At 37.6% G+C, this 57,671-nt stretch carries 59 protein-coding genes (2 of these 59 only partly in view); 57 read left to right on the forward strand and 2 right to left on the reverse strand.

The window, feature by feature from the left end; genetic code table 11:
* From MKY30_RS18120 to MKY30_RS18310, 39 genes are all read left to right on the forward strand, one after another.
* Positions 1 to 456 carry the 3' portion of an ECF transporter S component gene (locus MKY30_RS18120; RefSeq protein ID WP_156985368.1) on the forward strand. It extends 54 nt beyond the left edge of the window, so 456 of the gene's 510 nt are visible here — the last part of the coding sequence; its start codon lies off the left edge, out of view; it ends in the stop codon at positions 454 to 456.
* 219 nt (positions 457 to 675) lie between these two features.
* On the forward strand, positions 676 to 1,410 hold the full coding sequence (locus MKY30_RS18125; RefSeq protein ID WP_147207813.1) for a YkgJ family cysteine cluster protein: 735 nt from the start codon (positions 676 to 678) through the stop codon (positions 1,408 to 1,410).
* A 27-nt stretch (positions 1,411 to 1,437) separates the two neighbouring features.
* Complete coding sequence (locus tag MKY30_RS18130) at positions 1,438 to 2,493, forward strand: helix-turn-helix domain-containing protein (protein ID WP_339286192.1); 1,056 nt, start codon at positions 1,438 to 1,440, stop codon at positions 2,491 to 2,493.
* 3 nt (positions 2,494 to 2,496) lie between these two features.
* Positions 2,497 to 4,035, forward strand: a complete 1,539-nt coding sequence (locus MKY30_RS18135) for a RecQ family ATP-dependent DNA helicase (protein ID WP_341085001.1) — start codon at positions 2,497 to 2,499, stop codon at positions 4,033 to 4,035.
* 1 nt (position 4,036) lies between these two features.
* A complete protein-coding gene (locus MKY30_RS18140) occupies positions 4,037 to 4,603 on the forward strand; it encodes a CPBP family intramembrane glutamic endopeptidase (RefSeq protein ID WP_339286195.1) in 567 nt (188 codons plus the stop codon).
* 10 nt (positions 4,604 to 4,613) lie between these two features.
* The gene (locus tag MKY30_RS18145) at positions 4,614 to 4,889 is read left to right on the forward strand and encodes a hypothetical protein (RefSeq protein WP_156985362.1); all 276 of its coding nucleotides are present in this window, start codon (positions 4,614 to 4,616) and stop codon (positions 4,887 to 4,889) included.
* 279 nt (positions 4,890 to 5,168) lie between these two features.
* Positions 5,169 to 5,756 (forward strand): genetic competence negative regulator, encoded by a 588-nt coding sequence (locus MKY30_RS18150; RefSeq protein ID WP_147207808.1) that lies wholly within the window; start codon positions 5,169 to 5,171, stop codon positions 5,754 to 5,756.
* Between the two features lie 285 nt (positions 5,757 to 6,041).
* On the forward strand, positions 6,042 to 7,322 hold the full coding sequence (locus tag MKY30_RS18155) for a Glu/Leu/Phe/Val family dehydrogenase (RefSeq protein ID WP_147207807.1): 1,281 nt from the start codon (positions 6,042 to 6,044) through the stop codon (positions 7,320 to 7,322).
* A gap of 262 nt (positions 7,323 to 7,584) precedes the next feature.
* On the forward strand, positions 7,585 to 8,559 hold the full coding sequence (locus MKY30_RS18160; protein WP_156985361.1) for a YpdA family putative bacillithiol disulfide reductase: 975 nt from the start codon (positions 7,585 to 7,587) through the stop codon (positions 8,557 to 8,559).
* Positions 8,560 to 9,062: 503 nt separating this feature from the next.
* Positions 9,063 to 10,028 (forward strand): asparaginase, encoded by a 966-nt coding sequence (locus MKY30_RS18165; protein ID WP_341085005.1) that lies wholly within the window; start codon positions 9,063 to 9,065, stop codon positions 10,026 to 10,028.
* A 34-nt stretch (positions 10,029 to 10,062) separates the two neighbouring features.
* A complete protein-coding gene (prsW, locus tag MKY30_RS18170) occupies positions 10,063 to 10,731 on the forward strand; it encodes a glutamic-type intramembrane protease PrsW (protein ID WP_147207804.1) in 669 nt (222 codons plus the stop codon).
* A 525-nt stretch (positions 10,732 to 11,256) separates the two neighbouring features.
* Positions 11,257 to 12,015 (forward strand): spore cortex-lytic enzyme, encoded by a 759-nt coding sequence (gene sleB / locus MKY30_RS18175; protein WP_371863277.1) that lies wholly within the window; start codon positions 11,257 to 11,259, stop codon positions 12,013 to 12,015.
* Between the two features lie 16 nt (positions 12,016 to 12,031).
* The gene (ypeB, locus tag MKY30_RS18180) at positions 12,032 to 13,375 is read left to right on the forward strand and encodes a germination protein YpeB (protein ID WP_147207802.1); all 1,344 of its coding nucleotides are present in this window, start codon (positions 12,032 to 12,034) and stop codon (positions 13,373 to 13,375) included.
* Between the two features lie 190 nt (positions 13,376 to 13,565).
* Complete coding sequence (gene cmk, locus MKY30_RS18185) at positions 13,566 to 14,252, forward strand: (d)CMP kinase (protein ID WP_371863273.1); 687 nt, start codon at positions 13,566 to 13,568, stop codon at positions 14,250 to 14,252.
* Between the two features lie 99 nt (positions 14,253 to 14,351).
* Positions 14,352 to 14,933 carry a lysophospholipid acyltransferase family protein gene (locus MKY30_RS18190; RefSeq protein ID WP_147207801.1) on the forward strand — a complete coding sequence of 194 codons (582 nt, stop codon included), beginning with the start codon at positions 14,352 to 14,354 and terminating at the stop codon, positions 14,931 to 14,933.
* A 115-nt stretch (positions 14,934 to 15,048) separates the two neighbouring features.
* Positions 15,049 to 16,182, forward strand: coding sequence for a 30S ribosomal protein S1 (gene rpsA, locus MKY30_RS18195; RefSeq protein ID WP_147207800.1), 1,134 nt, complete (start codon positions 15,049 to 15,051; stop codon positions 16,180 to 16,182).
* A gap of 110 nt (positions 16,183 to 16,292) precedes the next feature.
* Positions 16,293 to 17,189: a YIEGIA family protein gene (locus MKY30_RS18200; RefSeq protein WP_147207799.1), complete on the forward strand. Its 897-nt coding sequence runs from the start codon at positions 16,293 to 16,295 to the stop codon at positions 17,187 to 17,189.
* Positions 17,190 to 17,375 carry a capping complex subunit for YIEGIA gene (locus MKY30_RS18205; protein ID WP_147207798.1) on the forward strand — a complete coding sequence of 62 codons (186 nt, stop codon included), beginning with the start codon at positions 17,190 to 17,192 and terminating at the stop codon, positions 17,373 to 17,375. It abuts the gene before it with no gap.
* A gap of 648 nt (positions 17,376 to 18,023) precedes the next feature.
* Positions 18,024 to 19,334, forward strand: a complete 1,311-nt coding sequence (gene der / locus MKY30_RS18210; protein WP_341085010.1) for a ribosome biogenesis GTPase Der — start codon at positions 18,024 to 18,026, stop codon at positions 19,332 to 19,334.
* Between the two features lie 14 nt (positions 19,335 to 19,348).
* Positions 19,349 to 20,389, forward strand: a complete 1,041-nt coding sequence (locus MKY30_RS18215; protein ID WP_341085011.1) for an NAD(P)H-dependent glycerol-3-phosphate dehydrogenase — start codon at positions 19,349 to 19,351, stop codon at positions 20,387 to 20,389.
* 57 nt (positions 20,390 to 20,446) lie between these two features.
* Complete coding sequence (locus MKY30_RS18220) at positions 20,447 to 20,707, forward strand: stage VI sporulation protein F (RefSeq protein WP_147207795.1); 261 nt, start codon at positions 20,447 to 20,449, stop codon at positions 20,705 to 20,707.
* Positions 20,708 to 20,996: 289 nt separating this feature from the next.
* Positions 20,997 to 21,203: a DUF2768 domain-containing protein gene (locus MKY30_RS18225; RefSeq protein ID WP_379545319.1), complete on the forward strand. Its 207-nt coding sequence runs from the start codon at positions 20,997 to 20,999 to the stop codon at positions 21,201 to 21,203.
* 16 nt (positions 21,204 to 21,219) lie between these two features.
* Positions 21,220 to 21,939: a hypothetical protein gene (locus MKY30_RS18230; protein ID WP_339286202.1), complete on the forward strand. Its 720-nt coding sequence runs from the start codon at positions 21,220 to 21,222 to the stop codon at positions 21,937 to 21,939.
* A 465-nt stretch (positions 21,940 to 22,404) separates the two neighbouring features.
* Positions 22,405 to 23,883, forward strand: a complete 1,479-nt coding sequence (gene spoIVA / locus MKY30_RS18235; protein ID WP_147207792.1) for a stage IV sporulation protein A — start codon at positions 22,405 to 22,407, stop codon at positions 23,881 to 23,883.
* 624 nt (positions 23,884 to 24,507) lie between these two features.
* Positions 24,508 to 24,780, forward strand: coding sequence for an HU family DNA-binding protein (locus tag MKY30_RS18240; protein ID WP_147207791.1), 273 nt, complete (start codon positions 24,508 to 24,510; stop codon positions 24,778 to 24,780).
* Positions 24,781 to 24,909: 129 nt separating this feature from the next.
* Complete coding sequence (mtrB, locus tag MKY30_RS18245; RefSeq protein ID WP_147207790.1) at positions 24,910 to 25,131, forward strand: trp RNA-binding attenuation protein MtrB; 222 nt, start codon at positions 24,910 to 24,912, stop codon at positions 25,129 to 25,131.
* Between the two features lie 601 nt (positions 25,132 to 25,732).
* A complete protein-coding gene (locus MKY30_RS18250) occupies positions 25,733 to 26,503 on the forward strand; it encodes a heptaprenyl diphosphate synthase component 1 (protein WP_339286206.1) in 771 nt (256 codons plus the stop codon).
* A gap of 18 nt (positions 26,504 to 26,521) precedes the next feature.
* Positions 26,522 to 27,229, forward strand: coding sequence for a demethylmenaquinone methyltransferase (menG, locus tag MKY30_RS18255; protein WP_147207788.1), 708 nt, complete (start codon positions 26,522 to 26,524; stop codon positions 27,227 to 27,229).
* Between the two features lie 39 nt (positions 27,230 to 27,268).
* A complete protein-coding gene (hepT, locus tag MKY30_RS18260) occupies positions 27,269 to 28,240 on the forward strand; it encodes a heptaprenyl diphosphate synthase component II (protein WP_147207787.1) in 972 nt (323 codons plus the stop codon).
* A gap of 95 nt (positions 28,241 to 28,335) precedes the next feature.
* The gene (ndk, locus tag MKY30_RS18265) at positions 28,336 to 28,782 is read left to right on the forward strand and encodes a nucleoside-diphosphate kinase (RefSeq protein ID WP_147207786.1); all 447 of its coding nucleotides are present in this window, start codon (positions 28,336 to 28,338) and stop codon (positions 28,780 to 28,782) included.
* Positions 28,783 to 28,852: 70 nt separating this feature from the next.
* Positions 28,853 to 29,626 carry a CheR family methyltransferase gene (locus tag MKY30_RS18270; RefSeq protein ID WP_281289804.1) on the forward strand — a complete coding sequence of 258 codons (774 nt, stop codon included), beginning with the start codon at positions 28,853 to 28,855 and terminating at the stop codon, positions 29,624 to 29,626.
* A gap of 188 nt (positions 29,627 to 29,814) precedes the next feature.
* The gene (gene aroC / locus MKY30_RS18275; protein WP_147207785.1) at positions 29,815 to 30,984 is read left to right on the forward strand and encodes a chorismate synthase; all 1,170 of its coding nucleotides are present in this window, start codon (positions 29,815 to 29,817) and stop codon (positions 30,982 to 30,984) included.
* Positions 30,985 to 32,061, forward strand: coding sequence for a 3-dehydroquinate synthase (aroB, locus tag MKY30_RS18280; RefSeq protein ID WP_147207784.1), 1,077 nt, complete (start codon positions 30,985 to 30,987; stop codon positions 32,059 to 32,061). It begins immediately after the preceding gene.
* Positions 32,058 to 32,444 (forward strand): chorismate mutase, encoded by a 387-nt coding sequence (gene aroH, locus MKY30_RS18285; RefSeq protein WP_147207783.1) that lies wholly within the window; start codon positions 32,058 to 32,060, stop codon positions 32,442 to 32,444. The genes aroB and aroH overlap by 4 nt, the downstream gene beginning before the upstream one ends.
* A 173-nt stretch (positions 32,445 to 32,617) precedes the next feature.
* Positions 32,618 to 33,712, forward strand: coding sequence for a histidinol-phosphate transaminase (gene hisC, locus MKY30_RS18290; protein ID WP_156985355.1), 1,095 nt, complete (start codon positions 32,618 to 32,620; stop codon positions 33,710 to 33,712).
* Positions 33,713 to 33,725: 13 nt separating this feature from the next.
* A complete protein-coding gene (locus tag MKY30_RS18295; protein ID WP_147207781.1) occupies positions 33,726 to 34,829 on the forward strand; it encodes a prephenate dehydrogenase in 1,104 nt (367 codons plus the stop codon).
* A 19-nt stretch (positions 34,830 to 34,848) separates the two neighbouring features.
* On the forward strand, positions 34,849 to 36,138 hold the full coding sequence (gene aroA, locus MKY30_RS18300; RefSeq protein WP_156985353.1) for a 3-phosphoshikimate 1-carboxyvinyltransferase: 1,290 nt from the start codon (positions 34,849 to 34,851) through the stop codon (positions 36,136 to 36,138).
* A 161-nt stretch (positions 36,139 to 36,299) separates the two neighbouring features.
* Positions 36,300 to 37,559, forward strand: coding sequence for a tetratricopeptide repeat protein (locus MKY30_RS18305; RefSeq protein WP_156985351.1), 1,260 nt, complete (start codon positions 36,300 to 36,302; stop codon positions 37,557 to 37,559).
* A gap of 33 nt (positions 37,560 to 37,592) precedes the next feature.
* A complete protein-coding gene (locus MKY30_RS18310) occupies positions 37,593 to 38,141 on the forward strand; it encodes a ReoY family proteolytic degradation factor (protein WP_147207778.1) in 549 nt (182 codons plus the stop codon).
* Between the two features lie 403 nt (positions 38,142 to 38,544).
* Here MKY30_RS18310 and MKY30_RS18315 read toward each other — a convergent pair whose 3' ends face one another.
* On the reverse strand, positions 38,545 to 39,579 hold the full coding sequence (locus MKY30_RS18315) for a hypothetical protein (RefSeq protein ID WP_147207777.1): 1,035 nt from the start codon (positions 39,577 to 39,579) through the stop codon (positions 38,545 to 38,547).
* Between the two features lie 394 nt (positions 39,580 to 39,973).
* Between MKY30_RS18315 and MKY30_RS18320 the strand changes: the two genes are divergently transcribed.
* The 8 genes from MKY30_RS18320 to MKY30_RS18355 all read left to right on the forward strand — a co-directional run bounded on the left by MKY30_RS18320 (position 39,974) and on the right by MKY30_RS18355 (position 45,617).
* The gene (locus MKY30_RS18320; RefSeq protein ID WP_147207776.1) at positions 39,974 to 40,432 is read left to right on the forward strand and encodes a DUF2487 family protein; all 459 of its coding nucleotides are present in this window, start codon (positions 39,974 to 39,976) and stop codon (positions 40,430 to 40,432) included.
* A 160-nt stretch (positions 40,433 to 40,592) separates the two neighbouring features.
* The gene (locus tag MKY30_RS18325; protein WP_147207775.1) at positions 40,593 to 41,105 is read left to right on the forward strand and encodes a QcrA and Rieske domain-containing protein; all 513 of its coding nucleotides are present in this window, start codon (positions 40,593 to 40,595) and stop codon (positions 41,103 to 41,105) included.
* Between the two features lie 5 nt (positions 41,106 to 41,110).
* Entirely contained in the window at positions 41,111 to 41,785 is a 675-nt protein-coding gene (gene qcrB, locus MKY30_RS18330; protein ID WP_147207774.1) for a menaquinol-cytochrome c reductase cytochrome b subunit, read from the forward strand.
* Positions 41,786 to 41,800: 15 nt separating this feature from the next.
* Positions 41,801 to 42,577, forward strand: a complete 777-nt coding sequence (locus tag MKY30_RS18335; protein WP_147207773.1) for a menaquinol-cytochrome c reductase cytochrome b/c subunit — start codon at positions 41,801 to 41,803, stop codon at positions 42,575 to 42,577.
* A gap of 91 nt (positions 42,578 to 42,668) precedes the next feature.
* A complete protein-coding gene (locus tag MKY30_RS18340; protein WP_147207772.1) occupies positions 42,669 to 43,256 on the forward strand; it encodes a DUF1405 domain-containing protein in 588 nt (195 codons plus the stop codon).
* 287 nt (positions 43,257 to 43,543) lie between these two features.
* Complete coding sequence (locus MKY30_RS18345) at positions 43,544 to 43,798, forward strand: sporulation protein YpjB (protein ID WP_147207771.1); 255 nt, start codon at positions 43,544 to 43,546, stop codon at positions 43,796 to 43,798.
* Between the two features lie 55 nt (positions 43,799 to 43,853).
* The gene (locus MKY30_RS18350; RefSeq protein ID WP_147207770.1) at positions 43,854 to 44,528 is read left to right on the forward strand and encodes a zinc metallopeptidase; all 675 of its coding nucleotides are present in this window, start codon (positions 43,854 to 43,856) and stop codon (positions 44,526 to 44,528) included.
* Positions 44,529 to 44,603: 75 nt separating this feature from the next.
* Positions 44,604 to 45,617, forward strand: a complete 1,014-nt coding sequence (locus tag MKY30_RS18355) for a phosphotransferase family protein (RefSeq protein WP_147207769.1) — start codon at positions 44,604 to 44,606, stop codon at positions 45,615 to 45,617.
* A 14-nt stretch (positions 45,618 to 45,631) separates the two neighbouring features.
* Here MKY30_RS18355 and MKY30_RS18360 read toward each other — a convergent pair whose 3' ends face one another.
* Complete coding sequence (locus tag MKY30_RS18360) at positions 45,632 to 46,498, reverse strand: YitT family protein (protein WP_341085019.1); 867 nt, start codon at positions 46,496 to 46,498, stop codon at positions 45,632 to 45,634.
* 230 nt (positions 46,499 to 46,728) lie between these two features.
* On the opposite strand from MKY30_RS18360, the gene MKY30_RS18365 reads away from it, so the two are divergent.
* The 10 genes from MKY30_RS18365 to MKY30_RS18410 all read left to right on the forward strand — a co-directional run.
* Positions 46,729 to 47,082: a nucleotide pyrophosphohydrolase gene (locus tag MKY30_RS18365; RefSeq protein ID WP_147207767.1), complete on the forward strand. Its 354-nt coding sequence runs from the start codon at positions 46,729 to 46,731 to the stop codon at positions 47,080 to 47,082.
* Positions 47,072 to 47,869, forward strand: a complete 798-nt coding sequence (gene dapB / locus MKY30_RS18370) for a 4-hydroxy-tetrahydrodipicolinate reductase (RefSeq protein ID WP_147207766.1) — start codon at positions 47,072 to 47,074, stop codon at positions 47,867 to 47,869. The genes MKY30_RS18365 and dapB overlap by 11 nt, the downstream gene beginning before the upstream one ends.
* A 28-nt stretch (positions 47,870 to 47,897) precedes the next feature.
* Positions 47,898 to 48,308 carry a methylglyoxal synthase gene (gene mgsA / locus MKY30_RS18375; protein ID WP_147207765.1) on the forward strand — a complete coding sequence of 137 codons (411 nt, stop codon included), beginning with the start codon at positions 47,898 to 47,900 and terminating at the stop codon, positions 48,306 to 48,308.
* Entirely contained in the window at positions 48,305 to 49,441 is a 1,137-nt protein-coding gene (gene bshA, locus MKY30_RS18380; protein ID WP_341085022.1) for an N-acetyl-alpha-D-glucosaminyl L-malate synthase BshA, read from the forward strand. Before mgsA ends, bshA begins: the two co-directional genes overlap by 4 nt.
* Positions 49,442 to 49,446: 5 nt before the next feature.
* Positions 49,447 to 50,634 carry a CCA tRNA nucleotidyltransferase gene (locus MKY30_RS18385; RefSeq protein ID WP_341085024.1) on the forward strand — a complete coding sequence of 396 codons (1,188 nt, stop codon included), beginning with the start codon at positions 49,447 to 49,449 and terminating at the stop codon, positions 50,632 to 50,634.
* Positions 50,610 to 51,590, forward strand: a complete 981-nt coding sequence (locus tag MKY30_RS18390; protein WP_147207762.1) for a biotin--[acetyl-CoA-carboxylase] ligase — start codon at positions 50,610 to 50,612, stop codon at positions 51,588 to 51,590. Before MKY30_RS18385 ends, MKY30_RS18390 begins: the two co-directional genes overlap by 25 nt.
* On the forward strand, positions 51,580 to 54,429 hold the full coding sequence (dinG, locus tag MKY30_RS18395; RefSeq protein ID WP_341085025.1) for an ATP-dependent DNA helicase DinG: 2,850 nt from the start codon (positions 51,580 to 51,582) through the stop codon (positions 54,427 to 54,429). The genes MKY30_RS18390 and dinG overlap by 11 nt, the downstream gene beginning before the upstream one ends.
* Before the next feature lie 946 nt (positions 54,430 to 55,375).
* Positions 55,376 to 55,891, forward strand: a complete 516-nt coding sequence (locus tag MKY30_RS18400) for a hypothetical protein (RefSeq protein ID WP_147207760.1) — start codon at positions 55,376 to 55,378, stop codon at positions 55,889 to 55,891.
* Between the two features lie 143 nt (positions 55,892 to 56,034).
* The gene (gene asnS, locus MKY30_RS18405) at positions 56,035 to 57,327 is read left to right on the forward strand and encodes an asparagine--tRNA ligase (RefSeq protein ID WP_147207759.1); all 1,293 of its coding nucleotides are present in this window, start codon (positions 56,035 to 56,037) and stop codon (positions 57,325 to 57,327) included.
* Positions 57,328 to 57,533: 206 nt separating this feature from the next.
* Positions 57,534 to 57,671 carry the 5' end (the start) of a DnaD domain-containing protein gene (locus MKY30_RS18410; RefSeq protein WP_147207758.1) on the forward strand. 549 nt of this gene lie beyond the right edge of the window, so 138 of the gene's 687 nt are visible here — the first part of the coding sequence; it begins with the start codon at positions 57,534 to 57,536; the stop codon falls past the right edge of the window.

Genomic DNA, 57,671 nt, shown 5'->3' on the forward strand with positions numbered 1-57,671 from the left:
GGCAGATATGCATTTCATTTTCTTCCTAATGTACAGCCTATTACAGCAATTATTATTTTAACAGGAATTTTCCTCGGTCCAGTATCATCTGTTATTTTAAGTGTATTAGTGGTATTTCTCTCGAACATGCTGCTTGGCATGGGAATTTGGACTGTTTGGCAAATTATCTCATGGTGTTTAATTGGTTTAACCGCAGGAATTATAGGCATTATTTGGAAAAAGGTTCCCTTACTTTTTATTATCCTTTTTTCGATGTTCAGCGGTTATTTTTATGGTTTTATTATTTCTTTAACGACGTTTCAGGTTACGGGACATTTCTGGCCATATTATTTAGCCGGGCTTCCTTTTGATACAGCACATGCTATTGGTAATGGTGTGTTTATCCTTTTATTATATCCATTGCTTCATGGTTTGTTTAAAAGATATTCGAAAAATAGATTTCGAATCAAATATTAGCTACTTATAACAAAAGAGAAAGCCGCTCATGAGCAGCTTTCTCTTTTGTTACGTATACTGAGGAGTTATTTTATTGGCCTGTGTCTTTTCCCATTAGAAGTTATTCTGATCATAAAATATATAAACATATAATCATTCGTGATATACTTTTCTATATTAATAATTGAATCTTTATTGCATGATAGCCTTTTTATCATGTATAAAATAGGAGTCCAGCCAATGTCTATGTTTTTAACCTACGATGAAATTCTGCTGAAATGTGAGGAAATTAATACAAAATATCAAATTAAACAAGAACGTTTTGAGGAAATAGTTGATTATATTTTAGATAATGAAGAGATGTCAGCTGACGATAAAATTGCTAAGGCATTCGTTCAGTTATTGCAGGCAGTGACTGAAGAAATCAGTGATATGGAATCTACGGCTGATATTATGCCGACGTGCCAGATGGGCTGCGCTTTTTGTTGTTATTTTCCTATTGTAATAAATAAAATGGAGGCAGAGCTTATCAAAAATGCAATTCATAAAATGCCCGATGATAAAAAGCATTTTATGAAAGAGCATCTTGGCCAGTATTATCAAACTTTTGGAGAAAAGATTAACAGGTTAAGTCATACGGATATGATTTCTGATCCAGATGCGAAATATAAATACAAACAGGAACATCTCCCATGCCCATTTTTAAATCTGGAAGCAAATGCTTGTACTATATATGAGTTTCGCCCGTTGCCGTGCAGAACATATGTGAATTACACAGATCCTGGAGTTTGTGCAGACAATATAATGCCTCAGGAAACAATCAGCTACGAGTTCTTATACCATGAATACATGGGGGCAATGAACGAACTATTACAATATTTATACGAAAATGAAAAAATAGAGAGAATAGATTATCCAGGAGATTTATATCAGGAGGATTTATTAATAAACTGGATGAAAGAGGCTGTTCAATAAGCTTGGAATTCAGAGGATGTTTTCAGTATGGGTGGTGGTGTCAGGATGCTTTTTCAAGGAATCCTTATGGATTGTTTTCAAAAAATAAATCAAGAACGTACATCTTCCAGTGTGTATAATCTTTTAATCGGAAAAAAGGCTATCCAAACTATACAGGATGCCAGGTTCTATCATATCGCTGATTACTATGGCATCTACCCGGGCTTGGCTAAAGACGATTACAGAGTACAGCTTAACCATTTAATAGAACTTGATTATTTTAGGGAAGATAATGAGAAAAAAATTCAAATCACAAAAAAAGGAAAGTCCTGGCTAGCATCATGTAAAACAAATCTTGACGGATTTGCAGGTGCGAAATATGCAAATGTGATGGAATCATTCAAGCAGCGATTGCTGCTTTTTATTCAAACCATTACCAACACTTCTAAAAAACGATATCTTTTTATTCCCATTTCAGATAACTATGAAGCTGAACAATTTGTTAAAGGTTTTTATAAGCAGTATAAACAACGTTCAAAAGAGGTATTACAACAACTATATAAAGAATTAGAAAAAGCTTTATCCGGCCTGTCAGACCTTGAGGCATCGATGTTTGTTGATCGTATAACCAGTTTCTATTCTTACGGCAGCAGTTTGCAGCAGCTTTCACAGGATTATCAGCTTTCTATTCAGGATTGTTTTTTAATTCTGCAAAAAGGTTTTTATCGCCTTTTAAGTGTACAGGAGCAAGATAATGATTATCCAATGCTTAAGCTTTTTACAAAAAACTTATATATTTCTGATACACCCTTAAGTCAGACAGCCCAGCTTACACTCCGTTTGCTTCATAAGAAGCATTCTTTTAAAGAGATTATGCAAATCCGCCGGTTAAAAGCAACTACGATACAGGATCATTTGGTGGAGATTGCCATGCATGAGACGGATTTTCCATTTTTTGATTACTTGAATTCCGCGATTTATGAAGAAATTAAAGAAATCGTACATTCAAAGCAGACCTATCGTTTAAAAGAAATTAAAAATAATGTAAACCCGGATATCAGTTATTTTCAAATTCGTTTAGCATTGGTCTTATACAATAAGTAGAGGGTGAGAATAATTCAATTAGAAGAAGCATTGTATCGTCATTTTAGTTATGATTTCTTTCGGCAGGGACAGAAGGAAATTATTTCTGATGTCCTTTGCGGGAAGGATGTGCTTGGCGTATTACCGACAGGATCCGGTAAATCTATTTGTTATCAGCTTCCTGCAAAGCTGTTGGACGGCATTACCATTGTTGTATCTCCGTTAATTTCTTTGATGATTGATCAAGTAAAGGAGCTAAAAGCAGTTGGCTTTAAAGATGTTCTTGCTTTAAACAGTTTTTTGCCTTTCATGGAACAACAGAGAGCTTTAAATAATTTAGATTCGTACCGGCTGATTTATGTTTCACCAGAATGGCTTCAAAAAAGAAAACACCAAAATTATTTAAAGCAGCTGCCGATTAAGCTTTTTGTAGTGGATGAAGCACATTGTATATCCCAATGGGGGCATGAGTTTCGCCCAGACTATCAGCGTCTGCATGAAGTGATTGAAGCATTAAATCATCCTCCGGTATTGGCGCTGAGTGCTACAGCAACACCAGATGTCCAGACAGATATTATTCATAGCTTGAACAAGCCGGATATGAAACGGCATATTTACCCTATGGATCGAAATAATATTGCTTTTTGTGTGGAAGAAGTGGAAAATGATCAAGAAAAATTAGAACGCATTGTAGAAATGACAAAGTCTTATTTCGTTCCTGCGTTAATTTATTTTACAAGCAGACAAACTGCAGAAGAAACAGCTCTGTCACTATCCGTCAAACTTCCAAAACGAAATATTGCCTATTATCATGGCGGAATGGAAGCATCTGAACGATTGCGGGTTCAGCAGCAGTTTATGAATAATCAAATTGATATTATTTGCTGTACTAGCGCCTTTGGAATGGGAATTAATAAACCAGATATCCGATTAGTGATTCACTATCATCTTCCACTCCAGATTGAATCTTATATTCAAGAGGTGGGCAGAGCCGGGAGAGACGGAGAATCAAGTGTCGGTGTAATTCTTTATCATAAAGGAGATTTTCGTCTATCGGCAAACATGGTTAAAAATGAACTGCCGTCAATTGAGGTTATTGATCGGCTCATTGCCACAATTTTTACCTGTCAGAGTACTCAAGTTGATTTACCATCTCCTGAACAACTGCATATACTGCTCGATATTAATGAAGGGGCAGCTCGATTTATCCAAAGACAACTGCAAAAATATGGGCTAATTCAGGATAATGAATGGTTTATAAACGAAAAGAATTGGAAACAGAATAGAGAAAGTGTTGTTCAATACTTAGAGAAACGGCAGTTATACAAGAATAATAAATTAAATGAATTATATCGGTGGGTTCAGACGATAAACTGTTTGCGGCAAACACTTTATCAGCCTTTTCAGGATGAATTTGGGGAACCAACCGATCAATGCTGCAGCAACTGCGGTTTTGAGTGGAGTAAATGGGCACCTGAACCACTTTTTAAAACCCCAGAAGCTTCTTCTCCTATGAATTGGCGCAAAAAGCTTCAAAAGATCCTGAATATGGAAGAGGCATAGGATGAAACAGTATGAGCTGATAAAACAAATGTCAAAAAAAGAACTAAGAATCCAGTTATTTTTCTCTCAAGGATTATTTTTCCTGTTAGCAATTATATTAAGTTTTTTCCTGTTTGATTCGTTTCTGGATTGGCTGGATCTTTTTAAATGGAATATGAAGGAAATCTTTATTTTTGGATTTTTACCTGTTCTTATCATCGTTTCCATTGAGATTGCTTTAATGTATGTAACACCTGAAAAACACTGGGACGATGGCGGAATAAATAAGCTTATATTTCAAAATCAGCCGATAAGCTTTATATTTGTATTTACACTAACAGTAGCAATTTGTGAAGAGCTTTTATTCAGAGGTGTTATCCAGACCACTTTTGGATACCTGTTTGCAAGTATTCTTTTTGCATTGGCACATATAAGATATTTAAAGAAGCCTGTACTATTTTTAGCAGCACTATTCCTCAGTTTTTATATCGGCTGGGTTTATGAATATACTGCTAATTTAATTGTTCCCATTGTCATGCATTTTTTCATTGACTTTCTACTTGGGTTAGTTATACGGTTAAAGAAATGAGGTGATGGCATTGAGCTCCAAGAAAAATGATCAAGCAGAAGCATTAAGACAAGCTATTCAAGATATAGCAGAACATAATAAAGAAACAGAAGAAGCTGTTCAGGACCAGAATGAACATAAGGAGCAAACATCTGTTGAAATAGATGTATTAAATTTACCACCAAGAAATGAAGTACATAAAGACAGCAGTAAAATACGTTTCAAAGTCAATTTTTCTTTATTACGTTTTATTTTTATTGTTGTATTACTTCTCGCTCTTGCAGGAATTATTGTCTGGTTTATTTGATTTTGAAGTAAGCATAATATAATTAAACGAACACATAAAATGTTATAATTGGTGTACAAGTATATATAGAAGTGTATTTAAAATGATAAAGAAAACATGGTTATTTAGTAATTCATTCATTTTTTCAAATATCTTTTTAAAATAAAATTAATAATTTCTACGCTCTATTGAATACCCATTTTCAAAACGATACAAGCAGGTTATGTTCATCATTTGAAAATGGTGCATATAGTAATATAAATACTTGTTACGAAGTTAAGAGTAAAAGGGGGATGCAGTATGCGAATCGAACGAATTTCAACAGATCAGTTTAAAATTTTTCTTACGTTCGATGATCTTATAGAAAGAGGGTTTACCCGGGAGGACTTATGGCATGATGCATCTAATGTTCGTACTCTGTTCAGTGACATGATGTACGAAGCAAGCAGTGAGCTTGGAATGGAATTTGAAGGAATGTTACTTGTGCAGGTACATCTTATGCAAGCCCAGGGAATGCATATTTTTGTGACGCACCAATATGATGAGGTTGATATAGAGTTAGATGATGAATACATCGAGATGAAAGTGACACTTGACGAAAGTAAAGAGCTTATTTTCTCCTTTGATGATTTTGAAGATGTCATTTCCGTAGCAGGGCATTTATCAAATATGAATATCAAAGAATCCAACGTATATTTTATGGAAAACCGTTATTTTATGTTGTTAGATCCTTATGTGCAAACAGTCAGTCATAAGGAAAATATTATTGGTCTCATGTCTGAATTTGCCCACCCAAGTATTTTAACTTCTCATCGTATAAAAGAGTACGGAAAAGTTATTTTTGAAAAAGATGCAATTTCTGAAATAAATCATTATTTCGCTTCATAAAATGAAACTTCATTTGGAGAGGGGATTCCTCTCTCCAAATTGGGCAGCCGATAAATTGAAAATATAAGTATTCGATACATCAGGATTTTTTCAGAATGAAGGAATCCAATATATATTATTCGTAACCTCTGTCATGTTATGAATGCCGGGTAAATATATACATCTCTGTCATATTAATTCTTAATAAATATGACGTTCATCTCTTTTATTGCATAATCCGTATGAAAGTGTATACTAAACTTGGAGTGAGTAAAACATTGATATAATAGTAGGGGGTAAATATTAATGGTAGCCGATAAAGCAGGAGATACTTCCAAAGAAAATCAAGAAAATACTGATGTGTTAAATTCTACATTGTCTATTGTAGAAACCGCATTAAGCAAACTTGGTTACCCTGAGGAAGTGTTTGATTTACTTAAAGAACCTTTGCGTATGCTTACTGTTCGTATTCCAGTTCGTATGGACGATGGAAAGGTTAAAGTCTTCACAGGTTACAGGGCACAACATAATGATGCTATCGGTCCAACAAAAGGCGGGATCCGCTTTCACCCGGATGTTACCGAAACAGAAGTGAAAGCACTTTCAATTTGGATGAGCTTAAAAGCTGGAATTGTCGATTTGCCTTATGGGGGAGCAAAAGGCGGAATCATCTGTGATCCAAGGGAAATGTCCTTTAGAGAGTTGGAAGCTTTAAGCCGCGGATATGTCCGGGCTGTGAGTCAGATTGTTGGTCCAACAAAAGATATTCCAGCTCCAGACGTATTTACAAATTCGCAAATTATGGCTTGGATGATGGATGAGTATAGTAAAATTGATAAATTAAATAACCCTGGGTTCATAACTGGTAAGCCAATCGTTCTTGGCGGTTCTCACGGCAGAGAATCTGCAACAGCTAAAGGGGTAACGATTGCATTAAATGAAGCAGCGAAAAAGAAAGGAATTGATATCAAAGGAGCCCGGGTAGTTATTCAAGGGTTTGGAAATGCCGGAAGTTTCCTTTCCAAATTTCTTCATGATGCCGGTGCGAAAGTTGTCGCAATTTCTGATGCATACGGAGCATTGCACGACCCGAACGGTTTAGATATTGATTACCTGCTGGATCGCCGTGATAGTTTTGGAACAGTTACGAAGCTTTTTGATAAAACGATTACGAATAAAGAATTATTTGAGCTCGATTGTGATATTATTGTTCCGGCAGCAGTTGAAAATCAAATTACCAGAGATAATGCACATAATATTAAGGCCTCTATTATTGTAGAAGCAGCAAATGGCCCAACAACAATGGAAGCAACAAAAATTCTTACAGAAAGAGATGTTCTGATTGTTCCTGACGTTCTGGCATCGGCCGGTGGAGTAACTGTATCCTACTTTGAATGGGTACAAAATAATCAGGGCTTTTATTGGACAGAGGAAGAAATCGACAAAAGATTACATGAAATTATGATTAAGTCTTTTAATAGTATATACAATATGGCAAAAACAAGAAAAATTGATATGCGGCTGGCAGCTTATATGATAGGCGTGCGGAAAATGGCTGAAGCTTCCCGTTTCAGAGGCTGGGTTTAATTAAAAACGGAATGTGGCAATCTATGAAAAGAATCTATTCAGAAATTTAATGTTCTAAAGGATATAAATAAAAAACTCTTTCACAACAAGAGTTTTTTATTTGTTTATGAAGATAACCTTTTGTATTTGCCATGCTGTCAGCTTCGTTGTACGATAGGTAATGAAAATTTAATGTGAAAAATAAGGATAAAAAGGCGGTTGATTCACTAAACAGCGGCGAATTGATCGTTTTTCTAAGTGATGTATGAAGGAAGGATACGAAATGCTAGACGAAAAAATCATTATTATTGGAGCTGGGCCGTGTGGGATGGCATGTGCATTAGAGCTTCAGAAAAAAGGACAAAACCCTTTATTAATCGAAAAAGGAAATGTAGTGCAGACTATTAGTAATTTCCCGACACACCAAACATTCTTTAGCTCAAGTGAGCGTTTAGAAATTGGCGGTATTCCTTTTATTTCTGAAAATAAGAAACCAGTACGAAATCAAGCAATGGTCTATTATCGGGAAGTGGCCGAGCGGAGTAAGCTGCGCATAAATGCTTTTGAAAAATTAGTATCTCTTGAAAAAGATGGAGAAAATTTTTTCTTGAAAACAGTTAAAAATAATGGTGATGAAATAAGTTATCATGCTGAAAAAGTAATTATGGCAACAGGATATTATGATCAGCCAAACTGCCTGGATATCCCGGGAGAAGACTTACCAAAGGTAACCCATTATTTTAAGGAAGCCCATGAATACTTTAATCAGAAGGTTGTTGTCATCGGTGGTAAAAACTCTTCTGTTGATGCTACACTTGAGCTGCATAAAGCAGGTGCACATGTGACTGTTATTTACCGTGGAGATGTATATTCAGAGAGCATTAAACCATGGATTTTACCAGAATTTGAATCACTTGTCCGAAATGGGAAAGTAGACATGGTTTTTGGAGCATCCGTGACAGAAATAACAGATACACATCTCACTTATCAAAAAGATGGTCAAGAGATCGCTATTGAAAATGACTTTGTCTTCGCTATGACAGGTTATCGCCCAGATTATCGTTTGTTAAAACAAGCAGGGGTGAAGATTAATCTGGAAAACGGTAAACCGGTACATGATGAGAACACCATGGAAACCAATGTGAAAAATTTATTTATCGCAGGGGTAGTTGCCGCCGGATATGATAATAATAAAGTATTTATTGAGAATGGCCGTTTTCACGGAGAATTGATTGCTGAATCTATCTTCTCTTCCTAATTCTATTTTTTGATATAGAGCTAAATTTATCGCAGTGTAACTGGCTGAGACTGGGACTGGGACTGCGATTACTCGTCCCACCGAAAATCATTGCAATTACTCATCCCATCATAGGGCTTTGCAAGACTCCCGCTACAAGGACGGAAAAAACTTGAAGATCATAGGTGGAAGATCAAACAGCCAGTAACGGCCCAATTGGTTCAAGGGTCTTTAGGGAGGTCGTTTTCTGGTCATACCTTTAGATGCATGCTCTTGTGGTACCAGCAATCAGTGGGGATGAAAGAACTCCCCCGCTGATTGAAGCTTCATTTTATTACACTCTGATGATTTTACTTGAGCAAATAATGACAGTTCCGGGTCAATGGAAAGCGAATACAGACTTCCGCTGATCCAGGTTTCATTTTTTATGAAAGAAACTGTGCTGGCAGGAAGATTATTTGCCTCCTTTGGCAAATAGAGATAACAATAAATGTACATAACAAATATACAAAGAAGGTAATTACATGAAAAAAGTCTTGATGATTGCAACAGGCGGCACAATTGCAAGCGATACAAATGAAAAAAGCGGCAAATTGGCTTCCGGTGTCTTAACTGGGGAAGAAATAATTGAAAAATGTGATATCCCAGCCGATATAGAAGTAAAGGTTGATTCATTCTTTCAAAAAGCAAGTATGCATTTAAATTTTACTGATTTAATCAAGATAAAAGAAGAAATAGACAATTATTTAAATGAAGAAGCTTTTGACGGTATTGTTATTACACAAGGCACAGACACATTAGAAGAAGCTTCTTATTTCATGCATTTAATTTCAAACTACAGCATTCCAATCGTATTTACCGGATCACAGCGTTCTCCTCAGGAAGTAGGTACAGACTCTTTTATTAATATTAAAAATGCTATACTTGCAGCCTGCAGTGAAGATTTAAAAGACGTCGGTGTGACTGTCGTATTCAATGAGCGTATTTTTCACTCCCGCTATGTCCGAAAGGAACATGCTTCTAATATCCAAGGCTTTAATGCTTTTGGCTATGGCTATCTAGGCATTATTGATAATAACAATGTCCGTGTGTTTCAAAAGCCTACCTACCGGGAGTATTTAGAATTAAAAAGAGAGCTGCCGACAGTTGACATTATTAAAGTATACATGGATGCCGATGGAAAATATATACAAACAGCAATTAATAGCGGCGTAAAAGGACTGGTTCTTGAAGGTGTCGGAAGAGGACAAGTATCCAGAACAATGATGCCTGCAATTAAAGAATGCATCAGGCAAGGTATTGCAGTAGTAATCACAACTTCAGCCGTAGAAGGTGAGGTTTATCCTACATATGATTATGAAGGAAGCACTTTTGATTTAATGGAGAATGGTGTCCTCCTGGGAAAAGATTATGATAGCAAAAAGGCAAGGATAAAGCTTCTTGTCGGTCTGGCAAGCAACATGGAATTGGAATATTTATTTGACATGTAATTTTTAATCGAATAGAGAAGAGGAGTAAGAATTAATGATAGCTGCTCTATCTGCTGGTATCGCCCCTGCTGTAGCTTTTATGACTTTTATTTATTTACGTGACCGCATCACGGAACCGATTTGGCTCATAGCCCGCATGTTTGTGGCAGGAGCTTTAATTGTGTTACCGATTATGTTTATTCAATATGGGATTCATGCTGAGCTGGATAATATTCCGAATATTATTGAAGCATTCCTGTTTAGTGCTTTTATGGAAGAATTTTTTAAGTGGTTTATGTTTATGTTTTTGATTTATCAGCATGAAGAATTCGATAACCACTACGATGGAATAGTATATGCCAGTGCAATAAGCCTGGGGTTTGCTTCACTGGAAAATGTATTCTATTTATTATCAAATGGAATTGAATTTGCATGGATGCGTGCACTGTATCCTGTCTCGTCCCATGCGCTATTTGGGATTATTATGGGGTACTATTTAGGCAAGGCAAAAATGAATTCAAAATACAAACGCAGATACTTAACCATCGCATTTTTGCTGCCATTTTTATTACATGGTATATACAATTACATACTTCTCGGATTGAATCAATTTATTATTATCTTATCGATTTTTTTAGCTGGTGTATGGGTTTTTGCAATTTACCGGTTAAAACACGCCAGAACTTATGATATCCGTTTTTTGCCTGACAAGTTTATAAAATAAACAAATAGATAAAAAAGCTGACGAGCCGGTTCGTCAGCTTTTTTATTGTTCGGAAATAATTATTATCTATCAGTAATCTGGTTGATTTTAAATGTTTATGAATAAAAAGAAGAATTGCACAAAAAATAGGCTTAGATAAAACGAAACTTCATTCTTTGAGATTTCTCTCATGGAATGCGAGTTGAGTGAATCAGGAAATCAGCTTACCTGATCTTCTGCCTAAACTAAAAATACAAGTTTTTATAACCTGTAAAATTGCTTGTATGACCAATATGTGAGACTGAGGCTGGGACTGGGACAGCGATTACTCGCCCACCAGAAACATTTGCAGGCAGTCTTCCAACCAAAAGTGCTGATAGGTTGTTAGGGCGGAGATTTATGGACGGTTATCCGTGATTAAAATTTCTCTTTGGCTATACTTTCTTTGAGCTGCTTTCTAAAAAAATTATAGGAGGGCAGTTAATTTGATGAAAAAGCTTAAGAGAAGAAAATGGAGGCATAAATATGAACAGAGTTCACAGACCTATGATTTATAGCTTAACACTCTTTGTATTCCTATCTGCATTTATTTTCGCTAAGCCGGAACAGACAAATGCATTTAGTGATCAAATAATTCAACAAGGGGCTGTTGGAGAGGACGTTATTGAATTACAAGCCAGATTAAAGCATATTGGTTTTTATAATGGCAAAATTGATGGTGTATTTGGCTGGGGGACATATTGGGCTTTAAGGAATTTTCAATATGAATTTGGAATGGAAATCGATGGTCTCGCCGGGCAGACAACAAAAGATAAGCTTACGAAGGCAACAAACTATGATAAAGAAAAAGTAAAGCAGGAAATGTATGGCACAGGCTCTGCTCCATCAGGAGGAAATAATGGGGGCGCGGAAAGTACTCCTGTCAACTCCACGAATGTCCCGCAAGGATATTCTAATAATGATATTCAGCTGATGGCCAATGCAGTGTATGGGGAAGCCAGAGGAGAACCTTATGAAGGTCAGGTAGCTGTAGCAGCTGTGATTCTGAATCGGGTAAACAGCCCATTATTCCCGGATACGGTATCTGGCGTTATTTTTGAGCCGAGAGCATTTACAGCAGTTGCAGATGGACAAATATGGCTTGAGCCGAATGAGCAGGCGAGAGAAGCTGTGCTCGATGCTATTAACGGCTGGGACCCTTCAGGAAATGCACTGTATTATTTTAACCCGGATACAGCAACTTCAGGCTGGATTTGGACACGGCCACAGATTAAAACAATTGGAAAGCATATATTCTGCAGTTAGAAAGGTGTGAAAATGAATGTATCGTTGGATTACAATTACATTGTTGACAGTAGCTCTTATTTCTGTATCTATTTGGGGCTACCATTCAAATAAACAAAAAAATGATTTATATGTTCAAGCCGAGAATGAATATCAAAGGTCCTTCCATGAACTGACATACAATATGGATGTGTTAAATGATCAAATAGGAACCTCATTAGCAATGAATTCACCAGACAAATTATCGCCACAGTTCGTTGATATTTGGCGAATCAGTTCAAATGCTCATGCAAATACAGGGCAGCTGCCAATGGGCCTGCTGCCAATTCATAAAACGGAAGAATTTCTATCAGAATTAGGAGATTTCACGTACCAGACTGCTATTCGTAATTTGGATGACGATCCTTTAACAGATGAAGAAACAGAACAATTGGAAAAATTTTATAAACAATCTGGAGAAATAAGAGATGAGCTTAGGGAAGCACAGCATCTTTCCTTAAGCAACGGAACAAAATGGATGGATGTAGAACAGGCTTTATTAAATACAGATGGTGAAAAAGATAATGATATGGTTAATAGCTTCCAAACAGTAGAAGACTCTTTTAACACCTCTACGGAGGAGACTCCTGAAGAAAGTACCACCAGTACTGAAACAGAAGAACATCCTTATAAAAATGTAACTGGTAACGAGCTAACGGAAGAAGAAGCAGTGAAGAAAGCTGAAAAGATTTTTGGCAAGGAAGATGGAGCCGATTGGACGGTTACAAAATCGGGCGATGGTGCATTAACACCTATGTACAGTGTCTCCTATGATGAGAACGGGGAACGGGGCTATGCAGATTTAACAGTGAAGGGCGGTCATCCACTTAATTTATTAATTTCCAGAGAAACAGGCGGGAAACAATTAAGTTTGAATGAAGGATTTGAAATTGCATCTGATTATCTTTCAGAGCTTGGATTTGATGAAATGCAGCTTTTCCAAAGCAGTGAATATGATAAGGTTGGCATTTACTCCTTCGTATATGAAGATGATGGTGTCCGGGTTTTCTCTGATGCTGTAGAGGTAAAAGTAGCTTTAGATAATGGAGATATTACAGGATTGACAGCAAACAATTACTTTAAAAATCATGTTGAACGCGACATCCCAGATCCTGCTATTTCTGAAGAAGAAGCTCGTGATGCAGTAAATCAAAATGTAACTATTCAAGAAAATCATCTCGCGATTATTGATGATAGCCAAGGAGAAGAAATTCTGACTTATGAATTCTTGGGAACACGAGATGATGCAACTTACCGAATATTTATTAACGCAGAAACTGGCGCTGAAGAAAAAATTGAAAAAATGACAGATGCCGAGATTAATTACAATTCTGTTATTTAAAATAAAAATGAAGTCCCAACGTAATAAATAAAAAAAGCTGCCTTCGAAAAAAGATTAGCATCTGATTTTCGAAGGCAATTTGCATTAGTAGCATTTGCAACGTGATAAATAAATTCGGAATATGTTATGATTATATTGTATAGAACTTGCTTGGCAAAAGTCAGGCTTTTTAATGGCAGGAGTGAAAATAATGGATAGTATTTCAATTGCAATCGACGGACCGGCAGCAGCTGGAAAGAGTACCGTTGCAAAGCAGATTGCAAAAAGATTAGGGATTATTTATATTGATACAGGAGCGATGTATAGAGCACTTACTTTTCAAGTGCTTCAAGAGGATATTGATCCTGAAGATGAAAAGGCAGTAATGGAAATTTTAAATAAGATTGATATTCGGCTTGTTCAACAGGAAGATGGTCAGCATGTATTGATTGATGACAGGGATGTAACTGAAGCAATTCGGTATCCAGATGTTACTGCATCTGTTTCCGCAATTGCAAAGCATTCTGCAGTACGGAAAAATATGGTGTCAGCCCAGCAGGACCTTGCAAAGGACCACAGCGTTGTGATGGATGGACGTGATATAGGTTCTCAGGTATTACCTGATGCTGATGTAAAAATATTTCTGATTGCTTCTGTATCTGAACGGGCAAAACGCCGCTTTGAGGAAAATAAACAAAAGGGCATCCCCGCTGACTTACATACGCTGGAAAAAGAAATAGAGAGACGGGACGATCTTGACTCCACTCGCGAAGTATCTCCATTGGTAAAAGCAGAGGATGCCATTGAACTGGATACTACTTCCCTCTCCATTGATGATGTTACTGAAAAAATTCTCGAAATATGCCAGCCGTTTATTAAAAAACTTGGTATTCGCTAAGTCAATATGTAAATAATTAAGCTGCGTTTTCATTGGCTGAGATACTTGTTATTTCCATTTGCTGAAGAGAGTGTGTCAAGAACCAGGAGGTGTATCTCCATGCTGTACAATTTTGCAAAATTTATTTTTACTATTCTTTTTTATCCGATGTACCGGATTAAAGTGACAGGAAAGCATCATATACCAAAAAAAGGACCGGTCATTATTTGTACCAATCATACTTCTAACCTTGATCCTCCTGTGGTAGGAACAACAGCATCAAGAACAATCCATTTTATGGCGAAGGAAGAGCTTTTTAATGGGAAATTCTTAGGCGGGCTATTAAGAAGAGTGCATGCTTTTCCAGTCAAAAGAGGATTGGCTGACCGAAATGCTCTAAGAGGAGGATTGAAGATTTTAGAAGAGGGAGAAACACTGGGTTTATTTCCAGAGGGGACAAGAAGTAAGGATGGCAAGCCGGGAAACCCCTTGCCGGGAGTTGGCTTTTTTGCTCTCAGATCTCAAGCAGAGGTCGTTCCTTGTGTTATAATCAGTGAATATAAATTATTTCGTCGTACGAAGGTTATTTATGGAAAACCGATGGATGTAGAATCATTTCGAAAAAATAAAGCTTCTGCAAAAGAGATGTCAGAGGGAATTATGGAAGAAATCAGAAATTTATACGAAATTCATAAAAATTAATTGACTTTACTTGACAAATAAAACTAATTATTAGAAGTTATAAGTAGAGTAAATGAATAATCTTTTTTCTATTCGATTGTTTGAATAGGTGAACTGTAACTAGGAGGCTAAGGATATGAGTGAAGAAAATAAAGACCTTCATGTATTAGAAGTTGGTGCAACAGTGACGGGGACAGTTGTAAAATTAGAAGAAAAACAAGTTCTTGTTGATATCGGATATAAAACAGAAGGAATTTTGCCGATAAGTGAACTTTCCACACTTCATGTAGAAGCCACAACTGATGTGTTATCAGAGGGGGAAGAGGTCACTTTAAAGGTAAAGAAGATTGATGATGATGAAGTTGTGTTATCGAAAAAAGCTGTAGATGCAGAACAGTCATGGGAAGAATTGGAAAGAAAATATGAGCAAGGAGAAGCTTTTGAGACAACAGTAAAAGAGGTTGTTAAAGGTGGACTTGTTGTTGATGTAGGAGTAAGAGGTTTTATTCCGGCGTCATTAGTTGAAACATATTATGTGGAAGATTTCAGCGATTATCTGGATCGTACACTAAAAGTAAGAATTACTGATATTGACCGGACACAGAATCGTGTCATTTTATCTCATCGGGCTATTGTAGAAGATGAGGAAAAAGATCGAAAAGAAAAAGTTTTGCAATCATTAAACCCCGGTGATGTAATTGAAGGGGTCGTACAACGGATTACAAATTTCGGTGTATTTGTTGATCTAGGAGGAGTCGATGGACTTGTCCATATCTCACAATTAGCACATGAACATGTTGAAAAGGCTTCAGATGTTGTTTCTGAAGGAGATAAAATTAAAGTAGAAGTTATTTCTGTAGATTTAGATAGTGAGCGTATCTCTTTATCTCATAAAAATACACTGCCGGGACCTTGGGCTGAAGTAAGTGAAAAAATTAAGCCGGGTTCAACGGTAGAAGGTGTTGTAAAGAGATTAGTCAGCTTCGGAGCATTTGTTGAACTGCTCCCAGGAGTTGAAGGTCTTGTTCATATTTCTCAAATTGCTAACCGCCATATCGGCACGCCACAGGAAGTGCTTGAAATTGGACAGACTGTTGCTGTTAAGGTATTGGATGTCAATGAAGAAGAGCAGCGCATCTCTCTAAGCATTAAAGAGCTGGAGCAGGAACAAGAGGAAAAGGAATACAAGCAATATGAAAAATCTGATGATCAGCCAGGCTTCCAGCTTGGTGATGTGATCGGTGATCAACTGGATAAATATAAACAATAATTGAAATGAAAAAAGCTGTACATGCCTATGTACAGCTTTTTTCTGTTGATTTTTTTAATAATCCATTGAAACAAAGCCATACTAACACTTAAGAAAAAGAGGTGGTTTGTATGGGAATTGAATCTTACTTACAGGCAATTTTATTTGGAGTTGTTGCAGGGACACTGGCCAGATTAATCACATTACGAAGTGATTATAGACAGTATCCCACTTATTTGCATGGCAGGATTATTCACTTATCATTAGGGTTTATTGCTGCATCACTTGGAGCATTGGCTATTCCTGCTTTACTGGAAATGGAATTTACAGCAGTAACCTTCCTGACAGTAGCGGCAACACAATTTAGAGACGTACGAAATATGGAAAGAAATACGCTGACGGAGCTTGATCAATTTGAATTGGTACCGAGAGGAAGCACGTACATTGAAGGGATTGCCATTTCCTTTGAAGGAAGAAATTACCTTGTCATGTTTGCAGCCTTTTTAACAACACTTGCTTACATTACATGGGGATGGTTTCCTTCTACTGTTGTTGGTGTATTAACAATTGTTGCAGCGCTTAGCTTTATGAGCGGATCTGCATTAAGGGACATTGTCGAAATCGAGGAATCGGATATCTCCTTCGATGAAGCTGGTCTGTATGTCGATAATATTTATATTATGAATATCGGGATAGAAGAGAGACAGGAAGAAATTTTAAAGTATGGAATGGGTTTTATTCTAAAACCAAAAAACATAAATGTTATCACTACGATAAGTAACCTGGGCCAGCAACAGGCTATTTTACATGATGCTTCTGCTACATTAGGTGTTTATAAAGATTCAGGCACACCTGCATTAACACCTTTGATAAAACGTGATTTAGATGATGGCAGACTGGGAGTTTTTATTTTGCCGCTTGTCCGCGATCCAGAACTGGCAAAAAAAGTAATCGGATCCGTTCCTGTATTAGAAAATGCAATTAAAATGCCTTCCGAAGCTACATTTCTAAAAGGGGGTAAAAAGTAAATGATTGTCGAAAAAGCAATTTTAGCTATTATAACTACAAAAGAAGAGCAAGTCGGGGGAGGAGCTCCTATTTTTATCTGCACGTCGAATGAAGAGCTTCAATTATTTTCAACGAACCTGGAAGCAATTATGGATGGTATCGCCCATCGCTTAAGTGACGAAGTCTATATTATTGTAAAACACTAACTACAAAAATAACTATGAGAAGATTTTTAAAATGATTGTTGAAACTGGCTGTTACTGTGCTCCGACTCCTACTTAGAAATTTCAATTTTTCTCTATTCTTGAAGCGGGAGTCTTACAAAAGCCCTTCGATGGGACGAGTAATCGCAATGATTTTCGGTGGGGCTAGTAATCGCAGTCCTAGTCCCAGTCAGTTACAATGTGATAAATTTCGTTGTGGAACTTCCCTACTTTTGCTAGAATAAAGACTGAGATGCAGTTAGAGAGTATGCTGCATTGTATAACCTGCTGATATATTAGAGGATGTTCAAAAAGTCCAATAAAAATGATACGGCGAATTTCTTCGTTGGTTTGCTTTTCCGGTACTCACGTATGTTAAAGCATAGAGGAAAACTTCTGTTAAGAACATCCACGTCCTGTGGACAACACAGAAGTCACCACATCCTGTGGATGTCCGTTCCTCAAATCGGCACCGCCTTGAACTTTCAACGCACAGGACGTGCTAGTGTCGGCGTTGCAACAACTCTTTTCGATGGGGTGAGTAATCGCAACCCCAGGACGTTGCGACCTTAGCCGACTGGTCCTATTTATCGAACTTTTTGAACACACACTATTTAGAAGGAATTTTGAAAAAGAGAGGATGTTCCTTACGTGAGGAAATCTGTAGTAGCGATTGTTGGGAGACCAAATGTTGGTAAATCAACTATCTTTAATCGATTAGTTGGAGAAAGAATTTCCATTGTGGAAGATACACCTGGTGTTACCCGCGATCGTATTTATTCTAAAGCCGAATGGTTAAATCAAACATTTAACATAATAGATACTGGCGGTATTGAAATGGTTGATGAGCCATTATTAAATCAAATGAGACAGCAGGCCGAAATTGCTATTGATGAAGCAGATGTCATTATTTTTATGCTTAACGGCAGAGAAGGCATTACAGCAGCTGATGAAGAGGTTGCGAAGCTTTTATTCAAATCAAATAAACCTGTTGTATTAGCCATTAATAAAATGGACAACCCGGATATGCATGAAATGATTTATGAATTTTATGCTCTAGGCTTTGGACAGCCGTTTCCTATTTCCGGTACACATGGTCTTGGGCTCGGGGATATGCTTGATGAGGTTGTAAATCATTTTCCGAGCAATGAAGAGGATGAAAAAGATGATGATACAATTTACTTCAGCTTAATAGGCCGTCCAAACGTAGGAAAGTCATCACTGGTAAATGCGTTATTAAATGAAAACCGTGTTATCGTAAGTGAAATAGAGGGCACAACAAGAGATGCTATTGATACAAAATTACGCAAAGATGATCAGGATTTTGTAATTATTGATACAGCTGGTATGCGTAAGCGCGGTAAAGTTTATGAAAGTACAGAGAAATATAGCGTTTTGAGGGCATTACGGGCAATTGAACGCTCTGATGTGGTCTTAGTATTGATTGATGCAGAAACAGGCATCAGAGAGCAGGATAAGAAGATTGCCGGGTATGCACATGAAGCAGGGCGCGCAATCGTTATCGTTGTGAATAAATGGGATACAGTTGACAGCGATGAAAAAGCTATGAAAGATTTCGAAACAAAAATTCGGGCACATTTTCAATATTTAGATTACGCACCAATTGTATTTTTGTCCGCAAAAACAAAAAAACGGCTTCATACGTTAATCCCAATGGTTCAATTAGCAAGTGAAAGTCATGCGAAGCGTATCCAGACAAATGTCCTTAATGATGTAATTATGGATGCTATCGCGATGAATCCGACACCAACGCTTAAAGGAAGAAGACTGAAAGTGTTATATGCTACACAGGTAGCTGTTAAACCACCTGGTTTTGTAGTTTTTGTAAATGATCCTGAACTAATGCATTTCTCTTATGAAAGATTTTTAGAAAATAAAATTAGAGATGCTTTTGATTTTACAGGAACTCCAATAAAATTATTTGCACGCCGAAGACAATAAGGGGGAGATATGATATGAGTAAAATTGCAGTACTTGGCGCAGGGAGCTGGGGAACAGCACTTGCAATTGTTTTAGCTGATAATGGACATAAAGTGCGATTGTGGGCACATCGGAAAGAGCATGCAGATGAAATGAATCAAACACATCGAAATGAAAAATATCTGGACGTAGAAATTCCTGATACCATTACAGCATTTTATAACATGGAAGAAGCTGTTAAAGATGCTGAGGCAATTATTGTCGTTGTGCCAACAAAGGCAATTCGCGAGGTTTGTCAGCAGCTGAAAAATTATATCTCTTCAAGTACGCAGATTATTCACGCTACAAAAGGAATCGAGCCTGGTACGTTAAAACGTGTATCGGAAATGATGTCTGAAGAGATGCCAGATTTCCCTTATGAGAATATTGTTGTGTTATCCGGGCCGAGTCATGCTGAAGAAGTAGCACTGCGTCACCCGACCACAGTGGCTGTATCAGCTGTCAACCTGGATAGAGCACGCCAGGCCCAGGATTTATTTAACAGTGAAAATTTACGCGTTTATACAAGTGATGATATTCTGGGAATCGAAGTAGGCGGAGCTCTAAAAAACATCATTGCCTTGGGAGCCGGTATCTCAGATGGTCTCGGCTATGGAGATAATGCGAAGGCAGCACTGATTACACGTGGATTAGCAGAAATCGCCCGTCTCGGCACTTCGCTGGGTGCAAATCCTTTAAGTTTCCTTGGGTTATCTGGTGTAGGTGATTTAATTGTTACCTGTACAAGCGTTCATAGCAGAAACTGGAGAGCTGGAAACCTGTTAGGAAAAGGAAACAACTTGGATCAAGTTTTAGAGGAAATGGGAATGGTTGTAGAAGGTGTCCGGACAGTTCAAGCAGCACATCAATTTGCAAAAGAACAAGGTGTCGAAATGCCGATTACGCAAGGGATTTATCAAATAATTTTTGAAGATAAGGATCCAAAAGATGTTGTAGATGAATTAATGAACCGGAATAAACGTCAGGAAATAGATGATATCAGTGGTGTCTTAAAGGAGCGTTACTCGGATAAATAACACATAAATTCACTTCTTGCATATAATGTGACGAATGAACTGCAAGGAGGAAATGATGTGAATAATTTTCAAAAAGGTATGTTTGATAAGATCCAAAAGAACACTAATATCCGTCCTGAGGAAGTCTATAAAGTAGCTGATTCAGTAAAAAATGCAAATTTTTCTGATGAAAAAACCGTTCGCAATCTCGTACAGCAGCTCGCGCAGATGGCTAACAAACCCCTTTCGAAGGAAAAAGAAGATAAAATTGTACAATCCATTATCAAAAATAAAATGCCTGGAGATGTCAATACTCTAAATAATATGTTTAAAAAATAGCATTTTATAGGCAATTGAGGATACAGAGTTACAAGATAATGCATAAGATAAATCGCACCAGCATTCAAGGAATAGAGTTGCTGAGGATTTTATTTAGTCAACCTATGGTGAAGATGCCCCCTTTGCCATAGGTTTTTACATGTACACAAAAAAAGCTCTTTAAAGCATATGTATGGCCGCTCTGGTAACGGTTTTCAATGTTCAACGTTTCGTCAGTTATCAGAAGGCACATAAATCATGAGTTATGTTATAATAACACCTGTTGAAATGTATTTTGAGTGAAATAGGGGTGAAGGTTTTGTCAATATCCATGTTAATGATGTATATATCCTTTGTCGGGATGTTTTTATTAATCTTAGCTATGGGCTTGATTGTATGGAGCAGAACGAAGCTGCGAGGCTGGTTTAGTGGTATTATTACATTTTTAGCTTATTTATGTCTCATAAGCGGAGCTTTGATTATTTTATACGTTACATTTAGTGGACCAACAAGATAGGAAAAGGAGTCTCATTATGAAATATACATATTTATTTGCGATGTCTTTCATTTTTCTACTTTTAAGCGGCTGCATGTATCCTCAAAGTGAACGGTCAGAAAACCAGATTCCAAATGAAGAACAGTTAGCTATTGTGCAGCAGGCAGTTGAGACTTACAGAGAAGAAGAAGGCGGCTTAGTTCCGATTCAAACAAAAGACAGTGATACACATATTTTTGAGAAGTATTTGATCGATTTTAAACAGATGCTGGAAAAAGGTTATCTATCTGAAATACCTGGAAATTCCTTTGAGCAGGGCGGCGTATATCAGTATACAATTGTTGATCCGGAAGAAGATCTGCTTGTCCGGCTTATTGATTTGCAAACGACAGAGCAGATTCGGAGTGTTAATGTCCGATTAGATGTTTTCAGACAAGAGCATACTTATCCGGCTTATGGAGAAAAAATAACAGATCAGCTATATACAGTCGATTATGAAAAGCTCGGCTTAGAGAAAGCGCCGACTGTGAAAAGTCCCTTTTCTCAAGCTGATTTACCGATTATTATGGATTTAAACGGAAATTTATATATTGATTATTCTTATGACCTGAATCAGGCGTTGGAAGAGAATGATCACAATTATAAAGAGGGAGATGACATCCGCTATCTTTTAGTAGAGAACTCTCCGTTTGTACCTGCATATTCACAGCCATATACGGTAAAAGACGGACAAGCTGTATTTATGGAAGAAGAGTAAATAGAAAAGCCATACAGTTTATTATAAGGCTGTGTGGTTTTTTTATTTTCAGGAAATTATAAGATTATTTGCTTGTGGGTAACTATTTGTAAAAAATAGTCACGTCAAGCTGCAATCAATAAAACCGGAGAGCTGGTAAATAAAACGCTCCCTATTTCTTGTTCTCTTAAAATATTTATTTTTTGCAGTTAAAAAAGTTATATCCAAAAATAGAATAAAAAGAAGCCTTCCTCATATACATGAGATATAAAGTTTGTTTTAAAGTGCAACTTTTCTAAATAAATCCTCTGACTTTTTAGGGGCTTTTAGAAAATGAAACTTTACATTACTTCATCTAAGTCTGATGGACGTGTGATAAAAATATGTGAAACTTAGTCATAAACTAATAGGACAACGTCATAGACTGTTAGTGTCCAACTATTACGGGTGATGTATATCAAAGTACGGAGATCGGGAGGGGATCTTTTGGAAAAAACAGATATTTTTAAGGATATATCGAAACGTACAAATGGCGACATATATCTTGGAATCGTCGGAGCAGTCCGTACAGGAAAGTCCACCTTTATTAAGAAATTCATGGAGTTAGTTGTACTTCCTAATATTGAAAGTGAAAGTGAAAGAGCCAGAGCGCATGATGAATTACCACAGAGTGCTGCCGGCAAAACCATTATGACGACAGAACCGAAGTTTGTTCCTAATCAGGCTGTTCAAGTTAATGTAGAGGATGGATTAGAGGTGAATGTCCGCCTCGTTGACTGTGTAGGCTATGCTGTAGAAGGTGCAAAAGGGTTTGAGGATGAGAATGGCCCGCGTATGATTCATACGCCATGGTATGAGGATCCTATCCCATTTCATGATGCGGCAGAAATCGGAACCCGTAAAGTAATTCAGGAGCATTCCACGATTGGTGTTGTAGTGACCACAGACGGCACGATCGGAGAAATAGGCAGAGAAGATTACATTGAAGCAGAGACAAGGGTTATTGAAGAGTTAAAAGAAGTTGGTAAGCCATTTATTATGGTTATTAATTCAACAGATCCGCATAGCCAAAGAACTTCCTTGCTTCGGGAAGAACTATCGGAGCAGCATGATATTCCTGTTTTAGCGATGAGTGTAGAAACAATGACAGAGCATGATGTTTACAGCGTGCTGCGTGAAGCGTTATTCGAGTTTCCAGTACTCGAAGTAAATGTGAATCTGCCCAGCTGGGTGATGGTTTTAAAAGAAGATCATTGGCTTCGTCAAAATTATCAAGAAGCAATTCAAGATACTGTTAAGGATATAAAACGCTTGCGAGATGTAGATCATATCGTCGGTCATTTCAGGGATTTTGAATATATTGAAGGTGCGAACTTAGCAGGGATGGAAATGGGCGAGGGCATCGCTGAAATTGATTTACATGCACCTGATCAACTATATGATCATGTGTTAAAAGAAATTGTAGGCGAAGAAATTCGGGGCAAGGATCATTTATTAGAGCTGATGCAGGACTTTGCCTATGCCAAAAGAGAATACGATCAGGTTTCAGGAGCATTGCAAATGGTAAAACAAACCGGCTATGGAATTGCAGCACCAACTTTGGAAGACATGCAGCTGGATGAGCCGGAAATCATCCGTCAGGGATCAAGGTTTGGTGTCCGGTTAAAAGCGGTCGCACCATCTATTCATATGATCCGTGTCGAAGTAGAATCTGAATTCTCCCCAATTATTGGGACAGAGAAGCAAAGTGAAGAATTGGTTCGCTATCTGATGCAGGATTTTGAAGAAGACCCGTTATCTATCTGGGAGTCCGATATTTTCGGAAGATCGCTCAGCTCTATTGTCAGAGAGGGAATTCAGGCCAAAATTTCTCTCATGCCGGAAAACGCAAGATATAAATTAAAAGATACATTAGAAAGAATCATCAACGAAGGTTCAGGCGGTTTAATCGCCATTATACTTTAAGCAGCTAAATCTATAGCTGCTTATTTTTTTGTGAAGAAAAACATCTGGTATTAAAAACATGAGGTTACTGCCTGAGAGATATCCACTCCAACGTTTTTTGACAGGGCGGGTAATCGCAGTCCCTGCCCCATCCCGGTCTCAAAAAGGATATTTGGTTAAGCTCGTGACACCATGTCGCAACACCAACCTGACATATGTGTTTCCTTCTCCTCCATGAAAAGTATTTTCTTGGAGGAGAGGGTGCATTTTTTGGTCATTGTGATTTCCCATTCTAAGAAATTATCATGGCGTCTATCTTTAGCCGCTCTTTTATACTTTCTTCGCACTAAAAAATTTTTTTACTGCGAACGGCAAAAAAATCTTGTAAACACCGTATAGATTTATGGAAAGATGACAATGCTTGTTTAGTAAGAGTTTAGCCTATTTCTCTTAAGAAAAAGGAAATTTTATGTAAAATCTCAATAAATTCTAGAAAAATCGATAGTTTTTGTTGAATTTTATCTCAAACTCGTTTATTATAAGCCTTGTCATCACATATTAGGGTGACTTTAATGAAACAGACCATGAATAGACACACTAACTAGTCTATTTGTCTAATGAACATCCTGGGAGGAGGTGAATGTCATGAATAAAACAGATTTAGTAAATGCTGTGGCTGAAAAAAGCGATCTTTCTAAAAAGGACGCAACAAAAGCTGTGGATGCAGTATTTGAAGCAGTCATGGATTCACTAAAAAATGGTGAAAAAGTACAATTAATCGGTTTTGGTAACTTTGAAGTTCGTGAACGTTCTGCACGTAAAGGACGCAATCCACAAACAGGAGAAGAAATCGAAATTCCTGCAAGCAAAGTTCCTGCTTTCAAACCAGGTAAAGCTCTTAAGGATAGTGTAAAATAATATTTTACATATCCGGAGTGTACAAAAGAGAGGAGCACGTTCTTGAACGTGCTCCTCTCCTTTATTTATGAATAAAAATATATTTATTTTAATTTAAATAGAGATTTACATATACAGGAGGGGTAATTGATGAACGATCAAAATTTCAAAGCAGATTATTTTGTTATTAAAGCATTAGAAGATGGAGTACATGTTATCGGACTGACTCGCGGGAGTAACACAAAGTTCCATCACTCTGAAAAACTGGATGAAGGTGAAATTATGATTGCTCAATTTACAGAACATACTTCTGCTATTAAAGTTCGCGGCAAAGCACTTATCCAGACAAGTCATGGAGAAATGGAAAATTAATAAAACGAAACTTTCTTCCCCGAGTGCTTTATAGAGTGACTAATACCTCATCAAAAATTGTTTCATCTTAAGAGAAAATATTGGGGTGAATAAGCGGAGCCCCACCCATGGTTCTCTGTCCCGTTATTTATTCTCTTTGATAGATTGACAGTCATTGTTATAGAGGACGTTCAAAAAGACCTAAATGATGAGCGGCAAGCTGTTTCGTTGATGTGTTTCTCAGATAATACCGTATCTGAAGAAGAATATAAAGGAATTTCTGCTGCGCAGAACTTCTCACATCAAGAAGACTGATCTCCAGACCACGGAAATCCTAGTGTTTTTTCTGGGGCAGCGATGACTCTTCCTGCTGAAAACCATTAACTCTTTTTTGAATACATACTTAAAGATTATTCCATTTATCACCTTGCCAAAATGCTTGAAATATCCACTCTTACAAAGCATACTGTTTCTGGGCCCTAAAGATATAATTGTCTTGAGATAAGGTTTTTTATATTTTTTTGGACAGGCCCGTAGCAGAATGAATTCTTTCGTTTTTATAAAATGTAAAATGTGCTATAATAACTAGAGCAATGGAAAGGCTGAAAGGATCCGGGTGATAGTGTTGACTACATTTTTGACAACAGATAAAGGTTATAGAAAAATACTGGAAAATAAATTGTATGATTCATACATTTATAAGCATATACGTTATCCAGTTATCGATGAAGAAAAGTGGAAATTATTACTATTTCTCGTTGAACAGCATAGCTCGTTAACTCCTGTACAGCGTGAAAAGTATATTATTTCAACAATGCTTGTTCAAATTGCCCTGGATACACATGATTTTGTTCCAATTAAGCAAAAGGCTGATACAGAAAGTGAAATGGTGAAAAAACAGCTTCAGGTTCTTTCGGGAGATTACTACAGCGGATTGTATTATTTACTACTTGCAGAAGCAGGAGAAATCCAGTTTATACAGATATTGGCGAACGCCATTCGGGAAATAAATGAACTGAAGGTTACTCTATACTATGAGGAGCAATTACCGCTTGAAACATGGCTGAATATAAAAATGAAATTGAATGCTTCCTTGCTTGTACATGTTGCAAATCATTTGTATAACCCTGAATTAGAATCGATTATTCAAAATTGGCTTATGTATCGCCGAATAGACACAGAAGAAGCAAATTATGGACAGTCTTTATTACTTACAGAGTGGGAAGCACGTAATAATAAAGCAACTTCCATGCCTTTAATAGACGGGAAATTAATCCGGAACTATGAAAAAGCAGTATACAGTGCTATTTCTGATTTATCCGGTTCAAATTTGTTCATGGAACAATTTATTCATTCCCAGGAAACAAATGAAATGAGAACGTCAAGACTTTAAAAGGAAGTGTAATTAATTATGAGCTATTCATCAAAAGAAGAGCGCGTCCATCATGTATTTGAAAAAATATATGAAAACTACGACTCGATGAATTCTGTGATTTCGTTTAAACAGCATACACTATGGCGTAATGACGTTATGAAACGGATGCATGTTTCACCGGGAGACAGCGCATTGGATGTATGTTGCGGTACAGGAGACTGGTCTATTTCCTTAGCAAAAGCAGTAGGTGCTGATGGGAAAGTAATTGGTCTTGATTTCAGTGAAAACATGTTGTCCATTGCGAAAGAAAAAGGAGAACAGGAACAGTCAAATAAAATTGAATGGATACATGGCAATGCGATGGAACTTCCTTTTGAAGACAACCAATTTGATTATGTAACTATTGGATTCGGCTTACGCAATGTTCCTGATTATATGACGGTGTTAAAAGAAATGTATCGTGTTGTAAAACCGGGCGGGATGGTTGTTTGCCTGGAAACGTCACAGCCTACATTGATTGGCTACAGGCAATTATATTATTTTTATTTTCAATTTATCATGCCATTATTAGGAAAAATTATAGCAAAAAGCTATCAGGAATATTCCTGGTTACAAGAATCTGCGAAAGATTTTCCAGATAAGGATCAGCTGAAGCAAATGTTCTTTGATGCAGGCTTCAAGTTTGTTGATGTTAAGACTTATGCCGGTGGTGGCGCTGCCATGCACATAGGACATAAATCTTAAAAAACAAAATGAATTTACTAGTAAAATAAGGTGACTTACATGAAACTACCAAAGATTTATGGCTTTTTAACGAAAGATATGGACTCTATAGAAAAAACACTACAGAAGAGCATTCATGCTGAACATCCCGTACTTCGAGACGCTTCTACGGCATTATTGAAAGCAGGAGGGAAACGTATTCGTCCTGTTTTTGTTTTGCTTTCTTGTCATTTAGGCAATTATGATTTTGATAAGATACAAAAAGTAGCTGTGACATTAGAACTTATTCATATGGCAACTCTTGTCCACGATGATGTGATTGATGAAGCAGAGCTCCGCCGCGGAAAACCGACAACCGCTTCTCAATATGGAAACCGAATTGCTATGTATACGGGAGATTTTATTCTTGCAAGGGCTCTGGAAGAGATAACAAAAATAGAAGATCCAAGAATACATACTTTATTATCAAAAACGCTCATAGAAGTATCTGTCGGAGAGATTGAACAAATAGAATTTAAATATCAATGGAACCAGAACTTTCGTGATTATCTTCGCCGTATAAAAAGAAAGACCGCTGTATTGATTGCATGCAGCTGTAAATTAGGTGCACTAGTTGGCGGGCTAAGTAATCAGGATGCTAATAAATTATACCGTTATGGTTATAATGTTGGTATGTCTTATCAAATTATAGACGATATTCTTGATTTCACTTCCACTGCAAAAGAACTTGGCAAACCTGCAGGGAATGATTTATTACAGGGTAATATTACACTTCCTGTTCTATATGCAATGGAGAATAAAGAATTAAGAGAACAATTCAAGACACTGATAAACAGTAATCAGGACATTGAACCGAAAACGATGCAAAAACTGATTACCGATTTAAAAAATACTGATGCAATTAAGAGAAGCTATGCAGTAAGCGACCTTTATTTACAAAAGGCATTAAAATCGTTAGATGGCCTGCAGGAGTCCAGAGCAAAGAAAAGCTTACAGGATATTGCGACATTTATCGGAAAAAGGCGTTCCTAGCAAAAATAGATATTGTTATTTACCAGGTAATTTGTTACTATTTTAGAGGTTACATTTTTCATTTATTATAATTACATAGGAATAGGGTGATTTTAATGGAGACAACTTTTTTAATGGTGAAACCAGATGGAGTGCAGCGTAACTTAATTGGAGATATTGTTGCACGTTTTGAGCAAAAGGGGTTTAAATTAGTCGGGGCTAAATTAATGACAATATCTACCGATTTAGCTGAAACACACTATAGTGAGCATAAGGAACGCCCATTCTTTGGGGAGCTGGTTGATTTCATTACTTCCGGACCAGTATTTGCAATGGTATGGGAAGGTGAAAATGTCGTAGCCTCAGCCCGTACAATGATGGGAAAAACAAATCCATCTGAAGCACTTCCAGGCACCATCCGGGGAGACTATGGTATTAATGTCGGAAAAAACATCATTCACGGTTCTGATTCTTTAGAAAGCGCTTCAAGAGAAATTGGGCTCTTTTTTGATGAGAAGGAATTAAATTCTTACGAAAAGCAAACTGAAGCTTGGATTTATTAAAGTGAAAGCGCTGCCGAAAACCTCCGTTAAAAGCGGAGGTTTTTGCGTAGGAGCAGAGGAGGATAATCAATTGAGAGACGACTATGATTTGATGAAACAAAAAGTGCATCAATCGCTTAAGCTTAATTTAAGCTTATATAAAGAAGCACAGATGAAACGCCGTATTACAACATTAAGAGATAAACATAAATTTACAAGCTATGTAGATTATTTTGCAGCTTGTCGGAAGGATTCTGCATTGCTGGAGGAATTCACAGAAAAATTAACGATTAATGTTTCTGAATTTTACCGTAATCCTAACCGCTGGGATGTTTTACAGAAAAAAATAATTCCTGAATTAACAAAGAATAAAAGAAAGATATCTATATGGAGTGCTGCGTGTTCAACAGGTGAAGAGCCTTATAGTCTTGCTATGATGTTAGAAGAGTACTTCCCGGCTTTAAACTATCAGATTCGTGCTACAGACTTTGATCAGGCAGTCTTAACGGCGGCAAAGCAAGGAATTTATCAGGAGCGCTCTTTGAAAGAATTACCAGCTGCTTTAAAGAAGAAGTATTTCACATCGCAGGGCACTATATTTCAGGTCAGCCCCTCTTTAAGAAAGCATATTCGTTTTGAACGGCATAATTTATTAGAAGATTCTTATCCTAAGGATGTCGATTTAATCGTCTGCAGAAATGTATTAATCTATTTTACGGATGAAGCTAAGAATACTATATTCCAAAATTTTAATAAGGCATTAGCTAAAGATGGCTGCTTGTTTGTCGGCAGTACAGAACAGATATTTAACGCAGAACGCTATGGCTTTTATCTGGAAGACAGCTTTTTTTATCGAAAACAATAAATTTACACTACCCGAAATGCATGATTATATGATATAGTAATTAGAAAACTTTCAACTATTTAAATGAGTAAAGTATATTCGATATTATCAAAAAAATATGACATGTTATTTTTAGTGAAAAAGTTTTGATGTCAGCAGGCTATACTTACTCAATTTTAATAGCTTCATAAGGTAAAGGAGAATGTGTAGTGCGTTACTTAACAGCTGGAGAGTCACATGGAAAACAATTAACGACAATTATTGAGGGTCTGCCATCACAGATGGAATTAAAAGCAGAGGATATTAATGAGAGCCTGCGCAGAAGACAAGGCGGGCATGGCAGAGGGAAGAGAATGCAGATAGAAAAGGATACAGTAGATATTACCAGTGGTGTGCGTCATGGATATACACTTGGATCTCCTGTTTCTCTTGTCATACATAATGATGATTTTAAGCACTGGACCGATATTATGGGTGCAGATCCTTTAGATGAAGGAGCCAAACTGCGCAGAGTGGTCACAAAACCACGCCCGGGACATGCTGATTTAAATGGCGGCCTTAAATACGGTCATCGGGATATGCGGAATGTTTTAGAACGTTCCTCAGCAAGGGAAACCGGTGCAAGAGTAGCTGCAGGTGCAGTGGCTAAATCTCTTTTAGAACAGTTGGGGATTTATGTGACAGGGTATGTAAAAGAAATCGCCGGTATCCGTGCAGAAGAAAAAACAGATTTAACCGCGAAAGAACGTGCTGAAATTTCCGGGAATTCTCCTGTAATGGTATTAGATTCAAATGTGGAGCAGCCAATGATTGAAGCAATTGATGAAGCAAAAAGCATTGGTGATTCTATCGGAGGTGTCTGTGAGGTTTATGTGGAAGGACTGCCGGCAGGAATTGGTTCGTACGTCCATTATGATAGAAAGCTGGACAGCAAGATTGCAGCAAGTGTAATCAGCATCAACGCATTCAAAGGGGTAGAATTTGGAATTGGATTTGAAGCTGCCCGTTTAAACGGCAGTGAGGTACATGATGAAATTGCCTGGAATGAAGAGGATGGATACTACCGCACAACGAATCGCCTGGGCGGCTTTGAAGGCGGAATGACGACTGGAATGCCAATTGTTGTACGTGGTGTTATGAAACCTATTCCTACTTTGATGAAACGTCCGTTACAAAGTGTGGATATAGAAACAAAAGAACCTTTCAAAGCAACCGTAGAAAGATCTGACGCTTGTGCAGTTCCTGCTGCTTCTGTAGTTATGGAGCATGTTGTCGCTTTTGAAGTTGCAAAAGCCATTACAGAACAATTTTCAAGTGACCGTTTCCCACAATTGAAGCAGGCAATTGACCAATACAGAGAAGAAATCAGGTGCTTCTAAATGAAACAGCTGACAATCCAGTCCAGCCAGCGTAACTATCCCATTGTGATGGAAGCTGGATTAAGGTTTCATATAAAAAAGTGGCTAAACAAGAAGTACAGCTCTATCTTAATCATAACAGACGATGAGATAGCTAATAAATACCTGCAGGATGTCGCGGGAAGCCTTGGAGATCAGCATATCTATTCTTATATTGTGCCTTCTGGAGAAGCATCTAAAAGTATAGAGCAATATTATAAATTACAAACAAAGGCAATCGAGAGCGGTTTAGATCGTAAATCGCTCATCATTGCTTTAGGCGGTGGTGTAATAGGCGATTTGGGAGGATTTGTTGCAGCAACCTTTATGCGGGGAATCGATTATATTCAAATGCCGACAACTATTTTGGCACATGACAGCAGTGTCGGGGGAAAAGTAGCTATTAATCATGAATCAGGCAAAAACTTAATTGGCTGTTTTTATCCTCCGGCAGCTGTTTTATATGATACGGAAACCCTGAAATCCTTACCTTATCGTGAAGTCCGGAGCGGCTATGCTGAAATTTTAAAAGAAGGGCTTATTTCAGATAATCGTTTGTCAGAAGAATTGCTGGCTCTTTCTTTAAATCAGGTCTCCTCTGACCAATTAGAAAATCACTTAGAGGCCGGTATAAAAGTAAAAGCAAATATTGTGGAAGAGGATGAAAAAGAGTCTGGTGTCCGTAAATATTTAAATCTTGGCCATACGCTGGGACATGCATTAGAGGCTACACTCGGCTATGGAAAGGTAACGCATGGAGAAGCTGTAGCAAACGGTATGTTATTTGCGCTTCATGTAAGTGAAGATGTGAAGGGTGAGGAGCTTCCTTTTAATAAGCTGTACAATTGGATGAATGTTAATAAATATCCTATTGTCGACATAGAAGAAGAGAGTATTGCCAAGCTTATTAAAAGTATGAAGTCGGATAAAAAGTCAGTATCAGGCCACATTCAAATGGTATTATTAAATAAAGTTGGTGAGCCGACTGTCGAAAACTTAGATGATTCCTCTGTGGAGGCTTATATCAGAACATATATAGAGAGGATGAACAAGCTGTGACAAGAGGCGTACGAGGTGCTACAACCGTAGAAAATAATGAAGCTGGTGAAATCATTGAGCATACCAGAACATTAGTGCTGGAGATGGCTGAAAAGAATAATATTAAACCGGAAGACGTTTCCCATGCTTTTATTTCGGTAACAAAAGATGTGGATGCAGCATTTCCGGCAAAAGCATTACGTGAAATTAACGGATGGAAATATGTTCCTGTAATGTGTATGCAGGAAATAGCTGTTCCGGGCAGTCTGCCTAAATGTATTCGAATTATGATGGTTGTTAATACAGATAAGCAGCAGACAGAGGTGGAGCATACTTTTCAGAGAGAGGCTGTTAAGCTTCGTCCAGACCTTTTAGAGGATGTTCAAAAAGACCAACAAAAATGACGCATCGATAAGAGGGTCTGCTACTAAAAACGCCCACGTCGTGTAGGCAACGTAGAAGCCACCGCATTCTGCGGAAGTGCGTTGGCTTGCTTTTTCGTTGGGACTTTAGCCGAAGGGTCCTTTTTATCGGACTTTTTGAATGCTCATTTTTAGAAAGAAAGGATAGTTAAGCAATGAGAAGTAAAGAAGTATTAAAACAGCTCAGCCCATATAAACAAGGGAAGCAGACAAAGGATATTCAAGAGGAATTTGGGCTTGGTTATATCGTTAAATTAGCTTCTAATGAGAACCCATATGGTTTTTCAGATAAGGTGAAGGAATTATTTCTGACAAATGAACCTGTATTTAATATTTACCCGGATGGCTATACATCCGAGCTTCGCTATTTAATCAGCGAAAAATTAAATGTGAGCCCGGAATCTCTTATTTTCGGGAGCGGCTCAGAAGAAATTATTCAGATGCTTTGTCGCTCTTATCTTACAGTAGGGGATCAGGTTATCATGGCAACTCCTACATTTCCGCAATATAAGCATTATGCTTTAATTGAAGGTGCGGAGATTATCGAGCATCCAGTTAATGAAGATGGAAGTCACCCACTGGATAAAATGCTTGGTTCTGTACAGGATAATACAAAAATTATTTGGATTTGTACACCTAATAACCCGACAGGCACTGCCCTTTCTAAAGAAGAGCTGGAAGACTTTTTAAGCAAATGTCCTTCAGACGTTTTAGTTGCTTTAGACGAAGCATATTTTGAATTCTTACAGCCTGAAAAGAATGTAAATGCTCTGGGATTGTTGAAGAAATACCCCAATCTGATTGTTTTACGTACATTTTCAAAAGCATACGGCCTGGCCGGTCTCAGAATTGGCTATGGAATAGCAGATCCTTTAATCGTGGAAACCTTAGATAAAGTCCGTGGACCGTTTAATACAACATCTGCAGCACAACAGGCAGCTGTTATTGCTTTTTCAGACCAGGATTTTATTCAACATACTTATCAGGAAAACAAAAAAGTTTTAAAGCAGTTTCAAGCTTTTTTAACTTCTATCGGCTGGGATTATTATGAATCAGAAGCAAATTTTCTGCTTGTGAAAACACCCAAAAGTGGAATGGATGCTTTTGATTATTTAATTAAGAACGGTTTTATTGTACGTCCTGGAGAATTATTAGGAATTCCAAATACGATTCGTGTCACAATTGGAAAAGCAGAAGATATGAAGGTAATGGAAACAGTGTTAAGAAATTATCAAGAACAATTAAATTAGGTTAGGTGAACGTATGGAAAAGCAACAGGTATTAATAGCAGGACTCGGCCTTATTGGCGGGTCCATTGCTAAAGCAATCAAAAAAGAGTCCGAACATTACATAATCGGTTTTGATATAAGCGAAAGTACACTTCATTTTGCTTTGAATCACGGTATCATTGATGAAGCTTCGCCAAACTTTGATAAAGCGGCATTGAAAGCAGATATTATTATTATTTCGGCGCCGATTTCAGAGACGATACAGCTTATCTCACAGCTTGACAGTCTTCCGTTCACCAAGGAGGTCATTGTCTCAGATACAGCATCTGTAAAAGGTTCTGTACTTATTGCTGCTAATGATTTAACAAATAAATCGATCCGCTTCATTGGTGGACATCCAATGGCGGGCTCCCACAAGAAAGGGATTGAAGCAGCGAAAGCACATTTATTTGAGAATGCCATCTATGTTCTATCTCCGCTTGATAATGCAACAGAGGAAAATGTTGCTACATTGAGAGAAGTTTTATCTGCAACGAAAAGTAATTTTGTTGTGTTGCAATCGGATGAACACGATGAGATGACTGGAGTTATTTCGCACTTTCCGCACCTGATTGCATCATCTCTTGTCCACCAGGCGAGAAAATGGGAGAAAAAACATGCCTTTCTTCCAAAGCTTGCAGCGGGCGGGTTCCGGGATATTACTCGAATTGCTTCCAGTAACCCGGTTATGTGGCAGGATATTTTCTATCACAATCAATCGAAAATGTCCGCCATGCTAGCGGATTGGATTATTGAAATGGAGTACTTGAAAAAGCTGCTTGAAGATAATGAAAGAGAAGAAGTCATTACCTACTTAAACAGTGCCAAGAATTACAGAGATGGGCTAAATGAAGGTGAACGCGGTGCGATACCTGCGTTTTATGATGTTTATGTTGATATACCAGATCAGCCTGGTGCTATCGCTGAGGTTGCATTGATCTTGGCAAATGCGTCACTAAGTATTAAAAATATCGAAATTCTTGAAGTTCGGGAAGGAATTACAGGTGCACTGCGCTTAAGCTTCTACACAAAAGAAGCACAGGTTGCAGGTCAGAAGGTATTAAAACAGCGTGGATTTGAAACAATGATTCAATCTTAATGACAAGGAGGGGAAGACAGTGTCACATGTTCAATTTGAATATACTTCACCAAGGCTGGAGGGAGAAGTTATTGTCCCTGGAGATAAGTCGATATCACATCGCTCCATCATCTTTGGCAGTATTTCACACGGAATTACAAAAGTAACGAACTTCCTTGATGGGGAGGATTGTCTCAGAACCATTGATGCTTTTCGGGAAATGGGCGTACAGATTGAAAAAGAAGGAAATTCAGTACTAGTTCATGGCAATGGTCTGGAAGGACTTAAAAAGCCTGCAAAAGCATTAGATTTTGGAAATTCAGGTACAACAACGAGGCTAATGCTTGGTCTTCTATCTGGGCTGCCATTTGAAACAACTATATTTGGGGATTCATCACTTACGAAGCGTCCGATGGATCGGGTTACTGCCCCATTAAGAGAAATGGGAGCAGTGATTGAAGGGGAAGAAGGAGGAAAATATCTTCCGATTACGGTTCATGGCAGTGCATTAAAAGGAATCACCTATCGTCTCCCTGTAAAGAGTGCTCAAGTGAAATCTGCTATTTTATTAGCAGGATTGCTTGCAGATGGAGAAACTATTGTACAAGAGGATACAGAAACAAGAAATCATACAGAAGTTATGCTTCAAGCCTTTGGAGCTGATTTAAAACAAAACCATCAAGGTATTACCATTACAAATAAAGGGAAGTTGACAGCATGTGATGTTGAAGTCCCCGGCGATATTTCATCTGCTGCTTTCTTCTTAGTTGCCGGGGCTATTGTACCTGGAAGTACTATTACATTAAAAAACGTTGGTTTAAATGAATCCAGGACTGGCATTTTAGATGTATTGGAGCAAATGGGAGCAGCAATCACTATTTCTAATGAACGCATCACTGGCGGCGAAAAAATTGGTGATTTGACTATTAAACATACTGCTTTAAAAGGTACGACGATAGAAGGGGATGTTATCCCGCGTCTTATTGATGAAATCCCAATACTTGCTTTGCTGGCGACACAGGCAGATGGAAAAACAGTAATAAAGGATGCCGAAGAACTGAAAGTAAAAGAAACAGATCGTATTGAAGCGGTTTGCCGAAACCTGCAGGCACTCGGAGCAAATATAACACCAACCGAAGACGGTATGATTATAGAAGGGCCGACAAAGCTGACAGGCGGCTCCATTTCATCCTATATGGATCACCGGATTGCGATGATGGGAGTCATTTCAGCGCTTATATCAGAAGGAGCGGTAGAAATGGATGAAAAAGATAGCATTAATATATCCTATCCGACCTTTTTCGACAATTTGGAAGAAATCTTGCAGTAAAAACGAGTTTTATTATTATTTCTTTAAATGAAAATAGACTATATCTTTAACTCCACATATATATATTTTGGCTACAGTTCTTGTTATTTGAACTGTAGCTATCTTTTTTGTATGATAAATTGGAAGCATAAGAAACACAAAAGAGAGAGGGGTTCTTTTAGATGAACACCATTCAACAAGCAATAGAATTAGCTGAAAAAAATGAGACAGAAAAAGCATTGGCATTATTAAGCGATTATCAAAAAAATGCTGATGACGATTCCTTGTTTCAAATAGCTGAACTTTACCTGCAATGGGGATTTTTGATCGAGTCAAGAACCATTCTCGAACAATTGATTGAAAAATATCCTGAAGAAACTGCGTTAAAGCTCACACTATCTGATATTTTCATTGAATCAGAAGAAGATGAGCTGGCGATTACGATATTAAATGAAATTCCAGAGGGTGACGAGGGCTATGTTCAAGCATTAATCCAGCTGGCTGATTTATATCAGGCTCAAGGGTTATTTGAAGTTTCTGAGCAAAAGCTGCTGGAAGCAAAGCATATCGATCCTCAAGAGAGCATTATAGATTTTGCGTTAGGGGAATTATTCTTCTCTATCGGTGAATACGTAAAGGCAATCAATTACTATGAACGTGTTTATACGAAAACAAAAGAAGTAGGGCATGTTTCTATTGAAGACCGGTTGGGAGAAGCCTACGCTGCTGCCGGCGAGTACGAGAAAGCACTCGAATTTTACAAAGAGGAAGAAGAACCGGACCCTGATAAACTGTTCAGACACGGGATCACTGCCCATCAAGCGGCTCGTGATGACATTGCTATGAAAGCATGGGAACATGTTTTGGAAATTGACCAGGACTATTATGCTGCTTACACGCAGCTGGCGAACGTGTATAAAGAGCAGGGAATGTTTGAGGAAGCTTATAAGACTGTTCAACAAGGTTTAGAAAGAGACTCCTATCAAAAAGAACTCTTTTTCCTCGCTGCAGATATCGCACATCAATTAGGAAAAAATAATGAAAGTGAAGAGCATGTAAGACAAGCAATTGCGTTGGAACCGGATTATAAAGAAGCAGTATTATTTTTAATTGAATTACTAAAAGAAAAAGAAGCATTTGATGAGATTATTGAATTGATTCACAGCATTAAAAACACTGGCGCAGAGGATGCTCTATATGATTGGGAGCTTGCCAAGGCAAATGTGGAAATAGAATCGTTTGATGATGCATTAAATAGTTACCAGCAAGCATATACTAGTTTACAACACGACAGCGACTTTTTAAAAGAGTATGGCTATTTCTTGACAGAAGAAGGAAGAGTACAAGAAGCCATTCCAATCCTGAAAGCTTATCTTGACCAGCAGCCTATTGATGAGGATGTGCGTGAGCATGTAGAACGCTTAGAACAGGATTTAATGTAACGGAATAACCTGCTTCAGAGAGGGGAGAGTGGAATGCTATCGTCAGTAACTGCAAAAGACAAGAAAAAATTCATCCAGTGGTTTTTAAATCATTATCGCTTGAAAAAAAGAGAAAGTGTATGGATACTTAATTATTTAGTGAACCATATGGATATTTTAGAACATGTGCATTTTGTAAGAGATGTGAAGTATTGTCCAAGGGGAGTAATGATTTCAAGTCGTTGTTCAGATAAAATCCCATTTCGTTTTTACAAAAACCATCTGGTAACTACAGATGCAGAGAAAACCTTTCATGATATCCGGTTGAACAAACAGGAATCATTATTTATCCAGCTGAATTTTCACCAGGCAAATCAAAACGCCTATTATGCTGCTGTACTGGAAGAAAATCCATTTCTGCCAGAAGATTATTACGTGACAAAAGATGATAAGCAGACAACTGTTGATTTACTGGATCGGCTCTTGGTCAATCAAAAACGGGAACAGCTGCGTGAGGAGATTGACCAGGCTTTGGATACAGGAGATCAAGCGAAATTTATAGAGCTGACAAAGGAATTGGAAAAACTTATGAATAAATCATAAGCTTTTATAAATGAAACTATTATTTATTAAACCGGACTTTTCACTAAAAAGCTATGGCTGAATAGGCAGATGTTAATATGCTTCTTAACGACAGCTCCAGAAAGACACTATACTTTACTATGGTTTGAATCTGCTTAGATTAAAGAAGACTTGCTGACTTGCAAGCCGCCGCCAGGTGCAAACAGAAGCAAAGTTGTCCTCATACCTATAGTGGAAAAATTGCTTTTGTATTTTATGGAAGTTTATTGCTGATTGATAAAATTACAACCGTTAAGTTAAAACTATTGTAGATGTAATAAAAGAGTGAGAGAAAGTTCTATATTCGATAAAAAAGCAGTCATTAATTGGCTGCTTTTGTTTTCCAAAAATGTAAGGGATGCTCTTAACCCAGTTAGGAACGCTCTTATTGAATCTGTCGCTCGATTAAATTGCTGATTTCTTTCCGTTCTTGTTTAGTATAGGAAAACTGTTGCTCCAAAGCTTCCAGGTATTCTCCAGCTTTTTTCAGCTCAATAACACTTTCCTTCATATAAGATTTGTAATGGTCATTTACTTTGTTGATTTCGTCAGTAAATTTTTCATCTGTCCCGGGGGTGACGGCTTCTTTATATAAATCAATTATTTCTTCCCCTTCTCTAGTTGGGAAAAATTCATGAGGGTCAGTACTGTCAAACATACAAAAATCCAAAGCTGGAACTAATACCATATCAATACTATTGGGATCGAAACTACAATGATGAATTTCCGTATCATAACCATATTCAATACAAGTACTTGCTACTTTTTTCATAAATGTTGACTTGCCGGTTCCTGCACGCCCTTTTATATAAAAAACACGTGAAAGTTTTTCTGTAATATGGGGGATGACATTGACAGGACCATCCACGGTTGTAGTGCCAAAAAAGCGGTGGTACTCGTGACCATCCCGATTTTTCTTCGGTTGTCCATGTAAGACGCTTTGAATAAACGAATCGACAATTGCATCGGCTTTTTTAAAATCCATTTCTTTAATATAGATCTCTTCCAAGTCATCATGTATGCGCAACCCTGTTTGCAAATGTTTATATGCATTTTCTGTGTGATGGATGAATTTTTCCTCTAGCTCAGCATTTTTAACTGGGGTGTCTTGTGTGTATTGGATTAAATCCAGTTCAGTTACCTCACTCATATCATTTGGCACGATGGAACGGTTTAAAATAGCGATGCTCTTTTCACGAATAACAACACCATCTAAATAGCGTTCACCTAATGCACTTTTTAACACTTCTACTTCACAGGTAGATTCATATTTCGTGATTATATCTTTTAAAATTTTTGTTTTTACCGTTTGGGAAGGGTGATTTAAACTAATGATTTGCTGTAGATGGTTTATATTAGAAGGCAGTAAATTTATAAATCCTTCCGCTGTATTTGCCGTTACATAATAATAATTTCTCAAAGAGACACTTCCTTTTTGATTTAAAATTTTGGTTTGGTGAAGAGCCTTTATTTAATTAATTTATGCCCGCTTCTTATTTTAGTGAATGTATCATGCAACAATAATAGCAAAATTAGAAAAGAAAATACGACAAAATCAAAAACCCCAAGAACGTAACTCCTGTAGTCTACGTATAAATGGTGAGAGGTTAGCTTGGAACCCTCCTCAAATATCTGGTGGCAATTTCTAAGTCTTTAAATGGGTGCTTTGCACTTTTCGTTGAAAGCTATGCGAATTTCAAATCCTTTCTAAATACAATGGATAAGATCAGATTTAGTTCTTTCAGGGAAGATAAAAAATTGTTACAATATAGGAAAGTATTTGAAGTGGATTTTCATTTAAGGGAGGATTATTTATGAAATGGACAAGTGTTGACTTGCAGAAATATGATCAGGCGAAGGAGTACATAGATACAATCATTGTACCGTTAGCACCTTTCCAAATTGGAGCCTTGGAGGCTTCTGCTAAAAATGCAGACCAGTATGATGTATTAACACTTTTTGCAAGGGAATTGGAAAAAGAGCTTATGGGAAGAATAATGCTCACACCCATTTATACATATATAACATCTGCAGAAAAATTACAAGAAGCAGAGAGAATAAATGAATGGACGAATCATTTTAAAGAACAACCCTTTAAACAAGTACTCTATATCAGCTTTGACCCGTCCTGGAGAAAAATTGCTAACGATTTAGAAGGTGAATTTATCTGGCTCCCGACTGCTTCTTTAAAAGACGCAGATCCTGCTGCAGTGAAGGGCATAATAAGGGACCAGACCTTGCAGACAGTAGAGTTAATTAAGTCATTCTGGTAAATCTATGACGAAATTATCATCATTATCAAAACATTTGTCGTTAACCATTGGATATATATTGACCGAACCAATAGTTTACGCTATCATTGTTATTGTCCTAGTAATCTGATTTAATCTTAATAATGTCCGTGACTATTTTGAAAAAAGAGGGGGGAAAAAAATGAGTGATGAAAAACGGCAAGTATCCCGTAGACAGTTTCTGAATTACACACTTACGGGAGTAGGCGGCTTTATGGCTGCCGGTTTGTTAATTTCGCCTGTCCGGATGGCAATCGACCCTGTATTGAAGCATGATGAGGGCGGCGACTTTGCAAATGTCGGTCTGGAAGTTTCCGAAATTACTTCTGACCCGCAGCGTGTCGACTGGTCTGTTGATCAGGTAGATGGCTGGTATGAATCAGAAGTAAGTCGCTCAGCCTGGGTATATCGAAATGATAATGATGAAATTGTAGCCTTTTCCCCAGTTTGTAAACATTTAGGCTGTGTTGTTTCTTGGGAAGGCAGCGATGATTATCCGGATCAATACTATTGTCCTTGTCATGACGGCCGTTATTACAAGGATGGAGTAAATGTTCCTGGAACACCGCCTTTGCAACCGCTTGATGTTTATGAGCAGGAAGAAAGGGATGGCATGCTATTCCTGGGCAATATCAGACCACATGAGGAGGCGTAAAAACAATGTTACAAAAGATTTATGATTGGATCGATGATCGCATTGATATTACGCCGATTTGGCGGGATATTGCCGATCATGAGGTTCCTGAGCACGTTAATCCGGCACACCATTTTTCAGCATTTGTATACTGTTTTGGCGGATTAACATTCTTTGTTGTAGTAATTCAAATTCTTTCTGGTATGTTTTTAACAATGTACTATGTACCGGATATTGAAAACGCTTGGCAGTCTGTATACTATCTGCAAACTGAGGTAGCACATGCACAAATTGTACGCGGCATGCATCACTGGGGCGCAAGTGTCGTTATCGTAATGCTATTATTACATACTTTACGGGTATTTTTCCAAGGGGCATATAAAAAACCGCGTGAGCTTAACTGGATGGTGGGAGTTCTTATCTTCTTTGTTATGCTTGGTCTTGGTTTTACAGGTTATCTGCTTCCATGGGATAACAAAGCATACTTTGCAACTCAGGTGGGATTAGAGATTGCTGAACAGGTACCATTTATCGGAGAAGCGTTAAAAACACTTCTGGCCGGAGATGCTACCATTGTTGGTGCACAAACTCTTACACGATTCTTTGCAATCCATGTCTTCTTCTTACCAGGAGCATTGTTTGCATTATTGGCAATTCACTTTATCTTAATCCGTAGACAAGGTATTTCCGGACCACTATAAAAAGGAGGGCAACTAATGCATAAGGGTAAAGGTATGAAATTCGTTGGCGATTCCCGGATCTCAGCGGAAAAAACATCAAAAATACCAAAAGATTATTCTGAATATCCTGGTAGAACAGAAGCGTTTTGGCCTAACTTTTTATTAAAAGAATGGTTAGCTGGGGCAGTTTTCCTTGTCGGATTTTTATGCCTGGTGTTGGCTCACCCATCTCCGCTTGAAGGAATGGCTGATCCGACAGATGCGGCATATATCCCTCTACCAGACTGGTATTTCTTATTCTTGTATGAATTATTAAAATACCAATTCGCAAGTGGAGATTGGATAATTCTTGGAATTCTCGTTATTCCTGGAATTGCGTTTGGAGCACTGTTAATTGCTCCGTTCCTGGATAACGGTCCTGGACGCCGTCCGCGTCAACGTCCAGTTGCAGTTGGCATGATGCTTTTAGCTTTAGTTTCTTGTATCTGGTTGACATACACTTCTGCAGCACATGTTGATTGGGAAACGCGCGCTGAACAAAATAAACCGATTCCTCCCGGTGAATCTGTTGTTGACCAGGATCATCCTGGATTTGCAGCATATGAAAACAGCTGTTTAAGCTGTCATGGCGGGGAATTAGAAGGTGGAGCCGGTCCTGCATTAGTAGGAACTGAGCACACAAAAGAAGAAATAATGGACATTGCTGTAAATGGTATCGGTGCTATGCCTGCTGATCAGTTCCAAGGAACTGATGAAGAACTGGAACAATTAGCAGACTTTATCATTGAAACCAGTGAAGCAGCAGGAGAGTAAGAATAAAAAGAAGCACCTTTGACCACAATAAGGCAAAGGTGCTTTCTCTATACTTTAGAACGATATGAAGGAAAACCTTGAGGAGATAAAAATGTTATCATACATATTGCAAGATAAAAAATTTCTAATTATACTTTTCATCATTAATTTCCTAGGCACAATTTACGGATATTATTGGTATGGCTGGCAGTTGGAAATAACTCCGCCTATATTTATTCCTTTTGTTCCGGACAGCCCGACCGCCAGTCTGTTCTTTACTATTTTTTTATTATTTTTTATATTTGGTAAAAATATTCCGTACATTGAGGCACTAGGGATTGTCTCTTTATTTAAATATGGCATTTGGGCCGTTGTTATGAACTTATTAACACTAATTGTTACCGGGAGTATCGGTCCGGCAGGTTATATGCTGATTGCCTCTCATTTAGGAATGGCTATTCAAGGATTGCTTTATGCACCATATTATAAAATAAAATTGCGGCATTTAACCGTTGCAGGTATTGTTGTATTACATAATGATATTATCGATTATGTTTTTGAACAGATGCCTATCTATTCCAATTTAACGACATATATGAATGAAATTGGTTATTTTACATTCTGGTTGAGTGTAGTATCAATTCTTCTTGCTTATTATTTAACAATTTATAGAAAAAGCCAAAATTTGAATAACCGCTAATTGACATCCATACTTTATTGGCTGTTCACTGGTTAAAATGCCTTTGTGGAAGTCTTGTGTTTTTCTGAACAAGATTACTATCCAATCACAACCTGTTGCAGCCGCTGTATTATCCTGAAAGTATTACTTCGATTCCTTGTCCCGCCAGAAACATTTTATACGTTGAAAAACCCGGCTGAGTGAAGTTCACTTTATATTTTCTTACTCCATAAAGAAGCTGGACGTCATACCCATTCACCTATGGACATAAACTTAAAATATACACTAAAAGATCAGAGGTGATCTCTATGGGTGAGAAACTGCTTCGAGTGATGACAATCGGAATCCTAGGGATGTTTTGCCATGTAAATGTTATTCATGCGGCCTCTATTTCGCCAACAGATATTTACCAAAATAGCTTAGCACCATCTCCATTTATTTTAGGTGTTATTATTGTAGGCGGTTGCATAATTATTACATTATCTTATGTAAGTTGGAAAAAATATAAAGGAGAGCAAGTAGGTAATAAGTCGGTTCGTAAAAACGACAAATCAGTTGACTAAAATTAAAATACTGACTAAAATTGACCTTAAGATACAGTAATGGGGGAATTGATAAATGGCCGCTTATTTGATTTATTTTATATTATTAATGATTGTACCAATGATTGCATCAGGAAAAGTAAAAAGCACGTATACAAAGTACTCTAAAAAACAAACATCTTCGGGCATGACCGGTGCGGATGTAGCCAGAAAAATTCTGGATGACAATGGTTTACATGATGTACAGATTGGAATGGTAAAAGGAGAATTAACAGACCATTATGATCCTCGTAAGAAACAAGTTAACCTGTCTGAAAATAATTATCGTGGAAGATCGATGGCATCATCTGCAGTTGCAGCTCACGAAGTAGGTCATGCAATTCAGGATCAGGAAGATTATGCATTCTTACGTTTTAGAACTGCTTTGGTTCCAGTAGCAAACTTCGGATCCAATATTTCGATGTTTTTAATTATTGCAGGTATAATTATGAGTTCAACCAATATGCTGCTTTTTGGAATTATTTTCTTCGCTGCTGCGGTACTTTTCCAGCTGGTTACACTGCCAGTTGAATTTGATGCTTCAAACCGGGCAATGACACAGTTGGTTTCTACTGGAATTATTCGTAACAATGAAGAGCGGGAAACTAAAAAAGTATTAAATGCCGCCGCAATGACATACGTTGCTGCAGCATTAGTAGCCGTTGCTGAACTTATCCGCTTTATTCTTATTTTTGCGGCAAATAGAGACTAATTAAAAAAAGATGATTCAATTGGGTCATCTTTTTTCATGGAAAACACTAAAAATTTCGGGGAGAGAATGCTTTTTATGACTGCAGAAATAATTTTCGGTTCAAATAAATTAGGATTAATCAACGATAAACAACTGCAATCTGTGCTAGATAAATTTAAATTAGGCAAACTTATTTCATCAAAAAGTACAGATGAAGGAGCAATGGGGCAAACAATGTTTGTTTCGTCCACAGAAGGAGAGTATGTTTTAAAAGGAAATCCGCTTTATTCTGGTCAATTCATGGAAGAAAAATTCTTTATTGATAATGTTAATAGTCGAACAAACATACCAGTGCCCCGACCATATATAATTGATGATTCTGAAGATATTTTCGGCTGGAATTATGTTATTATGCCATGTCTTAAAGGAGAGCATCTAAATTCAAAACCTCTGCAAATAAAGCTTCAGCTTGAAGATAAATTAAAAATAGCTGAATCCATTGCCGAAGCTTTGACTTCTTTTCATACATGGAAAGTAAATGATTTTGGTGAGCTTGATCCTAAAACTTTGACAATTATTCCTTTTAAAAATACTTACTCTGAATGGCTTTTTAAGAGAATCCTGTTTTGGGTAACAGACGCTAAAAAATACTCCAGAATAACGGAGGAGGATTTGAAATGGGTTCACTCTTTATTGGCAGAATCTGAAGATGACTTCAATCATATATCATCACCTTCTTTTGTTATGGGTGATTTTAAGCCTGGTAACTTTTTGATATATCAGTCTGAACATGGCTGGGAAATAAGCGGTGTATTTGATTTTACAAATTCGTATTTTGCAGACCCGGTGTCAGATTTCATTAAAATGATTACATACTATATAGATAATAATGAAACGGATATTGCAAAACACTTTATAAACACATACTATAAACAGCACGAAGAAGAAAAAAACAGCATAAGAAACCGGATAAAAGTACATATGCTTCATCAAAAAACATTAGATTGGGGAAGTGCAAAAGCAACAAATACGGTTACTTGGGATAATGCACTTCCATTTTCTGAATGGGCTGTGACGTACACAACAGCTGCAGAAAAAATATTAGAATAATCAGCTAGATACAGTTAATCATTTAATGGTTTTTTATTTTCATCCAGTGTGAAGCCCTCTCCCATCACCTCGTGAACCGTCGTCATAGAGACAAAGGCAGAAGGGTCGGTCTGGTTAATAATATTCTTCATCCGTACAATTTCATTCCGTGCTACCACGCAGTAAAGAACATTTCTTCTTTCCTTGGAGAAGCTTCCCTGACCATTTAAAATAGTTACACCGCGTTCCATTTTCTCCATAATCTGATTCGCAATTTCTTCGCTGTGATCGGAGATAATAAAAGCACCTTTGGCAGAATATGCACCTTCCTGGATAAAATCAATCACCCTTGCACCAATAAATACTGCTACCAGCGTATACATCCCTTGAGCTAAATTTAAAAAGGTAAAAATAGAAGTTATAATAACCAGAAAGTCAAATGCGAACATAGCCCGTCCAATACTCCAGGATGTATATTTATTAATAATGCGCGCTATAATGTCTACACCGCCTGTTGTCCCGCCAAAACGGAATATGACTCCCAATCCAACACCGATAAATACCCCTGCAAATAAAGCAACAAGTGTCATATCATGCTCTAGCCCGATAGGAATTTGGTAAATTTGAAAAATCCATAGAAACAGGGAAACAGATAAAGTCCCTACCATGGTGTAAACAAATGCATTTCTCCCTAGTATTTTCCACCCAATAAAGAATACTGGGATATTAAGCACAATATTTGTGATCGCAGGATCCAAATCCCATAAGAAGAAAAGTAACAGCGTAATTCCTGTAAAGCCTCCTTCTCCAAGGTTATGCTGCATATTAAAATGTACGAGACCAAAAGAAAAAATGGCTGCCCCTAATAAAATAAATATAATATTTTTAACCCGAATGTTCAATTTGCGATTCCTCCTTATGTACAGATGATAGAAATATACTTTGAAAATAAAGCTTGAAAAGTCTATTTAGTACCAAGTATTTACAATCTGATTTCAACCAATATCTATTATAGACAATTTAAAATGAAGTAACAATCCACATACTGTACCAATTAGTTGTCAAAACCCATGCTTTTAGCTAACATTAGAGAAGAGAAAGAGTAATCAGGAAGGTTAGAGAGGTGTTAAAAATGGAGAATACCAACCATACATTAAAAGATGTCCAAAAACGTGTTGATCGATACATATCTCAATTTAAGGAAGGGTACTTTTCTCCGCTTGCATTAATGGCAAGATTATCTGAGGAAACAGGAGAATTGGCCAGAGAAATTAATCACTATCATGGTGAGAAACCAAAGAAAGCTACAGAAAAAGAAAATACAGTTGAAGAAGAAGTCGGAGATATGATTTTTGTATTAGCTTGTTTAGCAAATTCACTTGAATTTGATTTATCAGATTCCTTTGAGAAATCAATGCAAAAATTTGAAACAAGAGATAAAAATCGCTGGACAAGAAAAGAGGGGGAAGATAGTCATGGCAATTAAAATTATCGTAGCAGGACCAAGGGGAAGAATGGGAAAAGAAGCTGTTCATATGATTTATGGAGTAAGCGATTTTGAATTGACGGCTTGCTTAGATCATAAAAATGATGGGAAAAAATTAAGTGATTTAGAAGGCTTCCAGGATAATTTTAATGCACCAGTATACTCAGATATCGAAAAGTGCTTTACAGAGCAGCAGGCAGATGTATTCGTTGATTTAACGACGCCTGAATTTGGTTATAAACATACAAAAGCGGCATTGAATCATGGGATTCGTCCGGTGGTAGGTACAACGGGATATACCAACGAACAATTAGAGGAACTAAAACAATTGGCAAGAGATAAAAAAACCGGATGTATTATTGCACCTAATTTTGCTATTGGTGCTGTTTTAATGATGAAATTTGCAAAAATGGCAGCTGCGTACTTCCCAGATGTAGAAATTATTGAAAAGCATCATGATCAAAAATTAGATGCTCCATCCGGCACAGCAAAGAAAACAGCAGAGCTGATTCAGGAGGTTAGAAAACGGAAAAAGCAGGGTCATCCAGATGAAGAAGAAACAATTCAGGGTGTCCGCGGGGGAGATTTTGACGGCATGCGGATCCATAGTATGCGGCTTCCTGGTCTGGTAGCTCATCAGGAGGTTGTTTTTGGCGGTGCTGGTCAAACATTAACGATACAGCATGATTCTATGAATCGTGCATCTTTTATGGACGGCATTAAAGAATGCGTCTATCAGGTGATGGATTTAGATGAGCTTATCTATGGTTTAGAGAACGTCTTATAGAGAAACATATATAGAGGGAGAGAACATCATGAATGTCGCTTTAATTGCACACGATAAGAAAAAAGAAGATATGGTACAGTTCACAACAGCTTATGCGCATGTACTGAAAAACCATCAATTATTTGCTACAGGTACAACAGGAAGCCGGATTATGGAAGCGACAGGACTTCCGGTTCACCGCTTTCAGTCTGGGCCGCTTGGCGGTGATCAGCAAATTGGCAGTATGATTGCTGAAAATAAAATGGATATGGTTATTTTCTTCCGCGATCCATTAACCGCTCAGCCGCATGAGCCTGATATCAGCGCCTTAATGCGTTTATGTGATGTTTATCAAATTCCTTTAGCGACAAATATTGCCGGAGGGGAAATCTTTATGCATGGATTGAATCGCGGCGATTTTCACTGGAGAGAAATTGTGAAGGAAGAAGGGGAATTGTGAAAAAAATAGGAATTACATGCTATCCGACAATTGGCGGATCCGGGGTAATAGCTACAGAACTGGGAAAGAAATTAGCGGATAGGGGGCATGAAATACACTTCATTACCTCCAGCATGCCTTTTCGTTTAGAAAAAGTGTATGTCAATGTATATTATCATCAGGTGGAGATAAGTCATTACCCAGTATTTCAATACCCGCCCTATGACTTAGCTTTAGCAGCAAAAATGGCGGAGGTGATAGACCGTGAGAAGCTCGACATTCTCCACGTCCACTATGCCATGCCACATGCAATTTGTGGCATTTTAGCGAGAGATATGGCAAAGCACCCAGTAAAAATTGTTACAACCTTACATGGTACGGATATTACAATCCTGGGCATCGATAACACATTAAAGCCCATTATCCGCCACGGTATTGAGCAATCTGATGCAGTTACTGCAGTTTCAGAAAGTCTCCGGAAGCAAACCATGGAAATGCTGGATATAAAGAAGGAAATGGATGTTATTTATAACTTCATTAATGAAAATGAATATTATCCGAGAAAAGTAACTGAGCTGCGCAATCAATATCAGATAAATGACTCTGATAAAATCATGATTCATATTTCTAACTTCCGAAAGGTGAAACGGGTACAGGATGTCATTGATACATTTAAAATAGTTAATGAAAGTATCCCTTCTAAATTGTTATTAATAGGCGACGGCCCTGAATTTTCAGATATGTCATTACATGTTAATGAATTAGGATTAGAGAAAGAAGTTCAATTTCTCGGGAAGCAAAATAATGTCAGTGATATTTTATCAATGGCTGATTTAATGCTGCTTATGTCTGAAAAAGAGAGCTTCGGGTTAGTATTATTAGAAGCGATGGCTTGTGGAGTACCTGGAATCGGTACAAATGTAGGAGGCATCCCGGAAGTATTAACTCATGATGAGACAGGGTATATCGTCGGGTTAGGAGATGTTCAGCAGGCAGCGGATTATGCTGTACAATTGCTATCTAATACAGAAAAACAGGAACAGTTTTCTAAAGCAGCAATAGAGCATGTACATGATTGCTTTGCGTCTGACAAAATCGTGAATCAATATGAAAATTTATACAACCGGGTTCTTGAAGCGGAAGAGAGGGACTGAAAGATATGCTACCATTCGTATTTCAAAAGGCGGCAGAAGTTATATCTATCATAGAAAAACATCAATACGAAGCATACTTTGTCGGCGGGTGTGTACGTGATTATATTATAGACCGTCCCATTCACGATGTAGATATCGCAACATCTGCTACTCCTGCAGAAATTCAGGAAATCTTTCCAAAAGTAATTCCAGTGGGATTGGAGCATGGTACAGTTATTGTCAGACACCACCAGGAATCATTTGAAGTGACCACTTATCGGACAGATGGAACATACACCGACCACCGTCGGCCGGATAAGGTTCATTTTGTTCGGAATATCAAGGAAGACCTCAAACGCAGGGATTTTACTATGAATGCAATTGCTATGAATGCAGAGGGAGAAATCGTGGATCCTTTTGAAGGAAGAAAAGATATTTCCCAAAAAAGGATTCAAACTGTCGGGGAAGCTGCAGACCGTTTTGAAGAGGATGCTTTACGGATTATCCGTGCTTTGCGTTTTTCCAGTCAGTTAGGATTTTCCATTGAAGAAGCAACAAAAGAGGCGATGGGAAAATATAAGGCATTAATAGATAAACTGGCAGTGGAGCGATTAACCGTTGAATTAGAAAAGCTGTGTGCAGGGATTTTTTATACAAAAGCAGTTGATTATATCTTTGAATTAGAGCTTTATCATTACCTGCCAATTTTTAAAGATGTACCTTTGCTCCTCAAACAAATAGAGCCTGTTTCTTCTCTTGCACCTGTTTTTGCATTTGTTGAGCTGAAGAGCTCCTCCATCACTGCAGCAGATTGTGTGAAAGTTTATAAATGTTCGAATCAATTAAAACAACAGGCCAATATTCTTGTAGATGCCTATCACCGCTATAAGCAGTGTGGAATAGATGCATGGTTTGTTTATCGCCTGCCTGAAGAGCAATGGGATTTTTTTGTATACTTAGTAAAACAGACAGATAAAGAAATAATAAACATACAAGAGCTCCGTAATATTCAGAAGCGGCTCTCTATTTCATCTAAAAAAGAGCTGTGCTTGAATGGACATGATTTAATGCAATGGTTCCCTGAGCGTACTAAAGGAAAATGGATAAAGGAATTGTTAGATGAAATAGAATATCAAATTGTTACCTCTAAGCTGGCGAATGAAAAATCGAAAATAAAGGACTGGATACAATGGAATCAACCCGATCAAGATTGATAAAGCTTTTATCCGAAAATAATGCGGGCTATATCTCCGGTCAAGCACTCTCTGAGAAATTAGGAATTTCCCGGAATGCGATTTGGAAGCATATGAAAGATTTAGAAAGTGATGGTTATACAATTGATGCCATACGGAGCAAAGGGTATCGGATTGTTTCATTTCCGGATAAAGTCAGCAGTAATACAATTCGCTGGGGACTGGAAACGAAATGGCTGGGACATCATATTATCCATAAAGAATCAACACCGTCAACACAATTAATTGGACATGAGAGTGCCCGTGAAAACGCTCCTGATGGTACAATAATAATTGCTGAAGAACAGACAGCCGGCAGAGGGAGAATGAAAAAGAATTGGTTTTCTGATAAAGAAGGTCTGTGGACTACTATTCTGCTCCGTCCGCCCATTCCTCCGAATAAAGCTTCGGAACTGACACTGTTAACTGCAGTAGCGTTAAGAGACGCATTACATCAGTTAACAAATTTGTCTATTGGCATTAAATGGCCAAATGATTTATTAATTGGAGATAAAAAGCTATGCGGCATTTTGACAGAAATGCAAGGAGAGCAGGACCGGATTAATTATGTTTTAATCGGCTTCGGTTTAAATGTGAATCAGGATGAAGCAAGCTGGGACGCGTCCATTCGGAATATTGCAACCTCATTAAAAATAGAATCAGGGAAAGACTGGGATAAGAAAGAAGTCATTCAAACAATATTAACGTATTTTGAAAATACATATGAGATGTATTTAAAGGACGGATTTAAAGTCATTAAATCCAAATGGGAAGAAAATGCCTTTAAAATAGGTGGGGAAATTAAAATAAAAACATTTCATGATGAATGGACAGGACGTTTTTTAGGAATTTCAGACGAAGGAGCTTTAATCGCAGAAGCAGCTGACGGCAGTCCTGTAACACTTTACTCCGCAGAGATTTCATGGTTTGACAGATAGAAAAAATCAAAAAAAGAATGGAGGTGGTCTTCTGAGATATGTTGTCATTGATTTAGAAACAACTGGGAATTCTCCGGCAAAGTCAGGAAAAATTATTGAAATCGGTATGGTTGTAATTGAAAATGAGGAGATAAAAGAAACGAAAACAACCCTGCTTAATCCAAATCAGCCGATACCTCCATTTATTTCTAACTTAACAGGAATTCATAATGAAGAAGTAAAGGATGCGCCGTTATTTATTGATAAAGCAGAGAAAATCATTCGTATTTTACAAGACAGTTATATTATTGCACATAACGCAAACTTTGATGTCGGGTTTCTTAATATGGAGTTAGCAGCCAATGGTTATCCGGAATTAAAAAATCCGGTTCTGGATACAGTGGAGCTGTCCAGAATATTATTCCCGACTATATCGAGCTATAAATTAAGCCACTTAGCAGAGCATTTTGAGCTGCATCATGATGACCCGCATCGCGCTTTATCTGATGCATATGTAACAGCAAAGTTATTTTTTAAGTTAAAAGAGAAATTAGACCATCTCCCGTATGAAACTTTGTATAAGCTGAAAAATCTGGAAGAAAAATTACAATCAGATTTAGCAGTTATACTTGATAACCGCTTAGAAGAATTAGCGTTCCGGGAGCATCCGGACAATCAAATAAAACATTACCAGGGTCTTGCATTCCGTATGTCCGAAAAAGAGACAAAAGCTCTGTCTGAGATAGATAAATCGTTTGGGGAATACTTAGACAATATTTATCAGGAGCAGGGTGCACTTTCAAAAGCTTTTTCTTCCTATGAGCCAAGGGAAGGTCAGCGGCAAATGTCTGAAACGATTTATGATGCCTTTTCTGCTAAAAAACATGCTTTTATCGAGGCGGGCACCGGAACAGGTAAATCCTTAGCTTATTTGTTGCCGGCTGTTTATCAAGCTATTACCAACAAAGAACGCCTAATTATCAGCACTTATACAACACAATTACAAAGCCAGCTGCTTGAGGAGGAAATTCCTTTGTTAAAAAAGGTGATTGACATCCCTCTCCGGGTAGCTTTAATGAAGGGAAAAAATCATTATCTAAATCTGGAAAAGTTTCTTTATGAGCTTGATTATGGCTCAAAGGATAATTATGATTTTGTTTTAACAAAAGCGATATTACTCGTATGGATTACGGAAACAGAGACAGGGGATATTGATGAAATTCAATTACCGGCAGGAGGCTATATTTTCTTTCAAAAGGTTTCTGCTGATGTAGAAAAGACAATTAATCCGAAATCTCCCTGGTTCCATCATTCCTATTATCAATTAGCCAGACGAAGAGCTCAAAAAGCAGATATCATTATTACAAACCATGCGTTACTGTGTACAGATATGTTTAATGACTATGCTTTTTTACCAGGCTATCAAAAGGTTATTATTGATGAAGCGCATCATTTTGAAGAGACGGCTTCACATCATTATGGACTAAAACTTGATTACATACAGATGCAATTTACATGCAACTATTTAGGAACTGCTGACGAGGATAAACAGTTTAATGCAGTCCTGAAAGCAACTGATATGAGTCAAAAAGAGGAATTTATTGATAAATGGAATGCAGCTATCAAAGAAGCTAAATATGATATTGACGAGCTTTTTCATCTTATTGAACGCTTTGTCAGGGCACAGCAGAAAAACGATAAAGCAACAAGTGATTTAGGAAGAGTACAGTATCGTATCAAGCCAGAAACTTATCAGCAGGATACCTGGCTGCTGGCCCAGGATATTGCAGCACGCCTGCGAATGCATTTTCGGAAGCTCTTGGACGTTCTATCCAGATTAGTGGATGAGTATTCCTTGGATATTGGAGATGAGAAACAATTTCTTGAAGACATTGGACAAATGCAGGACGTATTAGAAAAATATATAGATGATTTAAAAGTGATGTTTCAGGAGCAAAATGAAGTAGAGCTGATTAAATGGATAGAGGTAGATTTAAAAGGGAAGCACCACAGCGTGTTTCTTTACAGCGAGCCGTCTAATATTGCACCAATATTGGCCGATGATTTCTTCTCTAAAAAAGAAAGTGTTATTTTTACAAGTGCAACATTAACAATGGGAAGTTCATTTAAATTTATCAAAGAAAGACTGGGAGTATCTGAACAGGATTTGTTAACAGAGCAGATTGCTTCACCATTTCATTACGATAAACAAGTGCAGCTACTAATACCAACAGACTTCCCGAATATTAGATATGGAAATATAGATGATTTTGTTTATGCAGTTTGTGAAGCGATATTATCGTTAGCAGAGGTAACTTCAGGTAGAATGCTCGTCTTGTTTACTTCTTACGATATGCTGAGGAAGGCAAATGATTTATTAAAGGAAATGATAACAGAACAGCAATACGTCATCATCGCTCAAGGTGTGACCAGCGGCAGCCGCAGCAGGCTGAAAAAGAATTTCCAATCTTATGATCAGGCAATACTTCTGGGAACAAGTTCCTTCTGGGAAGGAGTAGACATACCTGGAGAAGATTTATCAGCACTTGTAATGGTCAGGTTGCCATTTCAGCCGCCGAATCATCCTGTATTTGAAGCGAAGTCGCACCAGTTGAAGGAAGATGGAAGAAATCCGTTTATGGATTTATCTCTACCACAGGCGGTTATTAAATTTAAACAGGGATTTGGACGGCTGATCCGTTCCTCAAACGATAGAGGAATCGTATTTATTTGTGACGGACGAATCAAAACAGCAAAATATGGAAAATACTTTTTAGAGTCTATTCCAGAAGTACCTGTTCACTATGAAGCAACACGTCATTTGATGAGTCACGCAGAAAACTGGTTCCATCAACAGTGAAGGTTAATGAAATTAATTAAAAATTAGAATAGGCGGTAACTCAACTTTCACACTTTAAAAAGTAATTTCCTATCTACAGGAACAGGGGTTGATCATTTTTTTCCATATAAAAGATAGAAGGTAAAGTGTAAAGGCGACCGCTACGGCGGACCGTTTTTCTTTCCTAGGGGCACGCTCTTCAGCTAACTTTTGCCAAGAAGAGCACTTGGCAAAAGTGGATCTTCAGATGGTGCTGATCCCTCAGGAGTCAAAACTGTCCGCCTCCGCTAGTAAGATATTCTATACTGAAATAACCGAACAAATAAAAGACAGATCTGACAGAACAAATTTTTCATGTTGCATGGTAAACATGCTCAGTAATCCTTATTTTTGGTGCATGAAGGCTATTCTCGATATGAATTATTTATGTTGTCATGATTTGAACTGCTAAAAACGATGATTTCATCTAACTTCATCAGGCTATTATTTCTTCCATATGCTGTAGAATCCTATTAGAGCGCAGGCCAACCACGTAGACTCCTATGGGAACAGGGCGAGCTGAAGATCCACTTGAAAAGCGGGTTTCTTTTCAAGTTAGCTGAAGCCGTCCCCATGGAAAGCGGAGTGGTTGGCCGGAGCGGAGCTATACACAATAACCAGTTCAAAAAATAAAAAGATGAGTTAACTAAAAGCAAGCATGTTAATAGAGGCCATGTACATCCTGGAACAGCAAGATTAGTATGTTTATTCTTAGGTGCGAAAGTGGAGGTAGTAATAAAACTAGCTGTCACCTTGTTTTTCCGGAGTGGCTGTGATTACCCTGAAACCATAAGTAATCGTGGTCAGTGTCCCGGAGCTTTTCTGATTAGACATTATAATTTTAACGGTATTTGTTTACAGAAACCATACATCTAGGTATAGTAAATGATGAAAGAAAGATAATCTTATAAGAAACGGATGGAATGAAATGAGGGAATCAAATAACAGATGGGTATTATGGACGCTTATCATCATTACTCTCCTCTTGCTTGCAGGAATAGGCTATAGTATTTATTTATATCAAGCAATCAACGATAGCCGTAACGCAGGATTTGATGACACAAAAAATCAAATAGAAAATCAGACCTCTTATCACAATGTTCATTCGATACAAGGCTACTATGGAGAGAATAACTATCATGTATTCTACGCAAGTAATGAGGACAATGAGGAACGGTTAATCTTTCTGCCTTTAGAAGGCGAAGAACGCGAATTAATTGTTATTAAAACGGAGGATATGATGAGTGAAGAAGCTATTTTAGACGCTTGGTCATCCAGCTGTGATTCATGCAAGTTTGCTGATATCAGCCCTGCATACGAAGATGGACAGGCTCTGTGGGAAATTACGTACCATGATAAAGATAACAGGTTTGTCATGGATTATTATTCTATTGATGGACAGAGTTTAGAGGAAAGATACACATACAATAAAATGTTTCCCTAAGCAAAAAAGGGGTTATACCAAAGGGATTAGTTAAAAAGGTTACCCATATTAAAACCATCATTAATTTTAGCAATATTTCTTGAGGCAGCTAAAAGAATAAAACATTTTGTAAAAAGCATTAATAATAAGTGGAGGATTTTAAAATGAAGATAACAATTCAAGAAGCACCAAAACATGTGAATGAGGAGGTAACAATCGGCGGCTGGCTGGCGAACAAACGCTCAAGCGGTAAAATTGCCTTTTTACAGCTTCGTGATGGTACCGGGTTTATGCAAGGTGTTGTGGTGAAAAGCGATGTTTCTGAGGAAGTATTTTCAGAAGCTAAAAACCTGACACAGGAGACATCTCTATATGTTACTGGAAAAATTGTAGAGGATACACGATCTGATTTCGGTTATGAGATGCAGGTAAGTAATCTGGAAGTAATTCATGTAGCAACAGATTACCCGATTACTCCCAAAAATCATGGTACAGAATTTTTGATGGATCACCGTCACCTGTGGCTCCGCTCTAAAAAACAGCATGCTGTTATGAAAATTCGTAACGAAATTATTCGTGCTACGTATGAATTCTTTAATACAAATGGTTTTGTAAAGGTTGATCCGCCAATTTTAACTGGTGCATCTGCTGAAGGCACAACCGAGCTTTTCCATACGAAATATTTCGATGAAGAAGCATATCTATCCCAAAGCGGACAGCTTTATATGGAAGCTGCAGCAATGGCGTTAGGAAAAGTATTCTCATTTGGTCCTACATTCCGTGCTGAAAAATCTAAAACAAGAAGACACCTTATTGAGTTCTGGATGATTGAACCGGAAATGGCGTTTATGGATCATGAGGACAGCTTAAAAGTACAGGAAAACTACGTAAGCTTTATCGTTCAATCTGTATTAGAGAACTGTGCTTTAGAGCTTAAAACATTAGAAAGAGACATATCCAAGCTCGAAAATATCAAGGCTCCATTCCCGCGAATCAGCTATGATAAAGCTGTAGAATTCTTAAAAGAAAAGGGCTTTGATGATATTGAATGGGGAGAAGACTTCGGTGCACCACATGAGACAGCAATTGCTGAAAGCTTCGACAAGCCTGTTTTCATTACAAATTATCCGAAAGACATTAAAGCATTTTATATGAAGCCGGATCCTGAACGTTCCGATGTTGTTCTTTGTGCCGATTTAATTGCTCCGGAAGGTTATGGAGAAATTATTGGTGGATCACAGCGAATTGATGATTTAGAATTAATGGAGCAGCGTTACAAAGAGCATGGGCTTACCGGGCCAGCTTATGAATGGTACCTGGAGCTGCGTAAATACGGCAGTGTTCCTCACAGCGGATTCGGATTGGGATTGGAAAGAACTGTAGCCTGGTTATCAGGGGTGGAACATGTTCGTGAGACTATTCCGTTCCCAAGACTGCTAAATCGCTTATATCCTTAAGGAAGAAGGAATCTATGTAAAGAATTACAGCTCCAAGCTGTTTATTTTTAGTGTTTGGAGCTAAATATAACTATTTTTTGATAAACAGTTATCAATATAGCGTGTTTATATTATTTTATGATTTTCTCTAAATCCCTTGCTTTTTAAGCGGGGGTTTCCTTTCGTAGTTAAGAAAAAATGCTATACTGTTATCTGAGGTGCTAGAAATGACAAAAATTAATTATCAAGATATTATCCAGGATCAAATGCCTGTCTCAAAAAAACTGCTTACCACCTATTACAAATTAGGTCTTCATGAAACAGAACTTATTTTACTTTTACAGCTTTCGCGCTTTGCAGATGAA

Origin of the sequence: Oceanobacillus sp. FSL W8-0428, assembly GCF_038004405.1 — a bacterium.
In the GTDB taxonomy this organism is placed as follows: Bacteria; Bacillota; Bacilli; order Bacillales; family Amphibacillaceae; genus Oceanobacillus; species Oceanobacillus sojae.

Excerpts from the sequence above, each read along its gene's own strand:
- MKY30_RS18125 (WP_147207813.1), top strand. The coding sequence starts at position 676 with ATGTCTATGTTTTTAACCTACGATGAAATTCTGCTGAAATGTGAGGAA.
- MKY30_RS18130 (WP_339286192.1), top strand. The coding sequence starts at position 1,438 with ATGGGTGGTGGTGTCAGGATGCTTTTTCAAGGAATCCTTATGGATTGT.
- MKY30_RS18140 (WP_339286195.1), top strand. The coding sequence starts at position 4,037 with ATGAAACAGTATGAGCTGATAAAACAAATGTCAAAAAAAGAACTAAGA.
- MKY30_RS18150 (WP_147207808.1), top strand. The coding sequence starts at position 5,169 with ATGCGAATCGAACGAATTTCAACAGATCAGTTTAAAATTTTTCTTACG.
- MKY30_RS18155 (WP_147207807.1), top strand. The coding sequence starts at position 6,042 with ATGGTAGCCGATAAAGCAGGAGATACTTCCAAAGAAAATCAAGAAAAT.
- MKY30_RS18160 (WP_156985361.1), top strand. The coding sequence starts at position 7,585 with ATGCTAGACGAAAAAATCATTATTATTGGAGCTGGGCCGTGTGGGATG.
- MKY30_RS18165 (WP_341085005.1), top strand. The coding sequence starts at position 9,063 with ATGAAAAAAGTCTTGATGATTGCAACAGGCGGCACAATTGCAAGCGAT.
- prsW (WP_147207804.1), top strand. The coding sequence starts at position 10,063 with ATGATAGCTGCTCTATCTGCTGGTATCGCCCCTGCTGTAGCTTTTATG.
- sleB (WP_371863277.1), top strand. The coding sequence starts at position 11,257 with ATGATTTATAGCTTAACACTCTTTGTATTCCTATCTGCATTTATTTTC.
- ypeB (WP_147207802.1), top strand. The coding sequence starts at position 12,032 with ATGTATCGTTGGATTACAATTACATTGTTGACAGTAGCTCTTATTTCT.
- cmk (WP_371863273.1), top strand. The coding sequence starts at position 13,566 with ATGGATAGTATTTCAATTGCAATCGACGGACCGGCAGCAGCTGGAAAG.
- MKY30_RS18190 (WP_147207801.1), top strand. The coding sequence starts at position 14,352 with ATGCTGTACAATTTTGCAAAATTTATTTTTACTATTCTTTTTTATCCG.
- rpsA (WP_147207800.1), top strand. The coding sequence starts at position 15,049 with ATGAGTGAAGAAAATAAAGACCTTCATGTATTAGAAGTTGGTGCAACA.
- MKY30_RS18200 (WP_147207799.1), top strand. The coding sequence starts at position 16,293 with ATGGGAATTGAATCTTACTTACAGGCAATTTTATTTGGAGTTGTTGCA.
- MKY30_RS18205 (WP_147207798.1), top strand. The coding sequence starts at position 17,190 with ATGATTGTCGAAAAAGCAATTTTAGCTATTATAACTACAAAAGAAGAG.
- MKY30_RS18215 (WP_341085011.1), top strand. The coding sequence starts at position 19,349 with ATGAGTAAAATTGCAGTACTTGGCGCAGGGAGCTGGGGAACAGCACTT.
- MKY30_RS18230 (WP_339286202.1), top strand. The coding sequence starts at position 21,220 with ATGAAATATACATATTTATTTGCGATGTCTTTCATTTTTCTACTTTTA.
- MKY30_RS18240 (WP_147207791.1), top strand. The coding sequence starts at position 24,508 with ATGAATAAAACAGATTTAGTAAATGCTGTGGCTGAAAAAAGCGATCTT.
- mtrB (WP_147207790.1), top strand. The coding sequence starts at position 24,910 with ATGAACGATCAAAATTTCAAAGCAGATTATTTTGTTATTAAAGCATTA.
- menG (WP_147207788.1), top strand. The coding sequence starts at position 26,522 with ATGAGCTATTCATCAAAAGAAGAGCGCGTCCATCATGTATTTGAAAAA.
- hepT (WP_147207787.1), top strand. The coding sequence starts at position 27,269 with ATGAAACTACCAAAGATTTATGGCTTTTTAACGAAAGATATGGACTCT.
- ndk (WP_147207786.1), top strand. The coding sequence starts at position 28,336 with ATGGAGACAACTTTTTTAATGGTGAAACCAGATGGAGTGCAGCGTAAC.
- aroB (WP_147207784.1), top strand. The coding sequence starts at position 30,985 with ATGAAACAGCTGACAATCCAGTCCAGCCAGCGTAACTATCCCATTGTG.
- hisC (WP_156985355.1), top strand. The coding sequence starts at position 32,618 with ATGAGAAGTAAAGAAGTATTAAAACAGCTCAGCCCATATAAACAAGGG.
- MKY30_RS18295 (WP_147207781.1), top strand. The coding sequence starts at position 33,726 with ATGGAAAAGCAACAGGTATTAATAGCAGGACTCGGCCTTATTGGCGGG.
- MKY30_RS18305 (WP_156985351.1), top strand. The coding sequence starts at position 36,300 with ATGAACACCATTCAACAAGCAATAGAATTAGCTGAAAAAAATGAGACA.
- MKY30_RS18310 (WP_147207778.1), top strand. The coding sequence starts at position 37,593 with ATGCTATCGTCAGTAACTGCAAAAGACAAGAAAAAATTCATCCAGTGG.
- MKY30_RS18320 (WP_147207776.1), top strand. The coding sequence starts at position 39,974 with ATGAAATGGACAAGTGTTGACTTGCAGAAATATGATCAGGCGAAGGAG.
- MKY30_RS18325 (WP_147207775.1), top strand. The coding sequence starts at position 40,593 with ATGAGTGATGAAAAACGGCAAGTATCCCGTAGACAGTTTCTGAATTAC.
- qcrB (WP_147207774.1), top strand. The coding sequence starts at position 41,111 with ATGTTACAAAAGATTTATGATTGGATCGATGATCGCATTGATATTACG.
- MKY30_RS18335 (WP_147207773.1), top strand. The coding sequence starts at position 41,801 with ATGCATAAGGGTAAAGGTATGAAATTCGTTGGCGATTCCCGGATCTCA.
- MKY30_RS18340 (WP_147207772.1), top strand. The coding sequence starts at position 42,669 with ATGTTATCATACATATTGCAAGATAAAAAATTTCTAATTATACTTTTC.
- MKY30_RS18345 (WP_147207771.1), top strand. The coding sequence starts at position 43,544 with ATGGGTGAGAAACTGCTTCGAGTGATGACAATCGGAATCCTAGGGATG.
- MKY30_RS18350 (WP_147207770.1), top strand. The coding sequence starts at position 43,854 with ATGGCCGCTTATTTGATTTATTTTATATTATTAATGATTGTACCAATG.
- MKY30_RS18355 (WP_147207769.1), top strand. The coding sequence starts at position 44,604 with ATGACTGCAGAAATAATTTTCGGTTCAAATAAATTAGGATTAATCAAC.
- MKY30_RS18365 (WP_147207767.1), top strand. The coding sequence starts at position 46,729 with ATGGAGAATACCAACCATACATTAAAAGATGTCCAAAAACGTGTTGAT.
- dapB (WP_147207766.1), top strand. The coding sequence starts at position 47,072 with ATGGCAATTAAAATTATCGTAGCAGGACCAAGGGGAAGAATGGGAAAA.
- mgsA (WP_147207765.1), top strand. The coding sequence starts at position 47,898 with ATGAATGTCGCTTTAATTGCACACGATAAGAAAAAAGAAGATATGGTA.
- MKY30_RS18385 (WP_341085024.1), top strand. The coding sequence starts at position 49,447 with ATGCTACCATTCGTATTTCAAAAGGCGGCAGAAGTTATATCTATCATA.
- MKY30_RS18390 (WP_147207762.1), top strand. The coding sequence starts at position 50,610 with ATGGAATCAACCCGATCAAGATTGATAAAGCTTTTATCCGAAAATAAT.
- MKY30_RS18400 (WP_147207760.1), top strand. The coding sequence starts at position 55,376 with ATGAGGGAATCAAATAACAGATGGGTATTATGGACGCTTATCATCATT.
- asnS (WP_147207759.1), top strand. The coding sequence starts at position 56,035 with ATGAAGATAACAATTCAAGAAGCACCAAAACATGTGAATGAGGAGGTA.